This is a genomic window from Clostridium sp. Marseille-Q2269 (genome assembly GCF_943736985.1).
GTDB lineage: Bacteria > Bacillota > Clostridia > Clostridiales > Clostridiaceae > Clostridium_F.
This window is the reverse complement of sequence record NZ_CALSFS010000001.1, coordinates 692,058-749,728: the sequence shown is the minus strand read 5'-3', so window position 1 is coordinate 749,728 and position 57,671 is coordinate 692,058. Positions and strand designations below refer to the sequence as shown.

Sequence of the window (57,671 nt, the reverse complement as noted above, 5' to 3'; positions counted from 1 at the left end):
ATTAATGAAGATAAATATAAACATGCTAATATGAATTATGGTGGATTAGAAGGTCAGTGTAGTGGCGTAAATATATCCAGAATAGCCAGTGAAGTTTTAGGAAAACAAGTCACAACAAAAGAAGTATTTCATGGGGCTAAAGAAGGCATAACGGAATATAAAAACATATTAGCTAATTGGACAATTAATTTATCAAAGGCAATTGCCAATATAATATTAACTGTAGATCCAGAGGTTATAGTTTTAGGAGGATCGGTTATTAGTAATAATCCATCTTATATTAAGGATATTGAAAATGAAGTAAAAAAAAGAATATATGATGGGGTTAAAATTAATATTAAATTAGCGGATATTGGTGATGATACTGGTCTTATAGGTGCTGGTGTATTAGCAAAAGAATTAAAATAGATAATTAACTCTAACTAAAATTTATATCAATTCTAGTTAGAGTTTTATTGTATTTATACCTGTGGTTCTAAAAAGATTTAGTTATGCGTGAAAAAAAGACATATTATTCATAGAATAAATGTATGTTTATTAACTGCATTAATTTAATAGAATATTTTATTATTTTATAGTAGAATCATAAGAAATAATTAGTATATAATATTATATATCATAGATATAGATAAAAATTAATGAAAAAGCTAGAAACTTTTTATTAAGTTAAACATTAATTATCTAAATATAGAAAAGAATCTTAAAGTCTTAAGTTATTTCTCAATAAAGGGAATAAGGCAGTTACCACACATCTATGGGTTTGTGCAATTCAATTCTTAATTAATGCAGATAATAAAAAACGTTAACCTAGAAAGTTTATCAAATTATAATAACAATATAGATTACAGTGCATTAGTTTATATAATGAATAGTATTTTAATTCAAGCTCTTATTCCAATTCCTATGGGCTAAAGAATTAAAAAATTTACAATCATTGAATGGTATTCGTAATTTATACATAAATTGATACATGTCTTAAATATTTCTAAAAGTTAACAATATTTATAATCATATCTAAATGGAGGTAATAACATGAGTCAATCAAAAGAAAAATTATACCACTTAATTAAAGAAGCGTGTATATTAGATATTGATAACCAATATTTAAAAGCCATAACAACTCACAGTTTAAGCCAACAAATAATATTAGATAGAACAACTATTAGCAAATATTTAACTCAATTAGTAACAGAAAAAAAGATAATTAAAATTAGAGGAAAGCCTGTAAGATATTTTCCTAACATAGTAGATAATAAAATTTGTGTTTTCGAAGATGAAGGTAAGTTCTGGAAAAACATTGCTAATATTAATGGTTCACTAAGTAGTATAACTATTGATACAAGAAAAAGAAATGCTTCATCAGATGCATTTAGTGAATTTATTGGAAGTACAGGTACTCTCTCCTACCAAGTTAATCAAGGAAAAGCAGCCATATTATATCCACCAAATGGAATACATACTCTTTTAACTGGGCCTACAGGAGTTGGGAAAACAAAATTTGCTAAATTAATGTATAATTATGCTATTGATTTAGGTCGACTAACCCAAAAATCTCCATTTGTATATTACAATTGTGCCGATTATGCTGGCAACGTGCAATTACTAATGTCCCTATTGTTTGGACATACAAAAGGAGCATTTACAGGAGCAAATACTAAGAAAAAAGGACTTGTAGATGCTGCAGATGGAGGTATACTATTTTTAGATGAAATTCATCGTTTACCAAGTGAAGGTCAAGAAATGCTTTTTTCCATTTTAGATAATGGTACATTTAGGAGATTGGGAGAAAGTAATGGAAGTTTAAACAGAGTTACATTGCTATTAATAGGAGCAACAACAGAAAATATAGAAAACTCTATTCTAAAAACCTTTAAAAGACGCATTCCTAATATAATTAGTATTCCTGGATTAGAAGAAAGATCTATAAATGAGCGGCTACAATTGATTGATCTTTTTTTTAGAAGTGAGTCACAAAAAATTCAAAATAAAATTATAGTGGAAAAAGAAGTTTTAAAACTACTAACAATTTATGATTGCTCAGGAAATGTAGGTCAATTAAAAAATGATATTCAAATGATGTGTGCCCATTCTTTTGCTCAAGCTATTATTCATGATGAAGATCAAATCAAAATATCCATAAAAGAATTAGATAAGAGTTTTAATAAAAAATATACATCACTTAACAATTGCAATAATAAAAAAAATATTATGGATTGCTTCTCAAAGATATTTGCTGACTTTGTTTATGAAAAAGGGAACAGAATGGATGCGAATTCCTCTTCAATTAGGAATAGGGAAAATAAGCAATTTTATCGTGAGCAAAATTTTTATCATGGTCTTCTAAATAAGTATACAAAACTATTTGAAAAACAAAAAAATATTAAAATGATTAATCAGTTAATACAAAATGAATTAGAAAAATTTTTTAATATAGAAATCTTTACATCTAAAGATGATAGTAGACAATTAGAAAAAATTGTATCGGAAAATGTGTTAGTAGCGGTTAAAAAAATTTTTAAAAGGTTAAAAACTATGGGCAACTTTAAATTTGACAATCAAGTTATGTATAGTCTTTGTCTTCATGTGGAAACTCTTTTATTAAAAATGAAAAATGGATCTATTAACAATAAAAAAACAATTAATAATTATAGGGATACATATGGTTTTTTTTCTGTGATTGAACAAACCTTGATGGAAGAAATTAAAATTTCATTTAATGAGAAAGAAATTGCTATAATGAGTACTTTTTTAGAAGCAATCTACGAAACTAAAAAAGATGATAGTATTGGTATAATAATAATAATGCATGGTGAAAATACAGCCACTAGCATGGCAAAAGTTGTTAATGAATTATTAGATACAAATCATGCAAAAAGTATAGATATGAAATTGTCAGATTCTGTTTATGATACACTTGATAAAGCATGTGAAATGGCACTGGCTGAAGATAAAGGGAAAGGAGTTTTATTATTAGTAGATATGGGATCTTTAAATCAATTTTCTGTACTTATTGAACAAAAAACAGGTGTTAAAATGAAAGTTATTAGTATGGCTAGTACAGCTACTATATTAGAAGCTACTAGAAAATCTATGATACCTAATATGGATATTAATAAATTAATTGATGAAGTATTTCAAACAAGTAATTTAATTGGTAATAATAACACAAAAGAAAATTTCTATAATCATAATGATAGTAGTTACAGTATAAGGGAAGATGAGAGACTTAATGAACTTATAAAGAATAATCTTATATTTCTAAATGGAGATAAATCAATTGATATCCTTAGCAGAGTATTGTCAAATATATGTAATGCCATGTCTATTAATATGTCTGATGAGATCTACATTAAATTCCAATTTCATTGCCAAAGCATGTTAGAAAGAATAATTCGGAAAGAGTTTCTTAAGTATAGAAATTATTCTAATATAATTAATAAAAATATTAAACTTTATGAGTTAATAAAACAACAATTTTCAATTATAGAAAACACTTATGCAATAATTATTCCAGATAGTGAAATTGCATACATTGTAGAAATAATAAATTCTCTTAACTAGAAGAAAAGCGTTTCACACATTAGGCACACATTTCTTATAAAAGAAATGTGTGCCTTTTATATGTATGAAACCAGACTTATCCTTGTTTTTTTTGTTTGGCATAAAAATTGCTTTAATATTAAGGTGAGAAGAACTAAAACTATAGGTTAGATATAAGGTTTAGTTTTTCCAAATGTTAATTTATGGGAGGTATAATGATGAAAAACATTGTTTTTACAAGAATCGATGATCGCCTGATTCACGGTCAAGTTATGACAGCATGGGTTCAAATTACAGGTAGTAACGAAGTGGTTATTGTTGATGATAACGTTGCAAAAAACTCTTTTATGCAAATGGTTATGAAATCAGCAATGCCAAATAAGATTGGGTTAAAAGTTTTATCTATAGACGAAGCAATCAAATACTTATCATCTGAGGAGTCCGGCAATGAAAAGATATTTATACTTGTTAAAGTTCCACAAGTTATTTTGTCTTTAGTAAGTGCAGGAATACCTATTAAAAAGTTAGATGTTGGTGGAATAGGTGCTAAAGAAAATAGAAGAACATTATATAGGAATATTTCTGCTAGTGAAGAAGAGAAAGAAGCTCTAATTGAGTTATCCAACAAAGGAGTGGAAGTATTTTTTCAAGTTACACCAGATAATACAAGAGTTACTTTAAACTCTGTGATCAAAGAGGAGGAATAAATATGGAAGTACATCTTTGGCAAGCGCTATTAATTGGTTTACTGTATTATCTAACAGTTGCAAATTCTCCATGGTTCACTGGATTAACAAGTGTATCTATAAGGCAACCAATAGTTGCTGGAACTATTGTAGGCATTATTTTAGGACAACCAGTTCAAGGGGTGATTATTGGAGCTACAATTAATGCATTTTTCATAGGTTTCATTTCTCCTGGTGGAGCTGTATCGAGTGAACCGGGAATTGCAGGTATTATTGGAACTGCGCTAACAATTATTTCAGGTTCTTCTCCAGAGATAGCTATTTCTTTAGCAGTACCTTTTGGATTACTAGGTACAGTAATATGGAATTTAAGAATGACCATAAACTCCTTTTTTGTTCATTGGATGGATAAAGAGGTGGAGAAGGGAAATTATAAAAAGCTATATTTTATTCACTTAGTACCATCGCAAATCTCTACTTTTATTATCAGTGCTATTCCAGTAACTTTGATTGTTTATCTTGGAGGAGATTCAGTAAGGGAACTTTTAAAAATAATGGAGGGTGCACCTCTACATATTTTAAAAGCTATTGGAGGGATTTTACCAGCTCTAGGTATTGGATTAACTCTTAAAGTAATTATGAATAGAAAGGGGATTATTTTATTTTTCCTAGCTGGTTTTTTCATTGTGATTTATGCAAATATACCAATGCTATTGTTAGCAATTTTCGCCACAATTATTGCATATTTCTATGCTGATTTAAGATTTGATAAACAAGGAGGTTAATAAAAATGTCGGATTTAATGAATAGTTTACCTAAAGAAAGAGCTCTAACAAAAGCGGAGCTAAATAAAGCTTATTTATATTGGATTTCTCTTTCCCAAGCAACTTATAGTTGGGAAAGGATGATGGGGCCGGCCATGGCAGGTACTATGATTCCAGTTATGGATCGTCTTTATCCTCCAAATGGAGAGTTTGATTATGAGCGAAAAGAAATGATGAAAAGACATATGGAATTTTATAATACTGAAGCTTGGTTAACAGGACCTTTAGTATTGGCTGTAATTTTATCTATGGAAGAAGAAAAAGCTTCAGGAGTTCCAATTTCTAGTGAGGATATATCAGGCATGAAAACTGGCTTGATGGGTCCTATGGCGGGGGTAGGGGATACTTTAAGACAGGCTACATTGATTCCTATTATTGGTTCAATAGCTATTTCATTAGGTGCAACTGGTAGTTATATAGGTCCTATTTTATACATTATATCTACGCTAATAATTAATTATGGAATATCATATTTTGGATTTCATGCACTATTTAAAAAAGGTAAACAAGGAATAAACGAAATTTTTGCCAGCGGATTATTAGAAAAATTTATGACTATTGCTACTGCCGTTGGAGCTGTTACCATTGGTGGTTTAGCTGCTAATACTGTGAAAGTATCTTCATCAACCGTTTTAAATCTTGGAGGAAATAAAATGGTTATACAAGAATTGCTTGATAAAATCATTAAAGGAATGCTTCCATTAGGAGCAATATTTTTAACTTTATATCTTTTAATGAATAAAAAAATGAGCTCTACAAAAGTTTTATTAATATTAATTATAATAGCAGTTGTTGGCGTATTAATTGGATTTTTTTAAAAGAATGGAGGAAATATAATATGAATGCAACAGTAATTGGTGGAGGCCGAATAGGAAGAGGATTTGTAAGTTCTTTATTAAAAAGAAATGGAGTGAGTATCAATTTCTTTGATATCAGTTGTGATTTAACAAGTCTTTTTAACAGTAAAGATAGTTATACAGTACATGTCTTAGGAAATCCTCATAAAAACACAATAGTTTCTGATTTTAATGGATATTTAATTGATGATATTGAATCTCTTTCCAGGGAATTTGAAAAAACTAATATTGTTTTTACTTCAGTAGGGGGAAAAAATTTAGTATCACTAGGAAAGAAAATTGCCAAAGCTTATAAAAATTGTTTGGAAAAAGGAACCTCTCCTCATTTTATAATTATTACTTGTGAAAACTGGATAAAGCCAGCAGATGATTTAAAGGAATCTATTCTCTATGAATTATCACCATATGAAAAAGAAAAATTTTTAAATAATGTTGATATTACACAAAGTGTTATAAGAGCTTCCGGAACATCTGCACCTACTGGTGAAGATACAGATAATGAACTTGATACATGGGTACAAGACTATTGGATATTACCAGTAGATAAAAAAAGAATCATTAAAAATAATATTCCTAAGTTGAAATTCTTTGATTTTGACGAAAATTTTGGAGAAATGTTAGCGCAGAAGATATATACGAACAATACTAGCGTGGCTATAATTGCTTATTTAGGTTATCTAAAAGGTCATAAATATGTTGCTGATGCTGCAAATGATCCAGAAATTCAACCTATTTTGGATGAATGCTATAATGAAATAAATTATGGGTTAATCAATGTTCTTGGTGTAAGTAAAAAAAGTCAGCTAGAGTTTTCAAAAATTGCTAAAAAGAAATATCAAGATCCAAATATTGTTGATTATGTTGTTAGAATCGGAAGGGATCCTTTAAGAAAATTAGCTCCAGATGATAGATTAATTGCTCCTGCTAAGATGGCTATAAAATCTGGAATTACTCCTAAGGCAATTGCATATGGAACAGCAGCAGCATTATATTTTGACTACTTAGATGATCCAATTGCTATATGTTTAAAAGAAATGAGAGAGCAATATGGTAATAAATATGTATTAAAAACAGTTTGTGGATTAGGAGAGGGGGACCAATTAACTAAGTTAATTCTTCAATGTATAGAAGAATTAAAACAAAAGAAATGGATAAAAGAAGGTGAATTTAATGGTTAAAAATGCAGTGGTGTATGGTGCGGGTCAGACGGGAAGAGGGTATACAGCAAGATATTTAAAGGAACGAAATTATTCAATATCCTTTATTGAAAAAAATAAAGAATTAGTTAATCTTTTAAATGAAGATAAGAGATTTTGTATTCATTTTTATGATAAAGATAGAACACCAGTATTAGTTGATAATTTTAAAGCTTATCATATATCTGACGATCTAAATTCAATTATTTCAAATGCTGATATTATTCTTACAGCTGTTGGAGAACAAAATTTAGATGAAGTTGGTAAATCTATTGTAAACAATATTGGAAATAAAAGCATTCCTCAATTACTAACTTGTGAAAATGGAATCAATCCAGCAAAAGTACTTAAAACTGCACTGCTAAAAAATTCAACATTACATGAAAAAAATTTAAATATTTCCCAGACAGCTATATTTTGTTCTACAGTAAATGTAATTCAAACTAGATTAGATATTTTATCTCAAAATGAAACTTATTTTCCATATGATGTTGAAGGTTTTAGGGGGGAATTAGATTTTTATGGTGCTGAACCAAATAAAAATTTTGAACAATTTTTAAAACGTAAAATCTATACTTATAATTGTTTAGCTGGTATTATTTCCTATATGGGTTATATAAAAGGATATAAAATATATAGTGAAGCTGCTAATGATATAGAGATTTCAAAAGTAATAGAAATATTCTTAGAAAGTTTAAATCCTAGCTTATCAAACTATTTTGGAATTGAACTAAATAAACAAGCTGCATTTGCTCAAAAAGCAGTCAATAAATTCAAAGATAAAAATATATTAGATTATGTAATAAAAAATGGTAGAGCTGCTAAGAGAAAATTAGGAAAAACTGAGAGAATATTTGCTCCCTATGAAATAATTAAATCCAATAATAAAGATGCAAGAATTCTTACTTTTAATGCAGCAGCAGCATTAACGTATTGGTATGAATTACAAGGAAAAGGGGACGAACTATTATTAAATAATGATCCCATAGATGAATTAGTATCTATTTTACAATTATGCCCAAATGATGATTTTATTAAAGCTGTAAAATTCTACTATGAGAAAATTAAAGAAAATCGTAAAAAAATTAATTTACTTGAATTAATTTTTAATAATTAAAAGTGAGGGGTTGTATTTGATCGGAATATTATTGATAACTCATGGACCGTTTGGAAATTCATTAATAAAATCATCTTCTTTAATATTAGGAGTATCTCATAATATTGATGCTTTAGGAATATATCATGGTGATAATATAGATGAATTTGAAATAAAAATTAGCAATAAAATAAAAGATATGCTTAAAATATCTCAAGAACTGTTGATTTTTACTGATTTAATTGGAGGAAGTCCATCTAATGCAGTAGCTATAACATTAGCAAAATACTCAAAAGAAAATATTGAATGTATTGTTGGAATTAATTTACCAATGCTCTTGACAGCTTTGTGTTCTAGAGAAAATAAAAAACTTTCTAATATTGTAAGTGACTGCATTAAGACCGGAGAAGAAAGCATTTTTAGCTTAAGAAATAGATTGAAAATATAAATTTTTAATAGAGAAAATAAAAAACTCCAGTAAATGCAAGATTTTACTGGAGCTTTTTAAGTTATATTTTAAATTATAATATTATATTAATTATTATAATGTTAGAAAGCTTAATAGTTATTTTAATGAATTTGATATATTTGTAAATATAACTCCTAATGCATAGGCACCTGCATCTGGATAACCAATACTTCTTTCTCCCACTGTGCCTGCTCTACCCATACGTGCTACTATCTTTTCAGTGTTTTTTGCACCTTTAACTGCTTCTTTGGCACCATTCTTAAATGCTTGAAGAATAGAATCATTATTATTAGTACTTTTAATCCATGAATCAGCACATGGCACCAATGCATCAATTAAAGTTTTATCTCCCACTTGTGCTCCTCTTCCAAAAGAACGTTCTCCTGTAGCTTGAACTCCTTTTACAGCTGCTTGCATTAATTGGGCAAAATCTGAAATTGATAGTTCTTTTTTATTTTCAGCATATTTCCCAGCAGCTCTAAAGGATGAGCCCCATATTGGGCCTGATGCTCCCCCACAATGTTCCATAATTACTAAAGAACATTCATTTAAGAATTTACCAATACTCATATTATCTTCTTTAAGTATAGCTTTCCATTCTCTTTTTAATTGCTTAAATCCTTTTGCAACACTCATACCAAAGTCACCATCACCAGCGTGAGAATCCAATTCACAGAATGGAACTTCATTTTCTATTATGGTTTGACTCATTTTATCTATAATATAAATCATATTATCTAAAGTAATTTTTTCGTTTTTTATTTTTGTATAAGATTCAGAAGTTTCTAAGTCAAAAGTAATTTCTTCTGAAACTTCATTACTATTTAAGCCTACATATTTAACAGGTTCAACTGGCCCTGAAACTTTAAATGCAGGGGTATCACTTTCCTTAGATAATAATTCTTTAAGTTGATCATCTAGCTTCATAATAGATACAGAGGCACCTTCCATATCTATACTAGTCATATAGTTACCTACAAATATTCTATTAATTTTTATGTTTTTCTTTGCTAGTTCAGCAGTAACTGAATTATTAAAAAGATATAATTCTTGTAGTGGAGTAGCACCAAAACCATTGATTAATAATGCAATTTCTTCATTATTTGACCCATCTATATTAATATCTTTTAATATAGAATCAACAATTCTTTTAGCTAATTCATCTGCTGTAGTAATTTTTTCTCTTACTATGCCTGGTTCTCCATGTATTCCAACACCAAACTCCATTTCATCTTCTGCTAATTGAAAAGTTGGAGTTCCCTTAGCTGGAACTGTACAAGAAGAGAAAGCAAAACCTAAACTTCTAACGTTGGACACAGCTTTCTCTGCAATAGATTTAACTTCTTTTAGTGATAAACCTAATTCTGCTGCTGCACCAGCTATTTTATGAACTAATACAGTACCTGCAACTCCTCTACGTCCAACAGTGTATAAACTATCTTTAACTGCTATATCATCATCAACTTTTACATAATCAACTTTAATACCATCTTCACTTGCTAAATGAGCAGCATTTTTAAAGTTCATCATATCTCCGCTATAATTTTTTATAATTAATAGCGTTCCTTTTTCGCTAGCTGTAGCTTTTATTGCCTGATATATTTGGATTTGAGAAGGTGATGCAAATATATCTCCACACACTGCTGCATCTAACATTCCTTTTCCTATAAATCCGGCATGGGCTGGTTCATGTCCACTTCCACCACCACTAATTAAGCTAACTTTATTTTTATTTATATTCTTTTTTTTCATTACTTTATATTTTCTAACAAACTCTAATTCAGGATGTGCCATAGCCATTCCATTACACATTTCCATAACTATAGTTTCTGGTCTATTTATTATTTTTTTCATATTTACACCTCTATCTATTTAATTTGTATTTTTTACCCAATGTATCTGCAGCTATTATTGCTGCTGCTACTTCTTCTGGAGTTACCTTAAATGGCATAGAGTGCATTGATTCTTCTTCTATACAAGATTTTTTAGCTACTTCCATAAGTTCTTCGTCAGTAATACTGTGAACACCAATATCTTCTAGGCAAACTGGAAGTCCAATTTCTAAGCAGAAATTTATTACTTCGTCTATTTCTGATTTTGGTGCATTTTCTAGAACTAATTGAGCAATTGTTCCAAATGCAACTTTTTCTCCGTGGAAATATTTGTGAGTTCCTTCTAATATAGTTAATCCATCGTGAATTGCATGAGCTGCTGATAAACCACCACTTTCAAAACCTAATCCTGATAAAAGAATATTTGTTTCTATTATATTTTCTAATGCTTGAGTTACTAAGTTACAGTCAGATGCTATTTTTGCTTTTACACCATCTTCCATTAATGTTTCATAACAAGCTTTTGCAAGTATTAATGCTGTGTTAGTTCCTTTTGCTGGGGCACATAATCCTTCTCTAACTCCACAAGGTAAACCTGCATTAACATTTGAAAAAGAGTTTGAAGTTGCTCTTGCTTCGAAATATGTTGATAGTGCATCGCCCATTCCAGAAACTAAGAATCTAGTTGGAGCATTTGCAATAACTGTAGTATCTATTAAAATAACAGTTGGACTTTGCCAAAAATAAGCATAATCATCAAATGAACCATCAGGTGTGTAAAGCACCGCAGAGTGACTAGTTGGAGCATCTGTAGCTGCTATTGTTGGAACAATTATTAATGAATTACCTTTAGCAACACATTTTGCTGTATCTATAGCTTTACCTCCACCAAGTCCAATAGTACATGTGCATTTGTTATTTTTTGCAATTTCTTGTAATCTTGCAACTTCTTCTCTTGAACATTCTCCACAGAATTCACTTTCTACAAAAGTAATTCCAAATTTTTTAGAAGTTAAATCTAATTTATTTTTAACACGTTCTATATCATCTTTATGGGCTATTAATAGAGCTGATTTTCCAAAGCTCTTTACAAAATAACCTAAGTTTAATAATTCATCTTCACCTTGAACATATTTAGTTGGACAAATAAATGCTTTTCTCATTATAATCTCCCCTTCATTTGTAAAATAGATTTTGTTTATTTCTTTTTAATATCGTTTACAATATTATTGTAATATCGTTTACAACAATTTGCATTGTATTTACATGATAAAAAATTATGATAAAAAATCGTATTTTTTTGTTGTAAAGGGAGTAAATTGTAATTTCATATCCTTTTTATTATTTTAGGTTATAAATATATAAAAAAATTATTGCAAAATAGATTTCAGATGTATTTTGCAATAATTATAAAAATATTTTTTTAATTTTTTTTGCAATATTTCCTATAGATAAAAGGGGTTACACCTTCATATTTTTTAAATATTTTTATAAAATAACCTGTTTCGCTAAATCCAAGTTCATCACTAATTTCATTTATATTCATGTTTGTTTCTTCTAATAAGTTTTTTGCCCAATCTACTTTTAGTCTAGAAAGAAATATAGAAAAGCTTTTTCCAGTTTCTTTTGTAAATAGTCTACTAAAATAACTAGTGCTTATATGGCAAACTTCTGCTAATTTTTTTCCAGTAATATTTTCACTTTTATGATTATAAATATATTCAATAGCAGGCTTTAGTGTATTACTCACTGAAATGTCTAGGCTATCATTTGAAAGATATTTATCTACATAAGAATTTAATAGGACATTAGATATTTCTTCTTTGGCATGTTCAATATTTTTTATTGTATATCCTGATAAGGTGTTTGAATCTATTTTTGATTCAGATGTTACAGTTTTTTCATATATCTCTGAAATTAAATTTTTATTTAAAGCTTCTTCCACTAAATAATTACACAAAGAAAATAGCATATCAGCTATATTTTCTACTTCCCTTAATGATAAAAATGGAATTTCATCATAATATTCTTTAAAGTCTTCTAAAGCTTTATTTGCTATAAAACTTTTTTTAGTTGAAACAATTTTTTCTAAACTATCTGAAGCATTATTATCAGATAGTTTTATTTGTCCAGCCATAATTGCTCCAATATATTTTCCATCTACAATTATTGGAATAGCTATATCTACTATATTATAATGACATAAATATATATATGGCTTATTTAAACGAACTGCTTCTAGGCCACCTCGTGAATCGCATTTTTCACAGTATTTAACAAGCTCTGAATCTGACCGGACTGCCCTACAAAACATATTACAACCACTATGGTGTGTAACTGGGTTTCCTTTATAATCAACAATTATTATAGCTGCTTTAGTAACTATTGATAGAGAGTCTTGCAACTTGGCCCACTTTTTAAAATCTATAACTTTATTTAAATTTAAATTTTCTTTAATCAATTCTATTTGCTCCCATAGCATATTTATATATTAATAAAATAATTATTTTTAATATATAAAGTACTCATTCATAATTATTATTGAATTATATTTTATCATAACATTATGAATTATAACATCAGATTTATACATTACAATTATAAATTTACAATATTTTCGCATTGACGACAAATATAGATATGTGATATTATTTTAAAAAAGCTAGTACTTTTAAACCAGTCCAGAGAGGCTGACAAAGGAATTATAAATGTATGTGTTTATATTATGAAATGTAAATACCTTTGTTAGTGTACAAGGGTATTTTTTTATGCAAAATAATATGAAAGTGCTAGGATAAATAAAATTTTAGGAGGTATACATATGAGTAACCTAGAAAAACATCAAGATTCTGATTATTCCTTAACTTCAGTAGAAAACAAAGATAAAAAAGGATTTATATCAATGTTTGCAGTAATGCTAGGATTTACGTTTTTTTCTGCTAGTATGTGGGCTGGAGGTACTATAGGAACGGGATTAGGTTTTAAAAAATTTATTTTTTCAATTCTTGCAGGTAATTTAATATTAGGGGTATATACAGCATTCTTAGCTTATATTGCTTCAGATACAGGTTTATCCACTCATCTACTTGCCAAATATTCTTTTGGTGAAAAGGGCTCATATCTTGTATCTTTCATTTTAGGAATAACTCAGGTCGGTTGGTTTGGTGTGGGAGTTGCAATGTTTGCTTTGCCTCTTCACAAAGTAACAGGAATAAATATATATGTGCTTATATTCTTATCTGGTATTATCATGACAAGTAGTGCATATTTTGGTATGAAGACACTTACAATCTTAAGTATAATAGCTGTGCCATCTATAGCGATCTTAGGAAGCATATCTGTATTCAAATCTGTTGATACAGTGGGTGGAATTAATCAGCTAATGAATATAAAAGCCGTTTCACCTATAAGTTTTACTGCATCATTATCTTTATGTGTAGGTTCATTTATAAGCGGGGGAACATTAACACCAGATTTCACAAGATTTTCTAAAAATAAAAAAGTAGGGGTTTTAAGTACTATCATAGCATTCTTTATTGGAAATTCACTTATGTTTTTATTTGGTGCTGTAGGAGCTATGGTAACTGGAAAGTCAGATATATCAGATGTCATGATGATGCAAGGGCTTATAATTCCAGCAATAATAGTATTAGGATTTAATATATGGACTACTAATGATAATGCCATATACGCATCTGGACTTGGTTTTTCAAATATAACAAAAATGCCTAAAAACAAAGTGGTTATTTTCAATGGATTATTAGGTACACTTATGTCATTATGGCTTTATAATAGTTTCGTAGGATGGTTAAACATATTAAATACAATAATTCCACCAATAGGAGGAATACTAGTAGCTGATTATTTTATACTTAATAAAAGAAAATATTCAAAGTATGAAGATATGAAATTTCAAAAAGTAAATTATATAGCAGTTATAAGCTGGGTTGTTGGAGTTATATCAAGTAAAGTTATTCCTGGAGTTGCTACTATAAATTCTGTTATAGCAAGTGTTGTTGTTTATGTTTTATGTAGTAAAATAATAAGTAAGAAAAGTAATACAGGAGATCTAATAGGAAAGGAAGTTGCTTAGTATTATGATAATAAAAAATGTAAAACTAACACATAAAGAAGGGCTATGGAATATAGTTGTAGACCACAATGGAAAGATTAAAAGCATAGATAATAAAACAGTTAATGACAAAGATGATAATATAATAGATGGTGAAGGAGGACTTTTAATTCCACCTTTTATAGAGCCACATGTTCATTTGGACACTACATTAACAGCAGGAAAGCCAAGATGGAATATGAGCGGAACTTTATTTGAAGGTATTCAATGTTGGTCTGAAAGAAAATCAATGTTATCCAAAGAAGATGTGAAAAATAGGGCCATAAAGGCTCTAAAATGGCAAGTAGCTCAAGGAATTCAATATGTGAGAACACATGTTGATGTAACAGATCCAAATCTTACCGCACTTAAAGCTATGGTAGAAGTAAAAGAGGAAATGAAAGATTTAGTAGACCTGCAAATAGTAGCATTCCCCCAGGAAGGAATACTATCTTATAAAAACGGATTAGAACTGTTAGAAGAAGCTATAAAGCTTGGAGCAGACGTAATCGGAGCTATACCTCACTTTGAATTTACAAGAGAATATGGCGTAAAATCCATAAATAAAATATTTGAATTAGCTGTAAAATACAATAAACTTATAGATGTACATTGCGATGAAATAGATGATGAACAATCAAGATTTATTGAGACATTAGCTACAAGAGCATATGAATATGGAATAGGACATAAAGTTACAGCAAGTCATACAACTGCTATGCATTCCTATAATAATGCATATACTTATAAATTATTTAGACTTCTTAAAATGTCTAATATAAATTTTGTAGCAAATCCTTTAGTTAATATTCATCTTCAAGGAAGATTTGATACATATCCTAAAAGAAGAGGAGTAACTCGTGTAAAGGAACTAAATGAAGCAGGAATAAATGTTTGTTTTGGACATGATGATATTTTTGATCCGTGGTATCCAATGGGAACAGGAAACATGCTTCAAGTTCTTTTTATGGGATTACATGTTTGCCAAATCATGGGTTATGAAGATATTAATAATTCTATAGATTTCATAACATATAACAGTGCTAAAACTTTAAACATAGAAGAGAATTATGGCATAGAAGAAGGTAAGGATGCAAACTTTATAATACTTCCATGTGAAACACCTTATGATGCCATAAGAAAACAAGTAAAAGTAAGATATTCTATTAGAAAAGGTAAAGTTATAAGTGAAACGAAACCAGAAATAAGTAATATATATAGGAAATCCAAAGAAGAAATAGATTTTAATTAAACTTGATAGTTAGTGTAAAATTTATGGTATGGATTTTACATAAATCAAATATAAAAACACAACACTTAACAATACATAAAATATTTATGAGTGTTGTGTTTTTTATTTTTATATAAGTAATATGATAGGGCAACTTTAATATTTTTAATTATAATAAATTTATCGCTAAATATAGTGCTATTTTTAATCATAGTAATTTTTGGTTAAACATAGTACTATTTATGATTATAGTAGTTTTTGATTAAATATAGTACCATTTATATACAAGCATTATATAAAATAGGATGAAGGAGAGAAGAGAAACATGAAGAAATTACAATATAAATATGGATATCATAAAGGATATGAAACTATAAATTATTATAGATACTTTAAAATAACTAGCACAACAGATTAAATTAGAAAGAAGGAAACTCCCATGAATTTGAGAAGATATAAATCAGAAGATTGTAGAGAAATTATAAAACTTTTTTATAATACAGTTCATTGTATTGGTGTAGGAACCATTATTGCTAATGAATTAGAGAAATACGCAGAAAAAAACATATTAATACAATAACAACACATGGATCTATTACTGCAAAATCTTTCTTTGAGAAACGTGGATATAAAACTTTGAATAAGCAATCAGTAGTGAAAAAGAGACAAGTTCTAACTAATTTTATTATGAAAAAATTTTTATAAAAATAACTATAAATCCCATTTCATGTAAAATAAAAGAATCTATTTTAAAAATTAATTTACCAATTAAGTAATTAATTTTGTGAGAAAATATGATATGTTTATGAATTAAATGAAATATAATTGTTAATATGGTAGAGGAGAGTTTAACATGGAAATAAAAATAATAAAAGACAATAAAAAAGATTATTTGGATTTACTACTTTTAGCAGACGAACAGGAAAATATGATTGATAAATATTTAAACCGTGGGAAAATGTTTGCTTTATATGATGGGGATTTAAAAAGTATTTGTGTAGTAACTAAAGAAGCAGAAGATATATATGAGATAAAAAATCTGGCCACTTATGAGAAATATCAAGGACAAGGTTATGGAAGCAGATTAACTGAATATATATTTAATCACTATAAGGGAATATGTAAGACAATACTTGTAGGTACTGGGGATAGTCCACTTACAATTCATTTTTATAAGCATTGTGGATTTGAAATTTCTCATACAGTAAAGAATTTTTTTATAGATAACTATGATCATCCTATTTATGAAGATGGAATCCAATTAGTTGATATGGTTTATTTAAAAATAGACTTTTAAGATTAATTTAAATTAACTTGTTGTGCTAGTTAAAGTAGTAGTTTTCAGTAATAAAAATCTGTAATCCTTTATTAAATATAATAAAAGGAAGCAATTATTTATAAAAAGATGTTATTACTTAATATGGAAGATGTATTGAAATTAATATTTATAATGTATACAATTAAAGTATTATAAGATATAAATCCATAATTAAAAAAGGTTTAGTTTATATTAACTAGATTACAAAATATGAAATGATAAATCTTTTTCTAAAAAATATGTTTAAGAATTTGAAATAATTCTAAGTAAATAAGGTCAGTAGTTATATTATTAAAAAGCAATGTATAAATTTAATAGTATATATTTTTATGTGTAAATATACTTATGATAAGGGGCTTTGTATCTTGTAAAGTATACATTTCAAGGAGTGATTTAAATGAAAGATTTAAAAGTTGTACAACTTTAAATAATGGTATAAAAATGCCTTGGCTTGGATTTGGGACTTATAAGGTTGAAAATGGAGATGCAGTTATAGATTCAGTAAAGGAAGCTCTTAAAGTGGGATATCGTCACATAGATACAGCTTCTTTTTATGGAAATGAAGAAGGTATTGGAATTGGAATAAAGGAAAGCGGAGTTCCTAGAGAAGAAATATTTTTAGTAAGTAAGGTTTGGAACACAGATCAAGGATATGAAAAAACTTTAGAAGCCTTTGAAAACTCAATAAAAAAATTAGGTACAGATTATTTAGATTTATATCTAGTTCATTGGCCTCAATCTTTATCTAAAGAAACCTGGAAGGCATTAGAAAAACTCTATAAAGAAGGGCGTATAAAAGCTATTGGAGTAAGTAATTTTTTAGTGAACCATCTAAAATGGTTAATGGAAGATGCTGAAATAATGCCTATGGTAAATCAAGTAGAGTTTAATCCTAAACTTGTTCAAAAAGATTTAATAGAATTCTGCAAAAAAAATAACATACAATTAGAAGCTTGGGCGCCACTAATGAGAGGGAAAATATTTGAGATTGAATTATTAAAAGAGTTAGCAAAAAAATATAAAAAAACAATTCCTCAAATTGTATTAAGATGGGATCTACAAATGGGTGTTGTGTCTATTCCCAAATCAGTAACTCCATCAAGAATAAAAGATAATTCAGATATATTCGATTTTGAAATAAGTAAAGAGGATATGAATAAAATATGTGAATTAGATGAGAATATGAGGATGCATTCAGACCCTAACGAAGTTTTTCCATGTCCTAAAAAGTATAAATAAAATCAATATAGATTTGCCAGTAATATTTAATTGATGGCAATAATTTTATAACAAATTATTGAATATATTTTAATTCTAAAAACTTATTTTAATAAATAGACATATACAAAGGAAAAAAATAAATATAAATTTCAGAAAATTATTGAAAATTGTCATAAATATGATATAATAAAATTGTAATTGGAAACGATACCAGAATCGATACCGAAAACGATACCAAATTATACCTTCTTAGAGGAGAGATACAATGGCTAATTTAACTATAAAGGATATATCAAGGATTGCAGGAGTAGGAGTAAGTACAGTATCTAGAGTTTTAAATAATCATCCAGATGTAAAAGATGAAACTAGAGAGAAGGTACTTGAAGTTATAAAGGATGTAAAATATATACCTAACAACAGTGCAAGAAACCTTAAAAGAAATGGGACAAATAGTATAGGAATTTTAATTAAAGGTATTCATAACACTTTCTTTTCAAAAATGATAAAATCTATTGAAGAAAAGATAACTGAGAAGCATTATTCTATGATTCTTCATTATAATAAAACAAAATTAAGTGATTTTGAAGTAGCTATTCAATTTATAAAGGAAAAAAAATTAAAAGGTTTAATATGCCTTGGGGGTGAATTTCACGATGTTGATAATACACAACTAAAAAATTTAAATACTCCAATAGTAATTGCATCAACAAACATTCCAGAGCATATGGATAAAAAGTATTTTTCAAGTGTTGTTATAGAAAATGAAAAATCAGCATTTAATGCAGTAGATTATTTATGTAAGTTAGGGCATAAAAAGATAGGAATTATAACAACGGGAGAAAAGGATAAAAGTATAGGACAACTTAGGTTGCAAGGATATAAAAGATCACTTTTGCAAAATCAGATTCAATACGATTCTAGTTTAACAGAAATAGGTACTTATACTTTTGAATCTGGATTTAATGCCATGAATAAAATTTTAGATAAAAATTTAGATATGGATGCTATGTTTGTAACTACAGACATTATGGCCATTGGAGCTGCAAAAGCTATATTAAGTAGAGGACTTAAAATTCCAGAAGATATTTCAATAGTAGGATTCGATGGAATTGAATATTCTAAATATTTCCATCCATCAATAACAACTATTAGACAACCAGCTGAGGGTATAGGTGAAAAAAGTATAAAAATTATATTTGATTTAATAAAAAATAAAAAAAATCATAAACATATTGTTTTAAAAACAGAGTTGCTAGAAAGAGAATCTTGTATAAAAAAAGTAGGGGGGGACAATAATGGCTAAAGTAATTCTAAAAAATTTAGGAAAAACTTATGAAAATGGTTTTGAAGCTGTTAAAGGAATTGATCTAAATATAACAGATGGAGAATTTATGGTTTTAGTAGGACCATCAGGTTGTGCAAAATCAACTACATTAAGAATGATAGCAGGACTTGAAGAGATTTCAAATGGAGAAATTTATATAGGAGATAAATGTGTAAATGATGTGCCACCAAAGAACAGAGGTATAGCTATGGTTTTTCAAAATTATGCATTATATCCTCATATGACTGTGTATGATAATATGGCATTTTCATTAAAGATGAACAAAGTACCAAAAGATGTTATAAAACAAAAAGTAGATGAAGCAAGTAAAATTTTGGGCCTAGAAAGTGTTTTGAAAAGAAGACCCAAAGCTTTATCAGGAGGTCAAAGACAAAGGGTAGCTGTTGGTCGTGCTATAGTGCGTGATCCTGAAGTGTTTTTGTTTGATGAACCTTTATCTAATTTGGATGCAAAACTAAGAGTACATATGAGGGTGGAAATTTGTAAATTACATAAGAGGCTTAAATCTACCATGATTTATGTTACACATGATCAAGTGGAAGCCATGACAATGGGAGACAGAATTTGTGTAATGGATAAAGGCCAAATTATGCAAGTAGATACGCCACTTAATATATATAATTATCCTAAAAATAAATTTGTAGCTGGATTTATAGGATCACCATCTATGAATTTTATTGAAGCAGAGTTAATTAGTAAAGGGGATTCTATAGTTTTAAAATTTGGAAGCTTAGAATTACTTTTATCTAAAGATAAACAAGATAAAGTCAAAGATTATATAGGTAGAAAAGTTTGGTTTGGATTTAGACCAGAAGATGTTAGATTGAAAGAAGGTGACAAAGGGCAAGGTTTAAAGGGGACAATTGATGTAATAGAGCATATGGGAAGTGAATCTTTTGTATATTTTAATTTTGAAGGGAAATCATTAATATCAAAATTAGGATCAGAAGATGGAGCTTCAATAAAATCTGGACATGTTCAAGAATTTATGGTGAATATGGATAAATGCCATATATTTGATTTTGAAACTGAAAAAAATATAACTTTATAATTTGGAGGGATAAATATGAAGCGTATTAAAAAATTAGTAGCAGCGGCTATGTGCTCAACTCTCATTTTATCATCTTTAGCATTAGCGGGCTGTGGCTCAAAGTCAACATCTACAAAAGGTGAAAATGGTGAAGTTACAGTTAACATATTTCAATTTAAAGTTGAGGTAGCAAAGGAACTTGAACAAGCAGCTCAAGAATATTCAAAGGAAAACAAAAATGTAAAAATAAATATAGAAACTGTTGGTGGTGGCGCTGATTATGGTGCTGCTCTTAGAACAAAAATTCAATCAGGTAAAGAACCAGCTATATTTAATATAGGAGGACCACAAGATATTCAAGACTGGAAAAGTAGATTAGTGGATTTATCAAAAGAATCTTGGGTTAAAAATTCTGTAGATGGAGTTTTAGATGGTGTTACAGAAGATGGAAAGGTTTACGGAACACCATTTTCAATAGAAGGATATGGATTGATATATAATAAGGCCATATTTAAAGATGCAGGTGTAGATGCAAGTAAAATAAATACTTATACAGCTCTAGAACAAGCAGTTAAAACTTTAGATAGTAAAATAAAATCAGGAGCATTAAAAGAAAAATATCCAAAATTAGAAGCAGTATTTGAAATGCCAGCTAAAGAAACTTGGATAACTGGACTGCATACATCTAATGCAGTATTAGGTCAAGAATTCACTAGTACAAGGGATGCTTATAAAGCTAAAAAAGTAGAGTTTAAACATAAAGATGGATTTAAATCATTAATAGATTTACAAGCAAATTATTCAAAAAATTCACAAGACAAATCAAAATTAAATGCTGTTGATTACTCAACTCAAGTTGGTCAAGGATTAGCTATTGAACGTGTTGCTATAATTCAACAAGGAAACTGGATTTATAATGAAGTTCAAAAAGTTGATGAAAAAGTTGCAAATAACTTAGATATATTACCAATACCAGTTAAAGGTGGTAAAGAAGATTCTATATCAATAGGTGTTCCAATGTATTGGGCTGTTAATAACAAAGTTTCAAAAGAAGAACAACAAGCAGCTAAAGATTTCTTAAAATGGTTATATACTTCTGAAAAAGGTAAAGACTTTGTTGTAAATAAACTATTATTTATACCTCCATTTAAAGGATATGACAACTTAAAACCAAAGGATTGTTTAGCAGCAGCAGTAGAAAAATATATTAAAAATAAAAAGACAACTCCATGGGTATTCATGGGATATCCAACTGGATGGGGTATGGAATCAGTAGGAAAAGAAGTTCAAAAATATTTATCTGGTCAAGCTACATGGGATGATGTTATAAAAGCATCACAAGCTAAATGGGAAAGTGATAGAAATAAATAATTTAATAAATTAGGAGGGAGCCCCCTCCTAATTTTATAAAATAATGATTTATAGGAGGGTATTATGAAAAGATCAAAATTAGGATTTGGATTATTTGTAGGACCTATATTAATTGCATTTTTAATAGTAGTATTAATACCAGCCATAATGGGGATATATTATTCTTTTACTAACTGGGATGGAATAAATAATAACCCCGCTTTTGTTGGATTATCTAATTACATAAGTGTATTTAAACAAGATAATAGTTTTGTAAAAGCGTTTATATTTACGTTTAAATTTGCCATAGTATCTGTAATCTTAATTAATCTAATTGGATTTGGATTAGCTTTGCTTGTAACAAGAGGTATGAAAACAAGCAATATATTAAGAAGTATATTTTTTCTGCCGAACATGATTGGTGGAATTATACTTGGATTTATATGGCAGTTTATATTTACAAAGGTATTTGATGTTATAGGAAGTAAAATAGGATGGAGCTTCTTAAATGGGTGGTTATCCACTACAACTACAGGATTTTGGGCACTTGCCATACTAATGGCTTGGCAGATGTCAGGTTATATGATGATAATTTATATAGCAGCACTTCAAGGAATACCTGAAAATTTAAAGGAAGCATCAGAAATAGATGGAGCTAATGGATTTCAAAAACTTATGCACATAACAGTTCCTCTTGTAGCACCAGCTTTTACTATAGGATTATTTTTAACTTTATCTAATTGTTTTAAATTATTTGATCAAAACTTATCCCTTACAGGTGGAGGACCATACGATTCAACTCAAATGCTAGCCCTTAATATTTATAACACAGCATTTGTATATAGTAAATTTAGTTTAGCTCAAGCTAAAGCAGTAATATTCTTAATAACAGTAGCAATTATAACATTAACACAATTAAGATTTAATAAGAAAAGGGAGGTAGAAATGTAATGAAACAAAAGGTTTTAAAAAAAGTATTTTGGGGTATATTATCTCTATTTGTTGCATTGGTATTTTTAGCCCCCCTATATGTAGCAATTGTCAACTCTTTTAAGACCCAAAAGGGCATATATATTGATACTTTAGGACTTCCAGGAAAATTAGTATTTACTTTAGAAAATTATGTTCAAGCCTTTAAGGATTTAAACTTTTTTAATTCATTTACTAATTCATTTTTAATAACTACTATAAGCACAATTATAATAGTTTGCCTTTCTTCAATGGCAGCTTGGAAATTAGTTAGAACAAGAACAAAAATAAGTGCAGCTATATTCTTTATGTTTGCTGCAGCTATGCTTGTTCCGTTCCAATCAGTTATGTTACCTCTAGTAAACATAGCAGGTAAGATGAATATGTTAAATCCAGTAGGATTAGTATTTATGTACATTGGATTTGGTTCTAGTTTATCAATAATTATGTATCACGGTTTTATAAAAGGTATACCAAAGGAACTAGAAGAAGCTGCAATTATTGATGGTTGCAATGAATTTCAAGTTTTCTGGCTAATAGTTTTTCCACTTTTAAAACCAATAACAGTTACAGTAGGTATTTTAAATACAATGTGGATATGGAATGATTTCTTACTTCCACAACTAATAATAAATAAGCCACAATGGCAAACTATACCACTAAAAATGTTTTATTTCTTTGGACAATATTCTAAAAAGTGGAATTTAGCACTTGCAGGTCTTATTTTAGGAATGATACCAATAATAATATTCTACTTTATTGCTCAAAAGCATATTGTAAAAGGTGTTACACAAGGCTCTATAAAATAAAATTAAATCCTATTGTGTTAAGTAATTATGAAAAAACAGATTAAAAGATCATACAATTATAATGTGGAGGAGAGATAATGAAAACTTTTACAATAAATGATAATGTGAAAAAATACACTTTTGGTAATCCAATAAATACAGATACTATAGCTATTACTGGAGAAGAGATAAATAAAAATTCTATTGACTTTTTTAACATTAAAGAACATAAAACCTTAAAGCTAATATATAAAATGAATAAAGATGATATAGTATTTGGGCTAGGTGAAAACCAAAGAGGAATAAACAAAAGAGGATATGTGTATGAGTCTTTTTGCACTGATGATCCAGTTCATACAGAAAATAAAAAGTCATTGTATGGCTGTCATAATTTTATAATTATAGATGGGAACAAAAAATTTGGTGTATTTGTTGACTCTCCCTCAAAGGTTGTTTTTGATATTGGATTTTTAAAACAGGATGAAATAAAAATAGATATAGAAGATAAAAATGCTGATATCTATATAATACAAGGATACACAGCAAAAGATATTACAAAGGAATTTTTAAATATAATAGGAGATACTTATGTTCCACCTAAATGGGCCTTTGGATACCAACAATCAAGATGGAGTTATAAAGATCATGAGGAAGTTGAAAATTTAGCAGATAAATTTATTGAAAATAATATTCCTTGTGATGCTATTTATCTAGATATAGATTACATGGAAAACTTTAAAGATTTTACAATAGATAAAAATGCTTTCCCACAATTTAAGGAATTTGTACAAAGGTTAAAACATAAAGGATTCAGACTTATTCCAATAATTGATGCTGGAGTTAGAATAGAAAAAGGCTATGAAACCTATGAACAAGGTATAAAAAATAATTATTTTTGTATGGACAAAGATGGAAAACCATTTGTAGCTGCCGTTTGGCCAGGAAGATGTCATTTCCCAGATTTTTTAAATAGTGATGCAAGAAAATGGTTTGGATTAAAATACAAAACTCTTACTGATTTAGGTATTGAAGGATTTTGGAATGATATGAATGAACCAGCTATATTTTATACAGATAGAAGTTTAAGTGAGGCAGTAGAACTTGCAAAAAATTCAGAAAAAGAAAACTTAAATGTATATTCATTTTTTAATTTGAAAGATAAGTTTGTAAATATGTCAAATAACATAGAAGACTACAAAAGTTTTTATCATAATATGGATGGAGAGATAATAAATCATTATAAAGTTCATAATATTTTTGGATACAATATGACTAAAAGTGCATCAGAAGGACTAAAAGAAATTGCTCCTAATAATAGGTTTTTATTGTTCTCAAGAGCTTCATATATAGGAATGCATAGATTTTCAGGTATATGGACAGGAGATAACTGCTCTTGGTGGAGTCATTTATTGCAAAATATAAAAATGATGCCATCATTAAATATGTGTGGATTCTTATATATTGGGGCTGATACCGGAGGCTTTGGTAACGATTCCAATAGCGAACTTGTTACAAGATGGACACAATTTAGCATGTTCACACCCCTTTTTAGAAATCACTCAGCAAAAGGAACAAGAACACAAGAACCATTTGCTTTTGATGATGATACTAAAAATAGAATAAAAAATGCTATAGAAATGAGATATTCTTTAATACCATATATATATTCAGAATATATGAAAGCAGTTATAAATAAGGATATGTATTTTTCTCCTATAAGTTTTGAGTATGATGATGATATGTCAAGAAGAGTAGAGGATCAGCTATTACTTGGCGATTCAATAATGCTTACTCCTGTATATGAGGAAAATGTCAAGGGAAGATATGTGTATATTCCAGAAGATATGTTTTTATGGAAAGCTAAGAATTACAATGATAAAAATTATGAAGTTGTAAAAAAAGGACATATGTATTTGAATGTAGATATAGATGAAATACCAATTTTTATTAGAAAAGATAAGATGATAGTTAAAGCTAAACCAGAATGTAATATAGAAAAAATAAATGGTGAAGAGCTAGATATAATAGCATTTGTTGAAGATAAAGCAACATATGTTTATTATGATGATGATGGAAAAACCTATGACTATAAAAAAGATAGATATTCAAATATTTTCATAGAAATAAAAATAGAAGATAATGATTTGAAAATAAATATAGAGAACAAAGGTAATAAATTAGTTAAGAAAATAAATTTTGAAATTATAGATACCAATGGGAATATAAGGACCAAAACAATGTATTTAACAAAATAAAGGAGATTAGCAATATGATTGAGAGAAGCAGTGGTATTTTAATGCATATAACATCCTTACCTAATCCTTATGGAATTGGAACTTTTGGAAAAGAAGCTTATAAATTTGTTGATTTTTTAAAGAAGTCAGGTCAAAAATACTGGCAAATACTACCATTAGGGCCTACTAGTATAGGAGATTCACCTTATCAGTCTTTTTCAACTTTTGCTGGTAATCCTTATTTTATAGATTTTGATATGATGGAGGAAGAAGACTTATTAAGAAAAGAAGATTATGAAAATGTAGATTTTGGACATGATCCTTCTAGGGTAGATTATGAAAAGATTTTTTATAATAAAATGCCTATATTAAAAAAAGCCTGTAATAATGGTAAAGGTAAATATTATGATGAAATAAAGGTTTTTAAAGAGAAAAATAAAAATTGGCTAGAAGATTATGCACTTTATATGGCTATAAAGGGACAATTTAATTTAAAATCTTGGCAAGAGTGGAACGAGGATATTAAGCTCAGGAAAAAAGAGGCTTTAGATTATTATAGAAATAAGTTAAAGGATGAAATAGATTACTTTATATTTATTCAATATATGTTTTTTAAACAATGGGCAAAACTAAAAGGTTATGCCAATAAAAATGGAATAAAAATAGTTGGAGATATTCCTATTTATGTTGCAGAAGATAGTGTGGATGCATGGGCAAATACAGAGATATTTTTACTAAATGATAATAAAAGACCTATAGTAGTTTCAGGGTGCCCACCAGACGATTTTTCAAAAACTGGTCAACTTTGGGGAAATCCTATATATGATTGGCAGTATCTAAAAGAAACAAATTATAAATGGTGGATAGATAGAATAAAAGGTAATATAAATCTATATGATGTTACAAGAATAGATCACTTTAGAGGATTTGAATCATTTTGGCAAATTCCATATGGTGAAAATACAGCAGTTAATGGAAAATGGGTAAAAGGCCCAGGAATTAAGCTCTTTAATCAAATTAATAAGGAACTAGGGGAAATTGAAATAATAGCAGAGGATCTAGGATATCTTACCAAAGAAGTTATGGATTTCAAAAATACAACAGGATATCCTGGAATGAAGGTATTAGAATTTGCCTTTGATAGTAGAGAAGAGAGCGATTATCTTCCACATAATTATGATAAAAATTGTATAGTTTATACAGGAACCCATGATAATGATACCGTTATGGGGTGGCTAAAAGATGCTTGCAGAGAAGATATTAACTTTGCTAAGAATTATCTTGGTGTATCATCAGAAGAAAACTTCAATTGGGAATTTATAAGATGTGCATTAAGTTCAGTTGCAAAATTATCTATTGTGCAAATGCAGGATTATTTGGGGTTAGGTAGTGATGCAAGAATGAATATACCTTCAACATTAGGAGGGAATTGGCAATGGAGAGTAGATAAAGAAGCTCTAAATGATGAATTAGCACAGAAGATAAATGGTATTACAAAGCTTTATGGAAGGTAGGATGGAAATGATTAATATAAATAAAGAAGAACTAAAGAATCATATAGAAAATATTTTAAAAATAAAATATGGTAAAAACTTAGAAGATGCCAAAGACTATGAAAAATTTAATGCCATATCTCAGGCTATAATGGTATTAATTATGGATAATTGGAATAGATCTTTAGATAGTTACTCAAAAGGAAAACAAGCCTATTATTTATCTGCAGAATTTTTAATGGGAAGAGCTCTTGGAAATAATCTTATAAATTTAGAGATTTACGATGAAGTTAACAGCATTTTAAAAGAGCTTAATATAAATTTAAATGCAATTGAAGAAATTGAAGAAGATGCAGCATTAGGTAATGGAGGACTTGGAAGATTAGCAGCATGTTTTATGGAATCAGCAGCTACAAAAAACTTGCCAGTTACAGGTTATGGAATAAGATATAGTTATGGTCTTTTCAAACAAGAATTAGAGGATGGATTTCAAACTGAAAAATTAGATAATTGGTTAAAGTATGGAGATCCATGGTCTATTAGAAAAGAAGAAGATTCAATAATTGTAAATTTTAAAGATGGAAAGGTGAAGGCAGTTCCTTATGATACCCCTATTATAGGGTATGGAACAAAAAATATAAATACCCTTAGATTGTATAAAGCAGAAGCTCTAGAAGATTTAGATCTTCAGTTGTTTAATGATCAAGAATATGACAGCGCAGTTGAAAATAAAAATAGAGCAGAGGATATTTCAAAAATATTATATCCCAATGATTCAAAAAGAGAAGGTAAATTATTAAGATTAAGACAGGAATATTTCTTTGTATCAGCAGCTCTTCATGATATAGTAAAAAAATTTAAAGAAAAGCACGGAAGTAACTTTAATGAGTTTAAGAATTATCATGCTATTCAGCTTAATGATACTCATCCAACAGTTGCTATACCAGAACTTATGAGAATACTTATAGATGAAGAAAATTTAGATTTTGAAAAGGCCTTTAATATAGCAAAAGATACATTTTCTTATACAAATCACACAATATTAAGAGAAGCATTAGAGGAATGGGATGTTGACCTTTATAAAAGTATTTTACCAAGAGTCTATGAGGTTATAGAAAAAATAGATAAAAGACTTGTATTAGAATTTGAAAATAGGGGATATTTAAAAGATAAAATAAATTCTATGAAAATAATTTATGATAATAAAATAAAAATGGCTTGGCTTGCGATTTATGGAACTCATGCCACTAATGGGGTTGCTAAGCTACATACAGATATATTAAAATATCAAGAATTAAAAGATTGGTATGAAACTTATCCAGAAAGATTCTTAAATAAAACCAATGGAATTACTCAAAGAAGATGGCTAAAGTTATGTAATAAAGAATTATCAATTTTAATAACAGAGTTACTTGGGGGAGAGGAATGGGTTACCAATTTAAACATGTTAAAATCCTTAGAAATTTATAAAGAAGATAATATAGTTTTAGAAAGACTATTAAAAATTAAGCATTTAAATAAACAAAGATTAGCTAAATATATAAAAGAAAATGAAGGAGTAGAAATAGATCCAAATTCAATATTTGATATCCAAATTAAAAGATTACATGAATATAAGAGGCAACTTTTAAACGCCTTTCACATATTAGATTTATATTATAGATTAAAAGAAAATCCTAAACTGGACATAGAAAAAAGAACATTTATATTTGGAGCTAAGGCAGCACCAGGATATTTTAGAGCTAAGGGTATAATAAAATTTATAAATGAAATAGCAAAACTTATAAATAATGATAAATCTATTGAAGGTAAAATTAAAGTTGTGTTTGTACAAAACTATAGAGTGTCTTATGCAGAAAAACTATTCCCAGCAGCAGATATATCAGAACAAATTTCAACAGCAGGAAAAGAAGCCTCTGGTACTGGTAATATGAAGTTTATGTTAAATGGAACTCCTACTATTGGAACTTATGATGGAGCAAATGTAGAAATAGTTAAAGAATCAGGAGAAGAAAATAATTTCATATTTGGTTCTAAAGTAGAGGAACTAGAAAACATAAAAGACACATATGATCCTAAAGAATATTATAAAAACATTAAAGGGTTAAAAAGAGTTGTAGATACATTACTTGATGGAACATTTGACGATGGAGAAACAGGTATGTTTAAAGAATTATATACTTCTCTTTTAGAAGGAGCAAGTTGGCACAGAGCCGATAATTATTTTATATTCAAAGATTTTGAAGATTATAGAAATACTCAAAATAAAGTTGACAAAGAGTATAAAGATAGAATGAAATGGGCTAGAAAATGTCTTATGAATATTGCAAATGCAGGTACATTTAGCAGTGATAGAACAATAATGGAATATGCAAATGAGATCTGGAATATAGAAAGTAAAAAAATAAAATAAATAACTGCTTAACAAATTAAAAGAGGATAACTTAAATTAGATATAATTTTTATGTTTGCTATGTTAAAATTATATGGGTTTTATTTAAGTTATCTTATTTTAAATTTTATTATTATTATATACCTGTAATTAAAAAGTTAAAATATATAAACATATAATTATACATGTAATTAAAATTCATAAATTCAGAGATATATGCAGTAAAAAATTAAGGTGTATAAATGGATATTTAAAAAATATAGAAATAAATATCCATTTAATTTAAAGTGGTTAATGATTAAAACATTCTAAAGAGTAATGGAACTAGCATATGATTTAAGCTTTTCCTTTAGTTCGTTGGATGCAAAACATGCATCTACTGAATTTAGATATATTTTTTTATAATCTTCTAATGATAAATTACAAAACTTATGAAGCATTTCTAATTCTTTTGTTATAGTGGTATTAGAAACGGTCATATTATCTGTATTAATTGTAACTTTTATATCATCTCTTAAAAAATACATAAAAGGATGAGCCTTATAGGTTTCAAAAGCTTTTGTATGAAGATTACTTGTTGGACAAAGTTCTAGTGGTATTTTTCTTTCACGTACAAGTTTATAAGCTTCATTACAATCTTTAATATATATACCGTGTCCTATTCTTTCTGCATGTAAAAGGTTTATGGATTCTAAAACATTTTCTCCTACCCCTGTTTCGCCAGCATGTATAGTTATTCTATATCCATATTTTTTAGCTAATTTTATAATTTCTATATATTTCCCAGGGAAATGGGGTTCTTCACTACCGCAAAGGTCTATAGCAACCACACCTTTTCCTATAAATTTAGAGCCCTTTTCTACAACTTTAAGAGAGGATTCTATATCCATATTTCTCATGCCGCCTAGTATAACATTACCTTTTATATCATAAAGATTTTCAGCTTCTTTTATACCTTCTAAAACACTTTCTATTATTTCTTCAATAGTAAGACCTTTTTGAACATGGAGTATAGGGGCAAATCTTACTTCTATGTATTTTACGTTATCTTTTGCTACATCTTCTAATAATTCAAAGGCTACTCTTTTTAAATTTTCTTTAGTTTGCATAACTTCATTAGGTATGAAAAATTTATTTAAATATTCATCTAAACAATTACAATCTCCTACTATAGAAAGATGATTTATAAGTTCTGTTTTATTATAAGTAGGAAGAGAAATATTATCTTTTTTAGCTATATCTAATATTGTATCTACTCTTAATGAACCGTCTAAATGACAGTGCAATTCTATTTTAGGAAGTTTTTTAAAATTCAAATCTGTCACTCCTTTATATATGTTGTATGTTATTTACAACAATTTACATTTATAGATTTTTATAATAATTTAATAAGGTTAGTTTTATTATTAAATTTGTATAGATAAGGACTATTAAAATAAAATTCATTTAATTTTAACATAATTTGTAGTAAAAAATACACTTAATTAGCTAATTTATTTTTATAAGTTTTTCCATACATATATATTAAAAACTTAAATTTTAAGTAACATATGGATGAATACAAAAATTTATTTGAAATTTTAACACATAAGTTACAGCTATAATGTTGAATAAAGAAAAAATATGTAATATTATAAAACAGTAACTTTAATGACTTATAGTTTTATAAATAATAAAATACTATTGAGATAAAAACTATAGATTCTATTAATAAGTAGTATTTTTTACATTATTTAGGTTTTATAAAAAAAATAGGAGGAAATATATGGTGATGAATAGATTTAAAAATATACTTAAGGTATATAAAAGAGATATTAAAAGTTTAAGAAAAAATTTTATTGCAATTGTTATAATAATGGGAGTATGTGTATTACCATCTCTTTATGCTTGGATTAACATTAAAGCTTGTTGGAACACCTATGAAAATACAGGTACAATTCCTATAGCTGTAATTAATAATGATAAAGGTGCAAGTTTTAAGGATAAAGAACTGAATATAGGAAATGAAGTTGTAGACAAGCTTAAAAGTAATAATAAAATTGGATGGAAGTTTACAAATAAAAGAGAAGCAGATATGGGTGTTGTAGATGGTACATATTATGCAACCATAGAAATACCAGAAGATTTCTCATCTGATATAGCTAGTATTTTATCAGATAATCCTAAACATCCAGAATTGATCTATAAAGTAGATACAAAGGAAAATCCTGTAGCGGGAAAGATAACTGGTATGGCTAAAACCACATTAATAAATGAAATAACCACAAATTTTGTTACTACTGTAAATACAACAATATTTTCTTCTGTAAATGGTATAGGACGAGATTTAGAAAAAAATAAAAATGATATAATAAAACTTAAAGATTCCATTATTACAATGAATAAAAATATGGATTTAATTTTGGCAGGACTTGAAACTGCAAATACTAGTTCTAAGAATTTAAATGAATATTTAGCCATAGCAAAAACCACTTTCCCTGAAGTAGCTAACGGACTAAAAGATATTACATCTAAAACTTCAAATACAACAGAAGTAATAAATGAAACTAAGAATATATTTAATCATTCTTTTTATAATATAGAGCTTACATTAAACCAGGCTATGGCTACTAATAAACGTGTTGAAGCATTATCTAAAGAATTAGTGGCTTTGAATAATGAATCTTCCAGTAGTGATATAAACAAATCACCATTAAATTTAGTAATGGATATAGATGCTACAAATAAAAATATTGATTCTATAGTGAGATTTCTTCAAACAATTAATAATATTAAGCCTAATGTTAAAGTATCCAATCTTATAGAATCTCTTAACAATATTAAAAATGCTTTAAATGAACAAAAACAAAAATTAGTAAACATACAAGAAGTTGCTTCAAATTCTAACAAAGTAGATAATAAGTTAATAGATGATTTAAATCAATACACATCTGGTTTAAATAAGCAAATACAATATTCAATAAATACATTCCGTTCAACTACAAAAGGTGAACTAAATTATACAACTAATAATTTGGAAAAATCTATTAAAGATGCTGGTGAACTTATAAAATTAGGTGGTGGATTAAATACACAAATAGAAAATTTATTAGAAACTTCTTCAAAGGGAACGGCGCTATCAGAAAAAGTTAGCGGAGATTTACTTGATAAGTTGAAACTATATAAGGGTGTTATAAATGAAATAAGTAAAAAGTTAGAGCTAGTTAGTAATGATGACTTGATACGTATAATTAGTATACTTCAGAATAATCCAATACTAATGGCACAGAACCTAGCATATCCTTTTAATGTTAAAGAAGAGCCAATTTATCATATACCTAATTATGGTTCTTCCATGGCTCCAATATATAGTGTATTAGCTCTTTGGGTTGGGACTTTGATATTAGCTTCTTTATTAAAAACAGAGGCAGTGGATTTTGAAGGTAGTGAAAATATAACTATAAGACAAAAATACTTTGGTAAAATGCTAACATTTATTACATTAGCTGCTATACAAGGAGTCATAGTGGCTTTAGGAAATAAGATTATACTTGGAGTATATACGGTTAATTTCCCACTTATGATTATGTTTTCGTTAATATCCTCTATTACATTTGTTATAATAACTTATACTTTAGTGGCACTATTTAGTAAATTTGGTACTGCCATGTCAATAGTGCTTTTGATACTACAAGTGGCAGGTAGCGGTGGAAGCTATCCAATACAAGTAGATCCATTAATATTTAGAATACTTCAGCCATTTTTCCCATTTACCTATAGTATAGGAGGATTTAGAGAGTCCATAGGAGGGCCTCTTATGTCTAGTGTAATGTTAGATTTTATGATGCTTATATTAATGGCAATTGTATTTATTTTAATAGGATTCTTTTTAAAATCTCCACTACATCATAAAGTCAATAAGTTTGATAAAGACTTTAAAGCTTCAGGAATATCAGAATAAGTACAAAATTCAAGAGGTGAATCTATGAAAAAGACATTTAGAATATTTTTAAGAGATATAAAGAATATAGCTAAGCATCCTGCAGCAATTATAATAGTAATAGGACTAAGCTTTATACCTTCCTTGTATGCATGGATTAATATAAAAGCTTGTTGGGATCCATATGCCAATACAGGTAATCTGCCTATAGCTGTAATTAATAATGATGAAGGGGCTATGCTTAAAGGCAAACAAATAAATGTAGGAAAGGATATTGTTAAAAATTTAAAAGAAAATAAGAATATAGGATGGACATTTGTAGATGAATGGCAGGGAAATTATGGGCTTAATGAAGGCAAATATTATGCCCTTATAGAAATACCTTCTAACTTTAGTAGAGGGTTAACTAGTTTAACGACTACTGATCCACAAAAACCTAATATTATATATAAAGTTAATGAAAAGGCTAATGCTATAGCAACTAAGATAACTAATGCAGCAAAAACAACATTAGCCAAGGAAATCCAAACTAATTTTGTGTATACAGTAAATAAAGAAGCTTTTAAGAGCTTAAATAGTACAGGGGGTAAACTAGAGAAAAATAAACCAGAAATATTACAGGTAAGATCATCTTTAGCCTCAGCAAACAAGAATATTGGAGAGGTAAAAAATATTATAGATAAGGCTAGCAAAGATTCACAAAATCATCAACAATATTTAAAAGATGTAAAAAATAAGATGCCTCTTATAACAGATGAGATAGATAGTCTTAAAAAAGCAATGGAATCTAGTAAGGGGCTAGTAAATGAAACGGAACAGAATCTAGATTCTATAGCCAAAAATGTTAATAATGATATTATGGATATAGAAAATATGAACAATAAAGTCCAAGATATATTAATAAATTTAAAACAGTTTAATAATAGCTCTAATAACAAAGAAACACTTAAACTTATAGATGAAGCAACAACATTGTGTGATTCTATAAATATTAATATTGATGCTGCTATTAAATCATTACAGACAGTAAATAGCTTTAGACCTAATGGAGTTCTTTCCAAATTAATAGGTGATTTAGAAACATTAAAGGGAAAAATTAGTATACAAAAAGATAAAATATTGAATGCAAAAAGTAAGATTAATGGTTTAAACAAAGATAAAAACAATTTAAATCAATTTATAGATTCTATATTATTGTTAAATGGTGATATAAACAATAATATAAAAAATACTTCCAATGCTGTGTATAATGATGTAACAACAGTTATAGGTACTATTTCTAGAGAGCTAAGAGGTGGACTTGACACTGCAAATGATATATTAGATACTACCAAATTATTAGTGCCACAGCTCAAAGCTTTAGCTAATTATGGATCAGGAACCAGTAAAGCAGCTGTTGAAGATGGAAAGAAAATAAATAATAAATTGTCAGAATTTCAAAAAACAATAGATAAGTTATATGGAAAAACATCTTTTTTAACTAAAGGTACATTAGATAATATAATAAGCTTAACTGAAAAGAACCCAGAAAAAATAGCATCTTTCTTATCTTCTCCAATAAATATTAAAGAAGAAGAAGTATATAATATAGGTATATTTGGAGTAGGTTTAACACCGTTTTATACAGTTTTAGCTATATGGGTAGGGGTTTTACTTATGAGTTCATTATTATCTGTAGAAGCAGAAGAATTTGAAGGGGAAGAAAAGCTTACTCATCTTCAAGTGTATTTTGGAAAATTCCTTTTATTTTTATCCATAGCTATAATACAAGGAACTATTGTAACCTTGGGAGATGTATTCATTTTAAAAATAAAACCAGCTAGTATGGCAACTCTAATGTTATTTACTATAGTAACGGCTATAACATTTACTCTTATAATATATACCTTAGTATCTATTTTTGGGAATCTTGGGAAAGCTATTGCGGTAGTTATAATGGTATTTCAAATAGCTGGGTCAGGAGGCATATATCCAATACAAACTAATCCTAAGATATTTGGCATATTACAACCATTATGGCCATTTACTTATGCTATAGCAGGTTTTAGAGAAGCTATTGCAGGACCTATGCCAGCTGCTGTAATTAAGAATTTAAAAGCTTTATCTATATTTTGTATATTTTCATTGCTATTAGTTATACTAAAGAAGCCTTTACACAAAATTACTGAATACATGAACCAAAAATTTATGGAAAGTGGTTTATAAGAAAATTGTTATTTAATAACTTCTAAGGGTTGAAAATTAAAATAAGAAATACTTTTAGTCAATAGATAGCTATAAAAATAGAGAATACTAATATTTGTGCTCTAATATTTAAGCTACCGCTCTAATGCCACGTCCTATGGCAACAGAGCTAAGTAAACGTCCTGTTTACTTCACGCTTAAATGTTAGTTTACAAATAAAGTATTCTAATTATTTTTCTATATATCTATTTTCCCTAAAAGTATTTCTTGTTTTAATACCTTTAAAGATTGTTACAATAATTTCTTATTAGTTTATAATTAAACTATATATGTATATAGTTTGAACATCTATAACAATATACCAAAATTTTATTTGCAATTTTGAATTCCATAAAATTATACTTTTATAATGTTTCAAAATAGACTATATTTATAAAAAATAAAAAATTATTTTATTTGATAAAAAGATAAGTATAACTATAATATTAATAAAAAATTTAGGAGGACAGAAATAATGCCCTTTACTTTTTCACGCCCAGCAATAGTTTTACTCTTAGAAGAAAAATGGAATAAATATTTTGGTTTTACCCACAAAAGTGGAAAATCTGTTATACTATTTGAAGGATTAAGAGAAAATATAGAAATTTTAAATTAATGGTATTGGAAGTTTGGTAGTAACCTTTATAAATGGATCATATATAGGCATATTAATTCCATCTATAAAGTATAAATAGTAAATTATGAAGGTGTTAATACAATGGTTCTAGATCACTTAAGATAGATTTTATACAAATATTTTTTGAATTTTGGATATGATTTAAATAAGCAAGTAAATAATATTGATTTAATGTACAAAATATAATTATATAAGCTTAATTTAACTAACATAAGAAGTTAAATTATAAAAAAAGGATAAATACATGAAATGGAAGTGAATTTATGTTAGCTAGAGCTAAAAATTTATTAAAAAAACACTTTGGATATGATGAATTTAGAAAGGCTCAAGAAAAAGTAATAGAAAGCATTTTAAATAAGGAAGATACTGTAGCTATTATGCCTACAGGAGCTGGAAAATCAATATGTTATCAAATACCAGCACTTATATTTGAAGGAGTTACTGTAGTAATATCACCACTTATTTCTCTTATGAAAGATCAAGTAGACTCTTTAAAAGAAGTTGGAATAGAGGCTACATACATAAATAGTACTTTGAACAATTTAGAGATAGAAGAGAGAATATTTAATGCAAAAGAAGGACTTTATAAGCTTATTTATATAGCTCCTGAAAGATTGGAGTCTGATAATTTTGTAAGAAGTTTAAATAACTTAAATATAGGTTTAGTAGCAGTAGATGAAGCTCACTGCGTATCTCAGTGGGGACATGATTTTAGACCAAGTTATACAAAAGTAAGTAGATTTATAAAAAGGTTATCTAAAAGGCCTATAGTAACAGCTTTTACAGCTACAGCTACAGAAACTGTCAGAGGAGATATATTAAATCTTTTAGAACTTCAAAATCCTAAAGTATTTGTAACGGGTTTTGATAGAGAAAATTTAAGCTTTACCGTTATAAAAGGAGAAGATAAAGAAAGATTTATATTTGATTATTTGGAAAACAATAAGGGGAAAGTAGGTATAATATATACGTCTACAAGAAAAGAAGCAGAAAGTTTATATAATAAGATAAGCAAAAAAAGATACAAAGTAGGAGTATATCATGCCGGCTTAAATGATGAGGAAAGAAAGCAGACTCAAGAGGATTTTTCTTTTGATAATATAGAAATAATAGTAGCTACTAATGCTTTTGGTATGGGTATAGATAAATCTAATGTAAGATTTGTTATACATCACAACATACCTAAAAATATGGAAGCTTATTATCAAGAGGCAGGTCGTGCAGGTAGAGATGGAGAAGAAAGTGAATGTATATTGCTATTTTCCCCTAATGATATTCGTCTTCAAAAATATTTTATAGATGAAAGTTTCTTATCCCCAGAAAGAAAAAATAACGAATATAATAAATTAAGAGTTATGATAGATTATTGTTACACTTCAAAGTGTCTAAGGTCATACATATTAGAGTACTTTGGAGAAGAGGCATTAGAAGAAAAATGTAACAATTGTAGTAATTGCAATGACAATAGAGAAGAAAAGGATATAACATTAGAAGCACAAAAGATATTTTCTTGTGTCTATAGAATGAAGGAACGTTTTGGTGTAAATATGGTGGCGGATGTGCTTAGAGGATCAAAAAATAAAAAACTTTTATCCTTAGATTTGGATGAACTATCTACTTATAGTATTATGGAAGAATTTACTCAAAAGGATATAGTAGCTATAATGAATAAACTAATAGCAGATGATTATATGATAACTACAGATGATAAATTCCCAGTGGTAAGATTAAGACCAAAAGCCTATGATGTGTTAAAAGGAAAAGAAGTTGTATTTATAAAGGTTAGTAAGATAGAGAAAAAAGTAAAAGTAGATAATGAATTATTAGATAAATTAAAACAGTTAAGAAAGCAAATATCTCAAGAGGAATCTGTACCACCATTTATGATATTCCCAGATGCTACCCTAAAAGAGCTTAGTGAATATATGCCCACAAAAGATGAAGAGTTATTAAAAATTAAAGGTATTGGGGAAAGAAAAGCTAAGGTGTATGGAGAAAGGTTTATAAAGGCTATTGAAGAATATATGGATGAAAACGGCATAGATATTAATAACATGGATAACTATGAAACAACTAAAAGTAGTAAAGATCCTAAAATAAAGACTCATGTAGTTAGCTATAACCTATATAAAGAGGGAAAGAACATAAAAGAAATTGCAGAAGAGCGAAACTTAAAATCTTTTACAATACAAGAACATCTATTTAAATGTTTGTCAGAAGGAATGGAAATTAATTTAGATAATTTCATAGATAAAAATTATGAACAACTAATATTAGATACTATTAAAAAGATTGGTGGAACAAAGCTGAAACCAATAAAGGATGAATTACCGGCAGAAGTAGATTATATGAGCATAAAATCTGTTTGGTATAAATATAAAGATATAATTTAAAATAAAGTGTTTTGAAATGAGACTGTGGGATTAAAGAATTTAAGCACAATATATTGTTTTACAAGTTTAAAGTTAACACAATATATTGTAGGATTTATTCTTAGTGCCACAGCCTCATTTTTATTTATTTTGTAAGTTTTTATAATAACATAAAATACAGAATAATTTCAGCTTACTTTTCAAAAACTAATAAAAGATTGCTAATTAATATTTAATTATAAATTAGTTAGTAAATAAATCTAAATGAGAAAGAGGTATTTTAATGGATGAACTAGATATTATAAATGAAAACCAATTAGGTATAGCCAGTGAGAATGAAAAAATTAAAGCTGATCTAGAAGCTCAATTTAGAGCTGAAACTGGGGAAGTTGGCTTATATATAGCAATGGCAAGAGTTGCTCAAAGACAAGGATTCCCAGAAATAGCAGAGGTATTAAAAGTAATTGCTACAGAAGAAGTGGAACATGCAGCTAGATATGCAGAGTTAAACGGAAAAATTTCTGGTTGTACAAAAGAAAATTTAGAAAAAATGCTCAAAGGAGAGATTGGATCAAATAAAATGAAAAAAACTTTAGCTAAGAAGGCTAAAGAAGAAAATATAGATGAAGTACATGATTTTATAGATGAAGCCTCCAGAGATGAAGCAAGACATGCAAAGATGTTAAAAGGATTATTAGATAGATATTTTAAATAACATAATAACAAAAAGATAATTCAATAATTTATAAATGTCTATAAAAAAGGGGGGACTGTCACATTAAAGAATTTAAGCACAATATATTGTTTTACAAGTTTAAAGTTAACACAATATAATTGTAGGATTTATTCTTAGTGCGACAGCCACCCTATAAATTTTAATAATAAAGTCTATATTAAGGATATTTCCTTAAAGACATCTCCTTCTAAGGTTTTTATTTTAAATAAATTATCATGAAGTATACCGTAACAATGAGGTGTATTTTCCTTTGGAAATGTAATAGAACCAGGATTGATAACAAATATATCATTTATTTTTTCTGCTAAAGGTATATGGGTATGACCATATATTAAGGCATCTCCAGCACTTATATTAGGCATATTATCTTTATTAAAAATATGCCCATGAGTTACAAATAATCTTCTACTATTGTATAAAATTGTGGAATAATCACTCATAATAGGATAGTTAAGTACCATTTGGTCTACTTCACTTTCGCAATTTCCTCTTACAGCTATAATTTTATCTTTATAAGAATTTAAAATTTCTGTTACCTTCTTAGGATCATATCCTTTAGGTAGAGGATTTCTAGCACCGTGGTAAAGTTCATCACCTAGTATAATTAAATAATCCGCCCTTTCTTTCTGAAATATATGTAAAACTTCTTTTAAATAATAGGCTGATCCATGAATATCTGATATAAAAAATAATTTCATATGACTAGCTCCTTTCTTAATAACAAGATATAAGTATAATTATATATTCTTTTGGATTTTATTAAAAGAATATATTATACAATTAATTATAAAAGGAATAATAAATGCTTTTATATTATTTTTTTTATTTACTATAGGCTTGCGCCATAATAATATATTATTTCCAATTTAGTAAAAGTAATTATTGAACAATTTCTAATAAGAAGAATAGTTATATTAATGTTAGATAAAAATTTACTTCAGTATGATGTTAAATTATGTTATATTATAAGTGTAAATATATTGATAAGTTTACATTTAAACTACTAATAATTTTTAATTATGTTACGATACTATAAGTGTAAGAAATAAAAAAAATAAGTTATTTAAACTTATTTAGCTAAATTTTATTTATAATTATTAGTTTTTATTTATAATTATTAGTTTTTATTACAATCTTAATATTTATCATAATTTTAATATAATATGGGTGTCTTTATTTTATTGATTTGCAATTATAGATGCTTATTAATAGGTAAGGGGGAGGTTTTAAAAAAATGAGTATGTCACAAAAGAATATACTAATTATTGATGATTCTGCAAGTATCAGAAGCTTTATAAGAAATATTTTAGAAGGTGCAAATTATAAGGTCTATGAGGCTTCAGATGGTGAAGAAGGTATGGAATTATACAAGAAGTGTGGAAATATTGATTTAGTGGTAACGGATATATATATGCCCAAAAAAAGTGGATTAGAAGTTGTAGTTGAACTGCAAAATCAATATAAGGGTACTAAAATAATTGTTTTTTCTGATGGGGGAAAAGAACATTTCACTAATGATTCAGGAGTATGTGAAGCTCTTGGAGCAGCTTATTTTATTAGAAAAGACTTAATAAAGGACAAGTTACTTGATTTAGTAAAGAGAGTATTCTCAAAATAATTATTAAATCTTTAATTAAAATAATAGTATAATGCATAAGATATAATATAGTTTAAATATGCATTAGAAATTTTAAAATAAAACTATAATAAGGTTATTTTAAGTAACCTATAATACTCACCTTTCATATAATGCTGGTAGTAGCACTATATGAAAGGTGTATTATTTTGTTTGAAAAAAATCTATTTAATATTGTTAACAAACATTTACCTATAGGCGCTAAAATATTATCAGAAGAAAATAATCATGATAACGAACCATTAATAATAAGAGGAAATTTAAGTGAATATGGTATGGGAGAAATAATCGTAGCTTATACATGGCAAGGTGAAATTTATATTATGATACTGGAGAAATACTACAATCAATGGTCTGTAATAGATAACATAAAGGGTAAAGGCTACAATGTTTCTTATTTAAATATAGCTCCTGTAACAGATAGTAATAAAGGTAATTTAATCATAGGATGGAGAAGAGGTACAACATGGTCAGAGCTAGATATACTAGAGTGGACTCCTTATGGTTTTAAAAGGGTAATAGATGAAGGGATATACTATAGCCAAATTGAAGTAGAAAATATGAAAAAATCCAGAAATAGACGTGAAAAGAATGAAATAGCGTTGTGGTGTTATGATACATTAGATGCTTATAAGGTTGAAGTATATAGATGGGATATGGGAAAATTGATAAAGGCTAAAGATGTATATTCTTATTATTTTATGCGAGTAGTAACTTATTATAAAGCAAAGCTAGAACAGGAGCCTGAATCACCAGTATATTGGTATTACTTAATAGATGCTTTAATTAAGGCAAATATGTATCAGGATGCATTAGAATCTATAGATAAGGCTGGAGAGCTTCCAAGGATATATCCTTCTAAAAATGAGTTAGCAAAATTAAAAGAATATATGTTGCCATATTTAAAATGTAAAAGTATAAATTTATATCCTGCTCCAATAAATACAGTTACAGGAACTAAATGGGGATATATAAATGAAAAAGGACAATTCATAATTAGACCTTTATACGACTTAGCACTGGAGTATCAATGCAATGGACTGGCTGTTGTGGAAATAAATAATCTCTATGGAATTATAGATAAAAATGGAGATTATGTAGTTAAGCATAAATATAGTTTTATAAGTGAATTTTCAGAGAAGAGAGCTGTAGTTATAGATGACAAAGGATTTAATATAATTAATGAAAGAGGAACAGAATTAATATCTACAACAAAAAATTATAATTATATAGGAAATTTTAAGGAAGGAAGAGCAAGATACAGTAGTTTAAGTTCTAATAATACCTATATATATGGATATCTAGATATACAAGGAAGAGAAGTCATTCCAGCACAATATGAGGATGTTGGAGATTTTTATGAAGGAAAAGCTGTAGTTAAGGTGAAAGAAAACCAATATGCCTTGATAAATATAAATGGTGAAATATTAGATAAATATGAGTATTCATATGTAGGAAATTTAAGAGATGGACTTTTATCCTTTAGAAAAGATATACAAGGGAAATATGGATTTATGGATAGAGAGCAGAATATAATTATAGAACCACAATTCACATCTGTTCAGGATTTTACTGAAGAGAGAGCCATAGTAAATATTTCAGAAGATATTGTAAATAAGTATGGACTTATAGATAAAGAAGGTGCTTATGTAATAGCTCCTGTATATAATGACATAATTTTATTGGGAGAAAATAGGGTGGCTATAGGAAGAGCTATAGATAAAAAATCTCCTTTTATGGGAGCTAAATATGCTATTGCAGATACAGATGGCAACATATTAACAGACTTTATTTTTTACGGGGTATCAAATTATAAAGATGGAGTAGCTTCGGTTTATGATAACAACAACACATTCTTTGTTGATAGGCAGGGAGATAAAGTTAAAAAATTGCCTACAGTATCAGGAAGCGGAACATTAACAATACAAAATCAGTTAATAAAAGCCTATGTAGACTATAGAATTTCTTATTTTGATATGGAAAGAAATTTAGTGTGGTCAGAAAATTCAATTATTCCTCTAAATGATGAATATAGAGTTATTGAAAATAAATTCAAACCTAATAAAGATTATTTAGTATATTATCCAGAGATTGAAGGCATGGAAGATTTCCAGTTGAAAGAAAAGGTTAATTATGAACTAAAAGTTTTATCAGAGGTAAAACCAATAGAGTCCAATATTCAACTAGATTATAGTTATTTAGGAGATTTTAAAATAGAGTTTTTTAACAAGGACTTATTAGTATTGCAGTTGCAAGGATACAGGTATCCATTTGGTGCAGCGCATGGTATGCCAACTAAGATATATACAAAAATAGATTTAACTACAGGCAGATTTTATGAATTACAGGATCTATTTAAGAAAAATAGCAACTATGTTCAGGTATTAAGTGACATAATAGCTGAGCAAATAAAAAATGATCCACAATATGCCTATATATTCCCTGATAGTTATAAGGGAATAAAAGAAGATCAACCTTTTTATGTATTACAGGATGCATTATATATTTATTTTAATCCTTATGAAATTGCTCCTTATGCTGCAGGATTTCCTACGTTTAAAATAGCTTTTAGAGATATTATGGATATAATCAATGAAGAAGGGCAATTTTGGCAGTCCTTTAATTAAAAATAATAGAAAGAACCGCTAATTAAAACTAAGTTATAAATTAGCGGTTTATAAAATATACAAAAATTTATTTTATGTTAAAATGTATTAAATTAATTTGGTCAAATTTTATTATATTTATTATTTATACTCTTTTGCTAGTTTTTCAAAAGCCGGCATAGAGTTAATTATCTGTTCAGTTTTAACACAATAAGATATTCTTACATAACCAGGACATCCAAAACTATCAGCAGGAACTAATAGTAATTCATATTTTTTAGCTACTTCACAGAAGGCATTTGCATCTTCTTCCATTGCCTTAACAAATAGATAGAATGCACCATCTGGTTTTACACATTCAAAACCTAATTTAGTTAGTCCATCGTATAATATATCTCTATTTTTCTTATAAATTGAAATATCAGCAGTTTGTCCAATGCATTTTGCAACTACTCTTTGGAATAAGCTTGGAGCACATACATATCCTAATGCTCTACCAGCTCCACATACTGCAGCATAAACATCTTTTGAATTATCCATTTCATTAGATACAACAATATATCCTATTCTTTCTCCTGGTAATGAAAGAGACTTACTAAAAGAGTAACATACAAATGTGTTTTTATAATATTTTGTTAAATAAGGAACTTTAGTATCATCATATACTAATTCTCTGTAAGGTTCATCTGAAATTAAGTATATTGGATGGCCATATTCCTCTGATTTTTGGTTGAGTATAGCGCAAAGTTCTTTAATATTTTCTTCGGATATAATAACTCCAGAAGGATTATTAGGAGAATTAATAATAATAGCCTTAGTTTTAGGTGTTATTGCTTCAGTAAATTTTTTTATATCGATTTGAAAATCTTTTTTGTTTGATTCAACTATAACAGGTGTTCCACCAGAACTTTCAATAAACACACGATATTCAGGAAAGAATGGAGTAAATATAATAAATTCGTCTCCTGGAACAGCTAATGCTTTCAAAGATATACTAAGTGAAGCAGCTGCACCAACTGTCATATATATGTTATCAGCACACAAGTTTGTATCATATGTGTTATTAATATAATCTGAGATTGTTTTTCTTACATTTAAATCTCCTTGAGCTGATGTATAGCCGTGTAAAAGTATAGAATCTTCATTTTTTACTAAATCTATAATACTTTCATTTACACAAGCCGGTGCTGGAATACTTGGATTACCTATACTGAAATCGTATACATTGTCTGCTTCTATTTCTTTTGCTCTAATTTTACCATATTCAAAAATGTCACGAATAACAGAACGTTTTTTTCCAAGATTAAGCATTTCATTTGAAATCATTTTAAAATCCCCCTAAACAAATTATAATTTGAACTCATTATCTTTAATATCTATATTTCAAGACATTGGTTCCTTAAAGGTTGTGATTCTTTTTAAGAATCATAAATTTTTTCTGTTTGTTAAACTTTAAACTTTTATACCTATGTATAAACTATAGAAATTTTGAATTTTCTGATATTTAATAAAACATTTAACCTAAATTTAGATTATTAAACTCCAATTTAGTGAAATTATGTTTTATACTTCCTTTACTAGTATAACATATAATTTAAAATTTAACTAAATAAATTTTAATTATTTTTTATAAAAGCTCTAAAATCTAGTATTTATACTAATCTTAGAGCCTATTTTTCATAGTTATTTAAAGCATAAAGATAATATATATCTAATATAGACATAAATATATCTCTATTGAACAAATATGACAAATCAATATAATTATTATAATAAAAAATATATAAATTAAATTATATATTTTAGAAAGCAAATAGACGTTGTTCTGTTATTTGTTTATGTTTTTTCATTATTTTAACTATTTCATTTAAATCTGCTGTTTTAAAGGCATGAATGGGGAAGGTGACACTAAAAGCAGCTATCATCTTACCGTTTTGAAAAAGAGGTAAAGCAATACAAGCAGTATAAATACTTGCTTCACAAATTTCCGTAGCATATCCTCTCTCTCTTATTATATCTAGATCAGAAATTAGATCCTTTAAATTATCAATAGATTTTTCAGTAATTTTTTCAATAGGAATACTTGAATACATTATATGAAGTTGTTCATTTGTAAATTGGCTTAATAACATTTTACCCATGGCTGTACAATGAGCAGGTATTCTAAGCCACATATTATGCATTAGAGATAGATTGGAGTTATTCTCATATTTGGCTAAATACATAATATTATGTTTGTCAAGAATTCCAGCGTGTGTAGTAAGTTCTAGTTCTTCTCCTAATTTACTAGTTAGAAGAGATAATTCATCAATTAAATCTGTACTTTGCATGCATAAAGTACAAAGCTTTATATACTCAATGCCAGCATAGTATTTTTTTGTGCTTTTATTATAAATTAAATAATTACTATCAAGAAATTCTTGAATTAAATTATGAGCTGAACTTTTTGGAATATCAAGTTCAGATTGTATGTCTGTGAATGAGATACCATTCCGTTTAGTAGCTAAAAGTTCTAAAAAACGCAATGTTCTCTCTGCTGATTTAACTTTACCCATATGAACCTCGCTTAAAAATATTTTTATAATAATTAAATAACAAGAAAAGAGTATTGTCAACAATTCACTGTAATGTAGAATTAAGTGAATTGTTAACAGTACTATAATATTTTAAAGAAAATCACAGCTGCTTCCAGCAACTTGTGGAACCACGTATTTGCCATTTAATATAGAAACTGGGTTTTTAAAGTATTTTTCTAAATGAGGAATATGTTCCAAAAATAAATCTTGATGTCCTATACTAATATGATTAAACAATACTAAATGTTGATGTAATTGTCCCATATCACCCACATGAGGAATTACGGGAACATTACATTTTTTGGACATTAAGCTAATAAGAATGAATTCGGATACACCACCTACTCTTAATGCATCAACTTGATTAAAGCACATTGCATTAGCTTGTAAAAAGTTTTTAAATAATACTTTGTTAGATACGTGTTCACCCAGGGCTATTTTAATAGGAGATATAGCTCGTGCTAAGGTTTGATGTGCTAATACGTCGTCTGGATCTGTTGGTTCTTCCACCCAATATGGATTCATATCTTTTAATTTAGAAATTATACTTAGAGCATTAGATAAAGTCCATTGTTGATTTGCATCTAGCATAATTGTTACGTCATCTCCAACAGTTTCACGAATCAATAAAGCACGTCTAATATCACGATCATGATCTTGTGAACCAACTTTCAACTTCATGGCAGTAAATCCTTTTTCTACTGCTGTTTTAGCATTAGCTACAATTTTATGATCTGGATAATTAAACCAACCTACAGAAGTATCATATCCAGTATATCCTTTTGATAGTATGCTTAATCTATTTTCACTACTATCTCTAGCATTTTTTAAGAGTGTAAGTGCCTCTTTAGGACAAAGTAGATCTTCTACATATCTAAAGTCTAATAAGTTTACAATCTCTTCAGGAGTTAAATCTATAAGCAGTTTCCAAAGGGGTACATCTTTGGATTTAGCCCATAGATCAAAACAAGCATTTGTTATACTTGCTAGAGCTAAATGAACAACTCCTTTATGAGGACCAAGCCATCTATAACAAGGAGAATCTGTAATTTCTGAAAATACTTTCCCATAATGACTCATTAGTTCATTGATTTCTTTTCCTACTAAGGATTCAGACAAATATTTGATTGCAGTGCAAACTAAATCATTGCCATATCCTAAAGTGAAAGTAAGTCCTGTGCCTTCTAAATTAGTATTTGTTTTTAGTTTGCAAACGGCATATGCATATTGAGGTACAGTATGCACAGCATCTGAGCCAGCACCGCCTTCTAGTGCAAAACGTTTATCTTCAATTTCTATATTAGTAATAACTATTTCTTTCATCAAATCAAAACCTCCATGTTAAAATAAAAAATAATTTTTAACTATGATAGTTCTCATACATGAAATAGAGTTCACAAATATAATTATATGTAAATGTTTAAAATATGTCAATAACAAATGATTTATAAAATGAAATAATAAAAATAATTTTGAATTATTATGAATTTAATAGAAAAAAAGAAATAAATAAGGCATATAAAGAATATTCAGAAAAAAACGTCAAATAAATTATGATTCTGGGATTGACGGAATTTTTAAAAGTATATAATATAAAAATATAGTTCACAAACATAAAATATAGTTCTCATACATGAACAAATTAAAACTTATGATGAAGGACCAATTCTAAAAAGTAGGAGGTATTAAAATGTTGTTATCAGGTTTACTTGTATTGCTTTTAGCAGGTTTATTTCAAGGTAGTTTTGGTTTAGGAATGAAAAAATATCAACCTTTTTCATGGGAAGCTTTCTGGGCCTTGTTTTCCATAGTAGGCATGATTATCGCACCATGTATATGGACTTATATTGAAGTGCCACAGTTTTTCCATTATTTAAAACAAACACCAAGTAGTATCTTTATACCAGCTGCTATTTGTGGATTTTTCTGGGGTGTTACAGCTATTGGATTTGGTAAAGCCATTGATTATATAGGTATGTCATTAACCTATGGAATTGCTATGGGTGTATCAGCAGCAGTTGGATCATTATTTCCTCTGATCACAGGGAAAACGTTGCCAGCATCTAATTTTATGATTGGTTTATTCATTGGTATAGTTGTTATGCTTTCTGGTGTGGCAATATTAACTAAGGCAGGTATATTAAAAGACAAAGAGAGTAGCAGGGAAGACAAAGGAAAAAATCCAAAATTCCAGTTAGGATTAATATTAGCATTTGTTGCTGGATTAGGTTCTGCAGCACAAAATATAGGATTTAATTATGCTGGTTATACTAGCCAAATGGCTATTAAAGATGGTGTAGGAGGAACTCAGGCTAGCCTTTTAGGATGGCTTCTGGTATTCACTGGTGGATTTATTGCAAACTTTGGTTATGCATTATATTTATTGATTAAAAATCGTAATTTTGGTAATTACGTTGAAAAGGGATGTGGAACAGGTTATTTCAAGGTTATTATAACTGGATTAATGTGGTTTGCTGCTCTTGGAGTATATGGAAAGGCAACATTTCTTTTGGGGGAGTATGGTACAGTAGTAGGCTGGATTGGATTTCAAGCTTTAGCCTTAGTTATTAGTAATTTTTGGGGCATTAAAGATGGAGAATGGACAGGCCATGAAAAACCAAAGAAAGTTATGTTAGTTGGTAATATAGTATTAATTATTTCATGGATTATTATTGGTATTACTAATGGGATGCTTTAAAAAATCTAAGAAAAGGGGGAAATACTTTACAAAAAACGTAAAGTATCAGAAAAATTATGGTTAAAACACTTGAAGAAATTAATTTTATGCCAGAGATACCTACAGTGAAAAGACCCATTGTTTCAATTGGAGCTGGAGGAATTGTTTCAGACTGCCATTATCCAGCTTATAAATTAGCTGGATATGAAGTGATAGGAGTTTATGATTTAAATATTGAAAAAGCTAAAAAGTTGAAAGAAAAATTTGGTGTAGCAAATGTTTGTGAAACAATGGAAGATTTGGCCAAGTTAGCTCAAGATAATAATGCTGTTTATGATATTGCTGTTCCAGCTTCTGCAATTATTTCTACACTTAACAAGATCCCAGATAATGTTGCAGTTTTAATTCAAAAACCTATGGGAGAAAGTATAGAGCAGGCAAGAGAAATATTAGATTTATGTAAGAAAAAGAATTTAACTGCTGGAGTTAACTTTCAATTACGTCAAGCACCATATATTATTGCAGCGAAAAAGCTTATAGAAGATGGTGTAATAGGGGATATATGTGACTTTGAAATACGTGAATGTGTATCAACACCTTGGAATTTATGGGATTTCCTATTTAAAGTAGATAGAATGGAAATAAATTATCACTCTATTCATTTTGTTGATGTTGTACGATATTTTTTAGGAAATCCAAGGTCTGTATATTGTAAAACTATGCAGCATCCTAAGATGATGCAATTAGCCCAAGTTAAATCTAATATTATTTTTGATTATGGAAATATATTAAGGGCAGGAGTTGTCACAAGTCACAATCATGAATTCGGTATAGATGAGCAAGAATGTTTTTTAAAAATTGAAGGCACTAAAGGAGCTATCAAAGTTGTAATGGGAGTATACCTAGACTATCCAGTAGGATTGCCAGATAAGTTTAAATATGTCTCTCTTGAAGATGGAAAAGGTTGGAGGGAGCTTCAGATTAATGGCAGTTGGTTCCCAGAGGCATTTATTGGTACTATGGGAGGTCTTATGAAGAAGTTAGAAGATCCTTCATATAATTATGTAAATAGTGTAGAAGATGCCTACAAAACTATGTGTTTAGTTGAAGCTTGCTATAAATCAAGTGAAAGTGGAGCAACGCCAATACAATACAATTAGCAATAGATTTTTATAAGGAGGAATAAGAATATGGGGGAAAATAAACGTTTTGGAAGTATCACTCGTGTAAAATCTGATAAATTAGAGTATTATAAAAAGTTGCATGTAAATCCACGGACAAAGGTTAATGCCATGATTAAAGAATGTAATATATCAAATTATTCAATTTACTACTGGAATGGATATTTATTTTCTTACTTTGAATATACAGGAGATGATTTTGAAGAGGATATGGCAAAGATGGCACAAGATGAAGAAACACAGCGTTGGTGGAAAGAAACGGATCCTTGTCAGGATCCAATAACAGATGCAGGGCAGTGGCTTAATATAGAAGAAGTATATCATCTAGATTAGTACTAAGGTTTGTCTGAAAAAGCTAGTTTACTAAATAGCATGTTGAAAATTATGATTCTAATTTTCAGACAAACCTTATTAGAAAAGAGGATTATTATGAAAATTATTGATACTCATATACATATATGGGATTTAGATAAATTTTTTCTTCCTTGGCTTAATGGCACAGAAAATGTATTAAATCGAAGTTATACTATAAATAATTATGAGGAAGATATAGAAAAAGATAGTAAATATAATATAGAAAAAGCTATTTATATAGAAGTTGATGCAGATTATTCTCAAAAACATATGGAAAATATCTTCATCATTGAACAGTATGAAAATTTAAAATCTATAATAGCTGGTGGAGTTATATCAGGTAATATGGAAGATGAAAAATTCAATCTATATATTGATAAATATAAACATCCTGCTATTAAAGGGGTTCGTCATGTGCTCCATGTGGACTCTTCTCCTAAAGGAATGTGTTTGAAACCTTCATTTATTCGTAATGTTCAAGAATTAGGTAGACGAGGATTAGTATTTGAAGCTTGTGTTAGAAATCCTGAATTAGATGATTTATATAAAATGGCTTTACAATGTCCTGAAACTACAATTATATTAGATCACATGGGAAATGTAGATGTGGATATTATTGCTAAAAAAAACTTTACAAAAGAAGAGGAGATATATAAAAAAGCATGGATTGAAAATATTATAAAGCTTGCTTCTTTAGAAAATGTTGTTTGTAAGATTTCAGGGTTAAATCCAGTTGGACAGTGGGATATATATACTTTAAAATCAGCAATTGATTTTGTGTTAGATACATTTAATGATGAAAGAGTGATATTTGGAAGTAATTATCCTGTATGTAATATATCAACTAAATTAATTCCTTGGATAGAAGCTTTAGACCAAATTACAATGGACCGTGGAGAAATATTTAGAAATAAATTTTTTTATAAGAATGCACAGCGTATTTATAAATTATAGATGAGTAATATTTGTTGGGAGGTAATAATAATGTCAAAGAGATTTATGTTAAATGAGACTTCTTATCATGGTAAGGGAGCAATAAATGATATTGTTCCAGAAATACAACAAAGGGGATATAAAAAAGCTTTTGTAGTTACAGATAAAGATCTTATAAAATTCAATGTGGTAAAGAATGTAACGGACTTATTAGATAAAAATCAATTACCATATGTTGTTTTTGACAAAGTAGAAGCTAATCCTAGTGTGGATATTGTAAAAGATGGTGTAGCAGAATATAAAGCATCAGAAGCTGATTATATAATTGCAATTGGTGGAGGTTCACCTATTGATACAGCTAAAGGGATCGGAATTATAATTAACAATCCGGAATTCCAAGATGTAGTTAGTTTGGAAGGTGTGGCTCCAACTAAAAATAAATCTGTTCCAATTATAGCAGTTCCCACTACTGCAGGAACTGCAGCAGAAACAACAATAAATTATGTTATTACAGATAAAGAAAATCAAAGGAAGTTTGTATGTGTAGATCCTAAGGATATTCCAGTTATTGCAATAATTGATCCCGATATGATGTCTAGTATGCCTAAAGGACTTACAAGCTCTACTGGAATGGATGCTCTAACGCATGCAATAGAAGGATATATAACCCTAGGTTCATGGGAACTTTCAGATTCCCTTAATCTTCTTGCTATTGAGCTCATATCAAACTCCTTAAGAAAAGCTGTTGAAAATGATCCAGAAGGAAGAGAAGGTATGGCTTTAGGACAATATGCCACTGGAATGGCATTTTCTAATGTAGGGCTTGGGCTTGTTCATGGCATGGCTCATCCATTAGGAGCTTTTTATAACACGCCACATGGTGTTGCAAATGCAGTACTTTTACCATATGTTATGGAATATAACAAGGATTATACAGGGGATAAATACAGAGAAATTGCTAGAGCTATGGGAATTAAAGATGTGGATAATATGGGAGTCAATGAATATAGGAAAGCAGCAATCAATGCTGTTAAGAAATTATCTAAAGATGTAAATATACCACAGACACTTAGTGAAATTAATGTGAAAGAAGATGATTTAGAATATTTAGCTAAAAGTGCATATGCAGATGTTTGCACTGGGGGAAATCCACGTCCATGTACTGTGGAATCTATTTTTGAAGTTTACAAAACTGCATATAAATAATCAAATATTAATTTTATATTTATAGAGAGTATTCTCTGCCCATAAAATTCACAATGGGTTTAATACTTTATTTGGAGGAATCATAAATGAAAGGTATATATGTTGCATCTATTAATGCATTTAATGAACGCAATTGCCTTAATGCAGATGCTCAACAACAATTAATGGATAAAAACTTAAGAGAAGGAGCAGATGGCTTCTTTATAGGTGGAAGTTCAGGAGAATGTTTTTTACTTTCTCCTGAGGAAAGGATTAGATCATTTGAAATTGCAGCTACTTATTTATCTAAAACAGATTTATTTGCACATGTAGGGGCACTTGGAACAGATGAAGCCATTTATTATGCAAAGGCTGCAAAAAAATTAGGTTATAAACACATAGCTGCTACACCACCATTTTACTTTGGATATAGTCAAAAATCTATTGCTCAGTACTATATAGATATTAGTAAAGCAGTAAATATGCCCATTTTGTATTATAACATTCCTATGAATACACATAAAGAATTAGATTTGTCAAATGAATACACAAGATTGTTGTTAAAATCTGGCGCAATCAGCGGGATTAAACATACAAATTTTGATATTAATCAAATGGAGAGAATCAGAAATATTAATGATAAGTTAAATATGTTTGGTGGTTTAGAGCAAAACATGGTAGCTTTTATGGCAATAGGGTGTGATGGATTTATTGGAAGCACATTTAATTTTATGTTGCCTCATTATAAAAAAATATATGATTTGTTTAATGAAAGGAATTTAATAGAAGCCAATAAGTTGCAGAACAAAGCAAATAATATCATGGAAACTATATGGAGCATTGGATTATTTCCTTCTATAAAATATATTGTGAAGAAAATGGGAATTGATGCTGGGAGAACAAGAAGACCATTTCAACCTTTAACGGAAGAACAAATGAAAAAAATTGATATGGTGTTAAAAGAAAATCTTTGTAATTAAAAAAATGTTTAATATAAAAGGATGGAAAAATTTAATAACTGTTCCATCCTTTTATTATGATTTATTATTAATTTGGGTAAACGTAAATATTTTTAGGTTTAGAAATAGGAGTTAATTTATCTACTAATATAACTGGAGAATTGTTTTGAAAATCAATTATGCCGTAAACTTTATACCAAGTATTTTGTTTTAATTTTAAAGTATTAGGTGATTGGCACATTAATCCTACCACTTGAGAATCCGCAGTACAACAGGTTATCATTAATCTAGAAATAACGAATTGATCTTTTTTAAATGTATTTTCTTTGTATATAAATCCATCTATAATAATTTTTTGACCTTTGTATTTTTCAGAAAGATCATCTTCAATATTAGATAAATTTGTGAAATAATTTTTATCTGTAAATACAATACGAGTTGATTTATTTACTAAAGATTTAGTTTCTTTATTTTTATTATTTAATGTACCATTTTTAACCATGAAATTTTTGCTTAATCCCTTCTTGCTTGCTATATTAGTATTTAAATTAGTTTGTGTAGCGTAGAATCCAATTATTAATACTAAAAGTATTAATATATAATCTATAGATATACGTTGTTTTGTTTTTATAGTAAATATTTTAGTAAATTGGTATAGTGATAATATTGTGAAGACAATACATGTAAATATTAGATGTTTAGTCATTCTTGGATTTATAAATAAGTCTAATTTTTTTGTATATATTAAATAATAAAAATAAGAGGTAAAGCCTAAAAATATTATAAATTTTAAAGATTCATATATATTAAAGCGTTTCATCTAAATAACTCCTAATTCATGAAAAATATTTATTAAAATTCCTACTATATAGGATAAAGCAAAGATATAAAAGATAAGTCTTATGACAATAGTCTTTTTAAAATTTCCAAATAACATTAAAGCATTTTTAATGTCAATCATAGGTCCTAATATTAGAAAGGATATTATAGAACCTAGGGTAAATTGATTTAAAAAAGTACTGGCTATAAATGCATCTGCTTCAGAACAAATTGATAAAATAAAAGCTAATATCATCATAATTAAAATAGAAGAAATAGAGTTCTTACCTATAGGTAAAATAGATTGTTTAGAAATAGTTAACTGAAATAAAGTTGATACAAATGCCCCTAAAATTAAATATTTACATATATTAAACAATTCTTTTATTGTATGTTCTAAAACAGTTTTAAATTTAGAGTTATTTATGTAAAAATTATTATTATTATAGGAACAGCCACAATTGCAAAGATTATAATATTCATAATAAGATTCTTTTATTATAGAATTTTTAGAATTAATGGTTTTGGATATTAAAAAGCCTATGCATATTGGTACTATGATTCCAAGAATAGATCTTAATATAAATATAGAAGGTTTACTGTAAAATGCATAGTAAGTAGATAATAATACTATGGGATTTACTATAGGCACAGAAAGCATAAATGTGAAAGCTATTTCCACAGGAACTCCTTTTTTTATTAATCGCTTAGTTATAGGAACAATAGCACATTCGCAAACTGGAAATATAAATCCCATAAGAGAGGCAGCTAAAAAGCTTAAAAGTTTATTTTTAGGTATAATTTTTGTAATAAACTCTTCTGACACAAATACTTGAATTAATGCTGATGTAAGGGAAGAGATAAGTACAAATGGTATAGATTCTAAAATTATACTACTAAAAATAGTAGAAAAATTGTCTATAAATGATATGTGATATATTGATGATAATATTATTGATATGCATATGCTCAAAAAAAGCAATAACATTAATATTTTTTTTAGTACTTTATTTTGGTTTAGTTTTATATTATTTAAGTATATCACCTTACGCCTCCCTATAAAGATTTATTTATCCAGTAAGTTTTTTATAAATACTCTTAATCTTTTTTGTAATCCATTATCTAATATATTCATTTTATCAATTACAGACCTCATAGATTCAATTTGTTTTATAATAGCTAAATAAGCATATGGGTTGAAAATATTTATTTTAGATTCAATTGTTTCTAATTCTTTTGAAGTAACTTCATTTGCATTATTGATCAAAATTAAATTACTAAATTGTATTGATGGTATTATCATATTTAACATATTATTGAAGTAAATATTGAAAGTTTTTGCATCAGCTATATGATATATGGTTGTTATTTTACATTGTTTTTTCAAAGACTTTTTCCCAAAAGTATTTAATAATTCAGTTAAGGACTGAGTTCCATTAAATTCAATTATAATTCTATGAGGATTATATATATTTACCATATTTTTTATATATTCTTCTGTTAGAATCTTAGTTGGGGGATAGAATTTAAGTACAATTTGAGCATGGGTATTTATATTATTATCAAAACTTTTATTACCATTTTCGCAACATATGATAAGAATATTTTCTTTAGATAATAAGCTTAAATCAACTAGTAAATTAATAAATGAAGTTTTACCAGAACCAATAAAGCCTGTTACAATTTCCACATCTGATTTCATATAAATTTATTACTCCAATCTTATGATAAAAATAGATTTTTAAGTTCTACTTTATTTAAATTAGTGCCTATAATACAAATTCTGCTAGTATAATCAGGTGTGGTGTCTGTTATACTTAGTTCTTTAGGAACATATTCAAAATGAAGCCAGTTATTATTTTCAGATTTAACAATACCTTTAGCTCTTAAAATTGTTCCATAATTAGTGTCTTTATCTAAGTTATTTAATATAACATTCAAAGCTTCTTTAGAAAAAGATTTAGGTGTTTCTAAACCGAAGGATTCAAAATTATCATTGGCCAAAGACTTATTTTTACGTTTAGTTACTATGTTATTTACAGGGGTTTTTAATAAAGTAAAATCTTTAAGTAATGAAAAATCTAAGGAATTTTCAGCAATTTCAATTATTTGATTTGCAGTTAAACCTATAAAATTAGTAGTAACTATTGGTGCATTAGAATTAATTTCTTTAATTTTCTTTATGATTTTAGATAAGTCATGGCAGGAAAATTTATCTGTCCTAGTAAGTATAATGGTTTTACCATTAAAGATTTGATTTTTATAAAAGTCACTAAAGTTTTTTATATACATATTGAAACGCAATGCATCTACCATAGTAATAATCATATTTATGTGTAACATATCTTTAAATTCATGTTTTTTACATATATCTAATATTTCAGAAAGTTTTGCTACACCGGAGGGTTCTATAATAATACGTTCTGGAGAATATTTTTCAATGATTTCTTTTATAGAATCATTAAAATTTCCTGTAACTGAACAGCATATGCAGCCTGCATTTATTTCTTTTACTTCTATATTTGATTTTTTAAGAATAGTTCCATCTATGGCTACTTGTCCAAATTCATTCTCAATAATAACTATTTTTTCATTATAGAGTTTTTCACTTATTAATTTTTTTATTAGCATAGTTTTACCGGCACCCAAAAATCCTGAAATAATATCTACTTTTATTTCCATATAATCAACTCCTCTTAAAGTAATAGTTAATAATTTCTCATAAAAATATAATATTAAAATAATATTACAAGAAAACAAAGGTTAATGCAAACCATTTGCATTAACCTTTATATAAATTTAAGATATTTTATAGAAAACCAGTATTAAAAAATATTATAAAAACTTATATTTATATAATATTTTTTAAAAATAAA

General features: G+C 27.9%; 46 protein-coding genes (1 of these 46 only partly in view). 34 read left to right on the top strand and 12 right to left on the bottom strand.

Features of this window, described 5'->3' with window-relative positions:
- The 8 genes from NGI68_RS03310 to NGI68_RS03275 form a co-directional block, all read left to right on the top strand.
- A protein-coding gene (locus tag NGI68_RS03310) for an ROK family protein (RefSeq protein WP_251860058.1) crosses the window boundary here: on the top strand, window positions 1–408 show its end. The gene continues 486 nt to the left of window position 1, outside the view; only the last 408 of its 894 coding nucleotides appear in the window; the start codon falls outside the window, past its left edge; its stop codon occupies window positions 406–408.
- Between the two features lie 624 nt (window positions 409–1,032).
- Complete coding sequence (locus tag NGI68_RS03305; RefSeq protein ID WP_251860057.1) at window positions 1,033–3,561, top strand: sigma 54-interacting transcriptional regulator; 2,529 nt, start codon at window positions 1,033–1,035, stop codon at window positions 3,559–3,561.
- Between the two features lie 197 nt (window positions 3,562–3,758).
- Window positions 3,759–4,247: a PTS sugar transporter subunit IIB gene (locus tag NGI68_RS03300; protein ID WP_251860056.1), complete on the top strand. Its 489-nt coding sequence runs from the start codon at window positions 3,759–3,761 to the stop codon at window positions 4,245–4,247.
- Window positions 4,248–4,249: 2 nt separating this feature from the next.
- On the top strand, window positions 4,250–5,011 hold the full coding sequence (locus NGI68_RS03295; RefSeq protein ID WP_251860055.1) for a PTS mannose/fructose/sorbose/N-acetylgalactosamine transporter subunit IIC: 762 nt from the start codon (window positions 4,250–4,252) through the stop codon (window positions 5,009–5,011).
- A gap of 5 nt (window positions 5,012–5,016) precedes the next feature.
- A complete protein-coding gene (locus NGI68_RS03290) occupies window positions 5,017–5,868 on the top strand; it encodes a PTS system mannose/fructose/sorbose family transporter subunit IID (RefSeq protein ID WP_251860054.1) in 852 nt (283 codons plus the stop codon).
- Between the two features lie 20 nt (window positions 5,869–5,888).
- Window positions 5,889–7,085: a mannitol dehydrogenase family protein gene (locus tag NGI68_RS03285; protein WP_251860053.1), complete on the top strand. Its 1,197-nt coding sequence runs from the start codon at window positions 5,889–5,891 to the stop codon at window positions 7,083–7,085.
- A complete protein-coding gene (locus NGI68_RS03280) occupies window positions 7,078–8,220 on the top strand; it encodes a mannitol dehydrogenase family protein (protein WP_251860052.1) in 1,143 nt (380 codons plus the stop codon). Before NGI68_RS03285 ends, NGI68_RS03280 begins: the two co-directional genes overlap by 8 nt.
- A gap of 16 nt (window positions 8,221–8,236) precedes the next feature.
- A complete protein-coding gene (locus NGI68_RS03275) occupies window positions 8,237–8,647 on the top strand; it encodes a PTS sugar transporter subunit IIA (RefSeq protein WP_251860051.1) in 411 nt (136 codons plus the stop codon).
- A gap of 117 nt (window positions 8,648–8,764) precedes the next feature.
- Here NGI68_RS03275 and dhaK read toward each other — a convergent pair whose 3' ends face one another.
- The 3 genes from dhaK to NGI68_RS03260 form a co-directional block, all read right to left on the bottom strand.
- On the bottom strand, window positions 8,765–10,522 hold the full coding sequence (dhaK, locus tag NGI68_RS03270) for a dihydroxyacetone kinase subunit DhaK (RefSeq protein ID WP_251860050.1): 1,758 nt from the start codon (window positions 10,520–10,522) through the stop codon (window positions 8,765–8,767).
- A 10-nt stretch (window positions 10,523–10,532) separates the two neighbouring features.
- Window positions 10,533–11,663 (bottom strand): glycerol dehydrogenase, encoded by a 1,131-nt coding sequence (locus NGI68_RS03265; protein WP_251860049.1) that lies wholly within the window; start codon window positions 11,661–11,663, stop codon window positions 10,533–10,535.
- A 260-nt stretch (window positions 11,664–11,923) separates the two neighbouring features.
- Window positions 11,924–12,961, bottom strand: a complete 1,038-nt coding sequence (locus tag NGI68_RS03260; protein WP_251860048.1) for a PocR ligand-binding domain-containing protein — start codon at window positions 12,959–12,961, stop codon at window positions 11,924–11,926.
- Window positions 12,962–13,321: 360 nt separating this feature from the next.
- On the opposite strand from NGI68_RS03260, the gene codB reads away from it, so the two are divergent.
- The 13 genes from codB (at window position 13,322) to NGI68_RS03195 (ending at window position 30,003) form a co-directional block, all read left to right on the top strand.
- Entirely contained in the window at window positions 13,322–14,593 is a 1,272-nt protein-coding gene (gene codB / locus NGI68_RS03255) for a cytosine permease (RefSeq protein ID WP_251860047.1), read from the top strand.
- Between the two features lie 4 nt (window positions 14,594–14,597).
- On the top strand, window positions 14,598–15,863 hold the full coding sequence (locus NGI68_RS03250; protein WP_251860046.1) for a cytosine deaminase: 1,266 nt from the start codon (window positions 14,598–14,600) through the stop codon (window positions 15,861–15,863).
- Window positions 15,864–16,281: 418 nt separating this feature from the next.
- Window positions 16,282–16,422: a hypothetical protein gene (locus tag NGI68_RS17205; protein ID WP_502799369.1), complete on the top strand. Its 141-nt coding sequence runs from the start codon at window positions 16,282–16,284 to the stop codon at window positions 16,420–16,422.
- A 273-nt stretch (window positions 16,423–16,695) separates the two neighbouring features.
- Window positions 16,696–17,139 (top strand): GNAT family N-acetyltransferase, encoded by a 444-nt coding sequence (locus NGI68_RS03240; protein ID WP_251860045.1) that lies wholly within the window; start codon window positions 16,696–16,698, stop codon window positions 17,137–17,139.
- 462 nt (window positions 17,140–17,601) lie between these two features.
- A complete protein-coding gene (locus tag NGI68_RS03235; protein WP_251860192.1) occupies window positions 17,602–18,399 on the top strand; it encodes an aldo/keto reductase in 798 nt (265 codons plus the stop codon).
- Window positions 18,400–18,646: 247 nt separating this feature from the next.
- Entirely contained in the window at window positions 18,647–19,684 is a 1,038-nt protein-coding gene (locus NGI68_RS03230; protein WP_251860044.1) for a LacI family DNA-binding transcriptional regulator, read from the top strand.
- Window positions 19,677–20,777: an ABC transporter ATP-binding protein gene (locus NGI68_RS03225; RefSeq protein ID WP_251860043.1), complete on the top strand. Its 1,101-nt coding sequence runs from the start codon at window positions 19,677–19,679 to the stop codon at window positions 20,775–20,777. The genes NGI68_RS03230 and NGI68_RS03225 overlap by 8 nt, the downstream gene beginning before the upstream one ends.
- 15 nt (window positions 20,778–20,792) lie before the next feature.
- Complete coding sequence (locus NGI68_RS03220; protein ID WP_251860042.1) at window positions 20,793–22,127, top strand: ABC transporter substrate-binding protein; 1,335 nt, start codon at window positions 20,793–20,795, stop codon at window positions 22,125–22,127.
- Window positions 22,128–22,190: 63 nt separating this feature from the next.
- On the top strand, window positions 22,191–23,057 hold the full coding sequence (locus NGI68_RS03215) for a carbohydrate ABC transporter permease (protein ID WP_251860041.1): 867 nt from the start codon (window positions 22,191–22,193) through the stop codon (window positions 23,055–23,057).
- The gene (locus NGI68_RS03210; RefSeq protein WP_251860040.1) at window positions 23,057–23,884 is read left to right on the top strand and encodes a carbohydrate ABC transporter permease; all 828 of its coding nucleotides are present in this window, start codon (window positions 23,057–23,059) and stop codon (window positions 23,882–23,884) included. The genes NGI68_RS03215 and NGI68_RS03210 overlap by 1 nt, the downstream gene beginning before the upstream one ends.
- Before the next feature lie 77 nt (window positions 23,885–23,961).
- Window positions 23,962–26,118: a TIM-barrel domain-containing protein gene (locus NGI68_RS03205; protein WP_251860039.1), complete on the top strand. Its 2,157-nt coding sequence runs from the start codon at window positions 23,962–23,964 to the stop codon at window positions 26,116–26,118.
- A gap of 14 nt (window positions 26,119–26,132) precedes the next feature.
- Complete coding sequence (gene malQ, locus NGI68_RS03200) at window positions 26,133–27,611, top strand: 4-alpha-glucanotransferase (RefSeq protein ID WP_251860038.1); 1,479 nt, start codon at window positions 26,133–26,135, stop codon at window positions 27,609–27,611.
- Between the two features lie 16 nt (window positions 27,612–27,627).
- Entirely contained in the window at window positions 27,628–30,003 is a 2,376-nt protein-coding gene (locus NGI68_RS03195) for a glycogen/starch/alpha-glucan phosphorylase (RefSeq protein WP_251860191.1), read from the top strand.
- A gap of 287 nt (window positions 30,004–30,290) precedes the next feature.
- Here NGI68_RS03195 and add read toward each other — a convergent pair whose 3' ends face one another.
- Entirely contained in the window at window positions 30,291–31,298 is a 1,008-nt protein-coding gene (gene add / locus NGI68_RS03190; protein ID WP_251860037.1) for an adenosine deaminase, read from the bottom strand.
- A gap of 455 nt (window positions 31,299–31,753) precedes the next feature.
- Here add and NGI68_RS03185 point away from each other — a divergent pair, with 455 nt between their 5' ends.
- From NGI68_RS03185 to NGI68_RS03165, 5 genes are all read left to right on the top strand, one after another.
- Window positions 31,754–33,922 (top strand): YhgE/Pip domain-containing protein, encoded by a 2,169-nt coding sequence (locus NGI68_RS03185; RefSeq protein ID WP_251860190.1) that lies wholly within the window; start codon window positions 31,754–31,756, stop codon window positions 33,920–33,922.
- Window positions 33,923–33,946: 24 nt separating this feature from the next.
- The gene (locus NGI68_RS03180; RefSeq protein WP_251860036.1) at window positions 33,947–36,106 is read left to right on the top strand and encodes a YhgE/Pip domain-containing protein; all 2,160 of its coding nucleotides are present in this window, start codon (window positions 33,947–33,949) and stop codon (window positions 36,104–36,106) included.
- 493 nt (window positions 36,107–36,599) lie between these two features.
- Window positions 36,600–36,740 carry a DUF4184 family protein gene (locus NGI68_RS03175; protein WP_251860035.1) on the top strand — a complete coding sequence of 47 codons (141 nt, stop codon included), beginning with the start codon at window positions 36,600–36,602 and terminating at the stop codon, window positions 36,738–36,740.
- 284 nt (window positions 36,741–37,024) lie between these two features.
- Window positions 37,025–39,154 (top strand): DNA helicase RecQ, encoded by a 2,130-nt coding sequence (gene recQ / locus NGI68_RS03170; protein ID WP_251860034.1) that lies wholly within the window; start codon window positions 37,025–37,027, stop codon window positions 39,152–39,154.
- Window positions 39,155–39,416: 262 nt separating this feature from the next.
- Entirely contained in the window at window positions 39,417–39,848 is a 432-nt protein-coding gene (locus NGI68_RS03165; protein WP_251860033.1) for a ferritin-like domain-containing protein, read from the top strand.
- A 173-nt stretch (window positions 39,849–40,021) separates the two neighbouring features.
- On the opposite strand, the gene yfcE is transcribed toward NGI68_RS03165, so the two are convergent.
- Window positions 40,022–40,567, bottom strand: coding sequence for a phosphodiesterase (gene yfcE, locus NGI68_RS03160; protein WP_251860032.1), 546 nt, complete (start codon window positions 40,565–40,567; stop codon window positions 40,022–40,024).
- Window positions 40,568–41,103: 536 nt separating this feature from the next.
- Here yfcE and NGI68_RS03155 point away from each other — a divergent pair.
- Together NGI68_RS03155 and NGI68_RS03150 are read left to right on the top strand one after the other, a co-directional pair.
- Window positions 41,104–41,487: a response regulator gene (locus tag NGI68_RS03155; RefSeq protein WP_251860031.1), complete on the top strand. Its 384-nt coding sequence runs from the start codon at window positions 41,104–41,106 to the stop codon at window positions 41,485–41,487.
- Window positions 41,488–41,654: 167 nt separating this feature from the next.
- Entirely contained in the window at window positions 41,655–44,132 is a 2,478-nt protein-coding gene (locus NGI68_RS03150) for a WG repeat-containing protein (protein WP_251860030.1), read from the top strand.
- Between the two features lie 120 nt (window positions 44,133–44,252).
- On the opposite strand, the gene NGI68_RS03145 is transcribed toward NGI68_RS03150, so the two are convergent.
- From NGI68_RS03145 to NGI68_RS03135, 3 genes are all read right to left on the bottom strand, one after another.
- Entirely contained in the window at window positions 44,253–45,437 is a 1,185-nt protein-coding gene (locus tag NGI68_RS03145; RefSeq protein ID WP_251860029.1) for a pyridoxal phosphate-dependent aminotransferase, read from the bottom strand.
- A gap of 476 nt (window positions 45,438–45,913) precedes the next feature.
- Window positions 45,914–46,666 carry an IclR family transcriptional regulator gene (locus NGI68_RS03140; protein ID WP_251860028.1) on the bottom strand — a complete coding sequence of 251 codons (753 nt, stop codon included), beginning with the start codon at window positions 46,664–46,666 and terminating at the stop codon, window positions 45,914–45,916.
- A 111-nt stretch (window positions 46,667–46,777) separates the two neighbouring features.
- Complete coding sequence (locus tag NGI68_RS03135; RefSeq protein WP_251860027.1) at window positions 46,778–48,010, bottom strand: enolase C-terminal domain-like protein; 1,233 nt, start codon at window positions 48,008–48,010, stop codon at window positions 46,778–46,780.
- A 367-nt stretch (window positions 48,011–48,377) separates the two neighbouring features.
- On the opposite strand from NGI68_RS03135, the gene NGI68_RS03130 reads away from it, so the two are divergent.
- The 6 genes from NGI68_RS03130 to NGI68_RS03105 all read left to right on the top strand — a co-directional run bounded on the left by NGI68_RS03130 (window position 48,378) and on the right by NGI68_RS03105 (window position 53,997).
- Window positions 48,378–49,385, top strand: coding sequence for an L-rhamnose/proton symporter RhaT (locus NGI68_RS03130; protein ID WP_251860026.1), 1,008 nt, complete (start codon window positions 48,378–48,380; stop codon window positions 49,383–49,385).
- Between the two features lie 56 nt (window positions 49,386–49,441).
- Window positions 49,442–50,524, top strand: a complete 1,083-nt coding sequence (locus tag NGI68_RS03125) for a Gfo/Idh/MocA family protein (protein ID WP_251860025.1) — start codon at window positions 49,442–49,444, stop codon at window positions 50,522–50,524.
- Between the two features lie 30 nt (window positions 50,525–50,554).
- Complete coding sequence (locus NGI68_RS03120) at window positions 50,555–50,878, top strand: L-rhamnose mutarotase (RefSeq protein ID WP_251860024.1); 324 nt, start codon at window positions 50,555–50,557, stop codon at window positions 50,876–50,878.
- 96 nt (window positions 50,879–50,974) lie between these two features.
- Window positions 50,975–51,853 carry an amidohydrolase family protein gene (locus NGI68_RS03115; RefSeq protein ID WP_251860023.1) on the top strand — a complete coding sequence of 293 codons (879 nt, stop codon included), beginning with the start codon at window positions 50,975–50,977 and terminating at the stop codon, window positions 51,851–51,853.
- A gap of 30 nt (window positions 51,854–51,883) precedes the next feature.
- Window positions 51,884–53,038, top strand: a complete 1,155-nt coding sequence (gene fucO, locus NGI68_RS03110) for a lactaldehyde reductase (RefSeq protein WP_251860022.1) — start codon at window positions 51,884–51,886, stop codon at window positions 53,036–53,038.
- 86 nt (window positions 53,039–53,124) lie between these two features.
- Complete coding sequence (locus NGI68_RS03105; RefSeq protein ID WP_251860021.1) at window positions 53,125–53,997, top strand: dihydrodipicolinate synthase family protein; 873 nt, start codon at window positions 53,125–53,127, stop codon at window positions 53,995–53,997.
- A 67-nt stretch (window positions 53,998–54,064) separates the two neighbouring features.
- Here the strand turns inward: NGI68_RS03105 and NGI68_RS03100 are convergent, their stop codons facing one another.
- From NGI68_RS03100 to NGI68_RS03085, 4 genes are read right to left on the bottom strand one after another with little or no spacing between them, the layout of a single operon-like run.
- On the bottom strand, window positions 54,065–54,796 hold the full coding sequence (locus NGI68_RS03100) for a TIGR03943 family putative permease subunit (RefSeq protein WP_251860020.1): 732 nt from the start codon (window positions 54,794–54,796) through the stop codon (window positions 54,065–54,067).
- Entirely contained in the window at window positions 54,797–55,840 is a 1,044-nt protein-coding gene (locus NGI68_RS03095) for a permease (RefSeq protein WP_251860019.1), read from the bottom strand.
- 21 nt (window positions 55,841–55,861) lie between these two features.
- The gene (locus tag NGI68_RS03090) at window positions 55,862–56,497 is read right to left on the bottom strand and encodes a GTP-binding protein (RefSeq protein WP_251860018.1); all 636 of its coding nucleotides are present in this window, start codon (window positions 56,495–56,497) and stop codon (window positions 55,862–55,864) included.
- Window positions 56,498–56,517: 20 nt separating this feature from the next.
- Window positions 56,518–57,477, bottom strand: a complete 960-nt coding sequence (locus NGI68_RS03085; RefSeq protein WP_251860017.1) for a CobW family GTP-binding protein — start codon at window positions 57,475–57,477, stop codon at window positions 56,518–56,520.
- Between the last annotated feature and the right edge of the window lie 194 nt (window positions 57,478–57,671).

Bases quoted from the DNA above. Each gene is read 5' to 3' on its own strand.
- NGI68_RS03305 (WP_251860057.1), top strand. From the start codon at position 1,033: ATGAGTCAATCAAAAGAAAAATTATACCACTTAATTAAAGAAGCGTGT.
- NGI68_RS03300 (WP_251860056.1), top strand. From the start codon at position 3,759: ATGAAAAACATTGTTTTTACAAGAATCGATGATCGCCTGATTCACGGT.
- NGI68_RS03295 (WP_251860055.1), top strand. From the start codon at position 4,250: ATGGAAGTACATCTTTGGCAAGCGCTATTAATTGGTTTACTGTATTAT.
- NGI68_RS03290 (WP_251860054.1), top strand. From the start codon at position 5,017: ATGTCGGATTTAATGAATAGTTTACCTAAAGAAAGAGCTCTAACAAAA.
- NGI68_RS03285 (WP_251860053.1), top strand. From the start codon at position 5,889: ATGAATGCAACAGTAATTGGTGGAGGCCGAATAGGAAGAGGATTTGTA.
- NGI68_RS03280 (WP_251860052.1), top strand. From the start codon at position 7,078: ATGGTTAAAAATGCAGTGGTGTATGGTGCGGGTCAGACGGGAAGAGGG.
- dhaK (WP_251860050.1), bottom strand. From the start codon at position 10,522: ATGAAAAAAATAATAAATAGACCAGAAACTATAGTTATGGAAATGTGT.
- NGI68_RS03265 (WP_251860049.1), bottom strand. From the start codon at position 11,663: ATGAGAAAAGCATTTATTTGTCCAACTAAATATGTTCAAGGTGAAGAT.
- codB (WP_251860047.1), top strand. From the start codon at position 13,322: ATGAGTAACCTAGAAAAACATCAAGATTCTGATTATTCCTTAACTTCA.
- NGI68_RS03250 (WP_251860046.1), top strand. From the start codon at position 14,598: ATGATAATAAAAAATGTAAAACTAACACATAAAGAAGGGCTATGGAAT.
- NGI68_RS17205 (WP_502799369.1), top strand. From the start codon at position 16,282: ATGAATTTGAGAAGATATAAATCAGAAGATTGTAGAGAAATTATAAAA.
- NGI68_RS03240 (WP_251860045.1), top strand. From the start codon at position 16,696: ATGGAAATAAAAATAATAAAAGACAATAAAAAAGATTATTTGGATTTA.
- NGI68_RS03235 (WP_251860192.1), top strand. From the start codon at position 17,602: ATGCCTTGGCTTGGATTTGGGACTTATAAGGTTGAAAATGGAGATGCA.
- NGI68_RS03230 (WP_251860044.1), top strand. From the start codon at position 18,647: ATGGCTAATTTAACTATAAAGGATATATCAAGGATTGCAGGAGTAGGA.
- NGI68_RS03225 (WP_251860043.1), top strand. From the start codon at position 19,677: ATGGCTAAAGTAATTCTAAAAAATTTAGGAAAAACTTATGAAAATGGT.
- NGI68_RS03220 (WP_251860042.1), top strand. From the start codon at position 20,793: ATGAAGCGTATTAAAAAATTAGTAGCAGCGGCTATGTGCTCAACTCTC.
- NGI68_RS03215 (WP_251860041.1), top strand. From the start codon at position 22,191: ATGAAAAGATCAAAATTAGGATTTGGATTATTTGTAGGACCTATATTA.
- NGI68_RS03210 (WP_251860040.1), top strand. From the start codon at position 23,057: ATGAAACAAAAGGTTTTAAAAAAAGTATTTTGGGGTATATTATCTCTA.
- NGI68_RS03205 (WP_251860039.1), top strand. From the start codon at position 23,962: ATGAAAACTTTTACAATAAATGATAATGTGAAAAAATACACTTTTGGT.
- malQ (WP_251860038.1), top strand. From the start codon at position 26,133: ATGATTGAGAGAAGCAGTGGTATTTTAATGCATATAACATCCTTACCT.
- NGI68_RS03185 (WP_251860190.1), top strand. From the start codon at position 31,754: ATGAATAGATTTAAAAATATACTTAAGGTATATAAAAGAGATATTAAA.
- NGI68_RS03180 (WP_251860036.1), top strand. From the start codon at position 33,947: ATGAAAAAGACATTTAGAATATTTTTAAGAGATATAAAGAATATAGCT.
- NGI68_RS03175 (WP_251860035.1), top strand. From the start codon at position 36,600: ATGCCCTTTACTTTTTCACGCCCAGCAATAGTTTTACTCTTAGAAGAA.
- recQ (WP_251860034.1), top strand. From the start codon at position 37,025: ATGTTAGCTAGAGCTAAAAATTTATTAAAAAAACACTTTGGATATGAT.
- NGI68_RS03165 (WP_251860033.1), top strand. From the start codon at position 39,417: ATGGATGAACTAGATATTATAAATGAAAACCAATTAGGTATAGCCAGT.
- yfcE (WP_251860032.1), bottom strand. From the start codon at position 40,567: ATGAAATTATTTTTTATATCAGATATTCATGGATCAGCCTATTATTTA.
- NGI68_RS03155 (WP_251860031.1), top strand. From the start codon at position 41,104: ATGAGTATGTCACAAAAGAATATACTAATTATTGATGATTCTGCAAGT.
- NGI68_RS03145 (WP_251860029.1), bottom strand. From the start codon at position 45,437: ATGATTTCAAATGAAATGCTTAATCTTGGAAAAAAACGTTCTGTTATT.
- NGI68_RS03140 (WP_251860028.1), bottom strand. From the start codon at position 46,666: ATGGGTAAAGTTAAATCAGCAGAGAGAACATTGCGTTTTTTAGAACTT.
- NGI68_RS03135 (WP_251860027.1), bottom strand. From the start codon at position 48,010: ATGAAAGAAATAGTTATTACTAATATAGAAATTGAAGATAAACGTTTT.
- NGI68_RS03130 (WP_251860026.1), top strand. From the start codon at position 48,378: ATGTTGTTATCAGGTTTACTTGTATTGCTTTTAGCAGGTTTATTTCAA.
- NGI68_RS03125 (WP_251860025.1), top strand. From the start codon at position 49,442: ATGGTTAAAACACTTGAAGAAATTAATTTTATGCCAGAGATACCTACA.
- NGI68_RS03120 (WP_251860024.1), top strand. From the start codon at position 50,555: ATGGGGGAAAATAAACGTTTTGGAAGTATCACTCGTGTAAAATCTGAT.
- NGI68_RS03115 (WP_251860023.1), top strand. From the start codon at position 50,975: ATGAAAATTATTGATACTCATATACATATATGGGATTTAGATAAATTT.
- fucO (WP_251860022.1), top strand. From the start codon at position 51,884: ATGTCAAAGAGATTTATGTTAAATGAGACTTCTTATCATGGTAAGGGA.
- NGI68_RS03105 (WP_251860021.1), top strand. From the start codon at position 53,125: ATGAAAGGTATATATGTTGCATCTATTAATGCATTTAATGAACGCAAT.
- NGI68_RS03100 (WP_251860020.1), bottom strand. From the start codon at position 54,796: ATGAAACGCTTTAATATATATGAATCTTTAAAATTTATAATATTTTTA.
- NGI68_RS03090 (WP_251860018.1), bottom strand. From the start codon at position 56,497: ATGAAATCAGATGTGGAAATTGTAACAGGCTTTATTGGTTCTGGTAAA.
- NGI68_RS03085 (WP_251860017.1), bottom strand. From the start codon at position 57,477: ATGGAAATAAAAGTAGATATTATTTCAGGATTTTTGGGTGCCGGTAAA.